This is a genomic window from Mycobacterium sp. PSTR-4-N, from assembly GCF_022348085.1.
Lineage (GTDB): Bacteria > Actinomycetota > Actinomycetes > Mycobacteriales > Mycobacteriaceae > Mycobacterium.
Window position 1 is genome coordinate 1 of the sequence record NZ_JAKRFN010000012.1, and the last position, 57,280, is coordinate 57,280.

50 protein-coding genes, 1 tRNA gene and 4 pseudogenes (1 of these 55 cut by a window edge) are annotated in these 57,280 nt (G+C 65.3%); 29 read left to right on the top strand and 26 right to left on the bottom strand.

The genetic code is table 11. The features are described from left to right. Nucleotides 1–126 precede the first annotated feature (126 nt). Together MHN84_RS16725 and MHN84_RS16730 are read right to left on the bottom strand one after the other, a co-directional pair. Nucleotides 127–516 (bottom strand): annotated as a pseudogene (locus MHN84_RS16725) (AraC family transcriptional regulator); the annotation flags it as partial. 461 nt (nt 517–977) lie between these two features. Then, complete coding sequence (locus MHN84_RS16730; protein WP_024444594.1) at nt 978–1,802, bottom strand: alpha/beta fold hydrolase; 825 nt, start codon at nt 1,800–1,802, stop codon at nt 978–980. Nucleotides 1,803–1,958: 156 nt separating this feature from the next. On the opposite strand from MHN84_RS16730, the gene MHN84_RS16735 reads away from it, so the two are divergent. The 7 genes from MHN84_RS16735 to MHN84_RS16765 all read left to right on the top strand — a co-directional run bounded on the left by MHN84_RS16735 (nt 1,959) and on the right by MHN84_RS16765 (nt 9,080). After that, nucleotides 1,959–2,171, top strand: coding sequence for a heavy-metal-associated domain-containing protein (locus MHN84_RS16735; protein ID WP_011856847.1), 213 nt, complete (start codon nt 1,959–1,961; stop codon nt 2,169–2,171). Further along, the gene (locus tag MHN84_RS16740; RefSeq protein WP_024444593.1) at nt 2,168–3,139 is read left to right on the top strand and encodes a hypothetical protein; all 972 of its coding nucleotides are present in this window, start codon (nt 2,168–2,170) and stop codon (nt 3,137–3,139) included. Before MHN84_RS16735 ends, MHN84_RS16740 begins: the two co-directional genes overlap by 4 nt. Nucleotides 3,140–3,179: 40 nt before the next feature. After that, a complete protein-coding gene (locus MHN84_RS16745; RefSeq protein WP_073683355.1) occupies nt 3,180–5,465 on the top strand; it encodes a cation-translocating P-type ATPase in 2,286 nt (761 codons plus the stop codon). A 26-nt stretch (nt 5,466–5,491) separates the two neighbouring features. Continuing rightward, nucleotides 5,492–5,770 carry a YHS domain-containing protein gene (locus MHN84_RS16750; RefSeq protein WP_024444591.1) on the top strand — a complete coding sequence of 93 codons (279 nt, stop codon included), beginning with the start codon at nt 5,492–5,494 and terminating at the stop codon, nt 5,768–5,770. 70 nt (nt 5,771–5,840) lie between these two features. After that, a complete protein-coding gene (locus MHN84_RS16755; protein WP_011856766.1) occupies nt 5,841–6,170 on the top strand; it encodes a metal-sensitive transcriptional regulator in 330 nt (109 codons plus the stop codon). A 55-nt stretch (nt 6,171–6,225) separates the two neighbouring features. Then, nucleotides 6,226–8,358, top strand: a complete 2,133-nt coding sequence (locus MHN84_RS16760; protein ID WP_024444590.1) for a heavy metal translocating P-type ATPase — start codon at nt 6,226–6,228, stop codon at nt 8,356–8,358. Between the two features lie 215 nt (nt 8,359–8,573). Next, nucleotides 8,574–9,080, top strand: coding sequence for a pyridoxamine 5'-phosphate oxidase family protein (locus tag MHN84_RS16765; RefSeq protein WP_064280685.1), 507 nt, complete (start codon nt 8,574–8,576; stop codon nt 9,078–9,080). 34 nt (nt 9,081–9,114) lie between these two features. Here MHN84_RS16765 and MHN84_RS16770 read toward each other — a convergent pair whose 3' ends face one another. The 5 genes and pseudogenes from MHN84_RS16770 to MHN84_RS16790 form a co-directional block, all read right to left on the bottom strand. Then, on the bottom strand, nt 9,115–9,999 hold the full coding sequence (locus MHN84_RS16770; protein WP_082909142.1) for a hypothetical protein: 885 nt from the start codon (nt 9,997–9,999) through the stop codon (nt 9,115–9,117). A gap of 234 nt (nt 10,000–10,233) precedes the next feature. Then, a complete protein-coding gene (locus tag MHN84_RS16775) occupies nt 10,234–11,196 on the bottom strand; it encodes an AAA family ATPase (protein WP_064280684.1) in 963 nt (320 codons plus the stop codon). A gap of 878 nt (nt 11,197–12,074) precedes the next feature. Beyond that, nucleotides 12,075–12,407 (bottom strand): annotated as a pseudogene (locus MHN84_RS16780) (DUF3703 domain-containing protein); the annotation flags it as partial. Nucleotides 12,408–12,444: 37 nt separating this feature from the next. After that, nucleotides 12,445–14,580: a cation-translocating P-type ATPase gene (locus tag MHN84_RS16785; protein WP_064280683.1), complete on the bottom strand. Its 2,136-nt coding sequence runs from the start codon at nt 14,578–14,580 to the stop codon at nt 12,445–12,447. Continuing rightward, entirely contained in the window at nt 14,573–14,956 is a 384-nt protein-coding gene (locus MHN84_RS16790) for a metalloregulator ArsR/SmtB family transcription factor (RefSeq protein ID WP_064280706.1), read from the bottom strand. Before MHN84_RS16790 ends, MHN84_RS16785 begins: the two co-directional genes overlap by 8 nt. Before the next feature lie 24 nt (nt 14,957–14,980). Between MHN84_RS16790 and MHN84_RS16795 the strand changes: the two genes are divergently transcribed. Further along, a complete protein-coding gene (locus MHN84_RS16795) occupies nt 14,981–15,664 on the top strand; it encodes a thioredoxin domain-containing protein (RefSeq protein WP_064280682.1) in 684 nt (227 codons plus the stop codon). A gap of 206 nt (nt 15,665–15,870) precedes the next feature. Here the strand turns inward: MHN84_RS16795 and MHN84_RS16800 are convergent, their stop codons facing one another. Beyond that, complete coding sequence (locus MHN84_RS16800; protein WP_064280705.1) at nt 15,871–16,401, bottom strand: DUF1942 domain-containing protein; 531 nt, start codon at nt 16,399–16,401, stop codon at nt 15,871–15,873. 197 nt (nt 16,402–16,598) lie between these two features. Here MHN84_RS16800 and MHN84_RS16805 point away from each other — a divergent pair, with 197 nt between their 5' ends. Continuing rightward, the gene (locus MHN84_RS16805) at nt 16,599–17,753 is read left to right on the top strand and encodes a methyltransferase domain-containing protein (protein ID WP_235716664.1); all 1,155 of its coding nucleotides are present in this window, start codon (nt 16,599–16,601) and stop codon (nt 17,751–17,753) included. Nucleotides 17,754–17,932: 179 nt separating this feature from the next. On the opposite strand, the gene MHN84_RS16810 is transcribed toward MHN84_RS16805, so the two are convergent. After that, nucleotides 17,933–18,364, bottom strand: a complete 432-nt coding sequence (locus tag MHN84_RS16810) for a hypothetical protein (protein WP_064280681.1) — start codon at nt 18,362–18,364, stop codon at nt 17,933–17,935. Nucleotides 18,365–18,975: 611 nt separating this feature from the next. Between MHN84_RS16810 and MHN84_RS16815 the strand changes: the two genes are divergently transcribed. Beyond that, nucleotides 18,976–19,371, top strand: coding sequence for a hypothetical protein (locus MHN84_RS16815; RefSeq protein ID WP_234788708.1), 396 nt, complete (start codon nt 18,976–18,978; stop codon nt 19,369–19,371). A gap of 2 nt (nt 19,372–19,373) precedes the next feature. Then, nucleotides 19,374–19,892 carry a hypothetical protein gene (locus MHN84_RS16820; RefSeq protein WP_234788707.1) on the top strand — a complete coding sequence of 173 codons (519 nt, stop codon included), beginning with the start codon at nt 19,374–19,376 and terminating at the stop codon, nt 19,890–19,892. 185 nt (nt 19,893–20,077) lie between these two features. On the opposite strand, the gene MHN84_RS16825 is transcribed toward MHN84_RS16820, so the two are convergent. Then, the gene (locus tag MHN84_RS16825) at nt 20,078–20,254 is read right to left on the bottom strand and encodes a hypothetical protein (protein ID WP_185292653.1); all 177 of its coding nucleotides are present in this window, start codon (nt 20,252–20,254) and stop codon (nt 20,078–20,080) included. 1,053 nt (nt 20,255–21,307) lie between these two features. Between MHN84_RS16825 and MHN84_RS16830 the strand changes: the two genes are divergently transcribed. Together MHN84_RS16830 and MHN84_RS16835 are read left to right on the top strand one after the other, a co-directional pair. Beyond that, entirely contained in the window at nt 21,308–22,240 is a 933-nt protein-coding gene (locus tag MHN84_RS16830) for a hypothetical protein (protein ID WP_234788706.1), read from the top strand. A gap of 898 nt (nt 22,241–23,138) precedes the next feature. Continuing rightward, complete coding sequence (locus MHN84_RS16835) at nt 23,139–23,279, top strand: hypothetical protein (RefSeq protein ID WP_156448508.1); 141 nt, start codon at nt 23,139–23,141, stop codon at nt 23,277–23,279. Nucleotides 23,280–23,409: 130 nt separating this feature from the next. On the opposite strand, the gene MHN84_RS16840 is transcribed toward MHN84_RS16835, so the two are convergent. Beyond that, a complete protein-coding gene (locus MHN84_RS16840) occupies nt 23,410–24,933 on the bottom strand; it encodes an ATP-binding protein (RefSeq protein WP_234788705.1) in 1,524 nt (507 codons plus the stop codon). A 187-nt stretch (nt 24,934–25,120) separates the two neighbouring features. Then, entirely contained in the window at nt 25,121–25,318 is a 198-nt protein-coding gene (locus MHN84_RS16845; RefSeq protein ID WP_011856752.1) for an AlpA family transcriptional regulator, read from the bottom strand. A 202-nt stretch (nt 25,319–25,520) separates the two neighbouring features. Between MHN84_RS16845 and MHN84_RS16850 the strand changes: the two genes are divergently transcribed. Together MHN84_RS16850 and MHN84_RS16855 are read left to right on the top strand one after the other, a co-directional pair. Next, complete coding sequence (locus tag MHN84_RS16850; RefSeq protein WP_064280677.1) at nt 25,521–26,732, top strand: site-specific integrase; 1,212 nt, start codon at nt 25,521–25,523, stop codon at nt 26,730–26,732. 20 nt (nt 26,733–26,752) lie between these two features. After that, nucleotides 26,753–26,826 (top strand) — tRNA-Leu (locus MHN84_RS16855). 186 nt (nt 26,827–27,012) lie between these two features. On the opposite strand, the gene MHN84_RS16860 is transcribed toward MHN84_RS16855, so the two are convergent. Continuing rightward, nucleotides 27,013–27,894 (bottom strand): universal stress protein, encoded by an 882-nt coding sequence (locus MHN84_RS16860; RefSeq protein WP_241205655.1) that lies wholly within the window; start codon nt 27,892–27,894, stop codon nt 27,013–27,015. Next, the gene (locus MHN84_RS16865; protein WP_241205656.1) at nt 27,891–29,714 is read right to left on the bottom strand and encodes an amino acid permease; all 1,824 of its coding nucleotides are present in this window, start codon (nt 29,712–29,714) and stop codon (nt 27,891–27,893) included. Before MHN84_RS16865 ends, MHN84_RS16860 begins: the two co-directional genes overlap by 4 nt. 651 nt (nt 29,715–30,365) lie before the next feature. On the opposite strand from MHN84_RS16865, the gene MHN84_RS16870 reads away from it, so the two are divergent. The 4 genes from MHN84_RS16870 (at nt 30,366) to MHN84_RS16885 (ending at nt 33,666) form a co-directional block, all read left to right on the top strand. Next, complete coding sequence (locus MHN84_RS16870; RefSeq protein ID WP_241205657.1) at nt 30,366–31,148, top strand: hypothetical protein; 783 nt, start codon at nt 30,366–30,368, stop codon at nt 31,146–31,148. Between the two features lie 194 nt (nt 31,149–31,342). Then, nucleotides 31,343–32,203, top strand: coding sequence for a formate/nitrite transporter family protein (locus tag MHN84_RS16875; protein ID WP_241205658.1), 861 nt, complete (start codon nt 31,343–31,345; stop codon nt 32,201–32,203). After that, entirely contained in the window at nt 32,200–32,649 is a 450-nt protein-coding gene (gene cynS / locus MHN84_RS16880) for a cyanase (RefSeq protein WP_241205659.1), read from the top strand. The genes MHN84_RS16875 and cynS overlap by 4 nt, the downstream gene beginning before the upstream one ends. A 447-nt stretch (nt 32,650–33,096) precedes the next feature. Then, nucleotides 33,097–33,666 (top strand): thioredoxin domain-containing protein, encoded by a 570-nt coding sequence (locus tag MHN84_RS16885; protein ID WP_255730550.1) that lies wholly within the window; start codon nt 33,097–33,099, stop codon nt 33,664–33,666. 399 nt (nt 33,667–34,065) lie between these two features. Here the strand turns inward: MHN84_RS16885 and MHN84_RS29985 are convergent. Next, nucleotides 34,066–34,943: pseudogene (locus MHN84_RS29985) on the bottom strand (SDR family NAD(P)-dependent oxidoreductase). 26 nt (nt 34,944–34,969) lie between these two features. Beyond that, nucleotides 34,970–35,755, bottom strand: a complete 786-nt coding sequence (locus MHN84_RS16895) for an SDR family NAD(P)-dependent oxidoreductase (protein WP_241205661.1) — start codon at nt 35,753–35,755, stop codon at nt 34,970–34,972. An 86-nt stretch (nt 35,756–35,841) separates the two neighbouring features. On the opposite strand from MHN84_RS16895, the gene MHN84_RS16900 reads away from it, so the two are divergent. Further along, nucleotides 35,842–36,420 (top strand): TetR/AcrR family transcriptional regulator, encoded by a 579-nt coding sequence (locus MHN84_RS16900; RefSeq protein ID WP_241205662.1) that lies wholly within the window; start codon nt 35,842–35,844, stop codon nt 36,418–36,420. Nucleotides 36,421–36,446: 26 nt separating this feature from the next. Here the strand turns inward: MHN84_RS16900 and MHN84_RS16905 are convergent, their stop codons facing one another. After that, nucleotides 36,447–37,529, bottom strand: a complete 1,083-nt coding sequence (locus tag MHN84_RS16905) for an FAD-binding domain-containing protein (RefSeq protein ID WP_241205663.1) — start codon at nt 37,527–37,529, stop codon at nt 36,447–36,449. 77 nt (nt 37,530–37,606) lie between these two features. Between MHN84_RS16905 and MHN84_RS16910 the strand changes: the two genes are divergently transcribed. Beyond that, on the top strand, nt 37,607–38,971 hold the full coding sequence (locus tag MHN84_RS16910) for an MFS transporter (protein ID WP_241205664.1): 1,365 nt from the start codon (nt 37,607–37,609) through the stop codon (nt 38,969–38,971). A gap of 17 nt (nt 38,972–38,988) precedes the next feature. Here the strand turns inward: MHN84_RS16910 and MHN84_RS16915 are convergent, their stop codons facing one another. Then, on the bottom strand, nt 38,989–39,876 hold the full coding sequence (locus MHN84_RS16915; protein ID WP_241205665.1) for a helix-turn-helix domain-containing protein: 888 nt from the start codon (nt 39,874–39,876) through the stop codon (nt 38,989–38,991). A gap of 53 nt (nt 39,877–39,929) precedes the next feature. Beyond that, entirely contained in the window at nt 39,930–40,733 is an 804-nt protein-coding gene (locus tag MHN84_RS16920; RefSeq protein WP_241205666.1) for an SDR family oxidoreductase, read from the bottom strand. 232 nt (nt 40,734–40,965) lie between these two features. Between MHN84_RS16920 and MHN84_RS16925 the strand changes: the two genes are divergently transcribed. Next, nucleotides 40,966–42,546 carry a DUF2252 domain-containing protein gene (locus tag MHN84_RS16925; RefSeq protein ID WP_241205667.1) on the top strand — a complete coding sequence of 527 codons (1,581 nt, stop codon included), beginning with the start codon at nt 40,966–40,968 and terminating at the stop codon, nt 42,544–42,546. 33 nt (nt 42,547–42,579) lie between these two features. Here MHN84_RS16925 and MHN84_RS16930 read toward each other — a convergent pair whose 3' ends face one another. Continuing rightward, on the bottom strand, nt 42,580–44,013 hold the full coding sequence (locus MHN84_RS16930) for a phosphatase PAP2 family protein (RefSeq protein ID WP_241205668.1): 1,434 nt from the start codon (nt 44,011–44,013) through the stop codon (nt 42,580–42,582). A 308-nt stretch (nt 44,014–44,321) separates the two neighbouring features. Here MHN84_RS16930 and MHN84_RS29990 point away from each other — a divergent pair. The 3 genes and pseudogenes from MHN84_RS29990 to MHN84_RS16940 form a co-directional block, all read left to right on the top strand. Then, nucleotides 44,322–44,585, top strand: a pseudogene (locus tag MHN84_RS29990) (diacylglycerol kinase family protein); the annotation flags it as partial. An 86-nt stretch (nt 44,586–44,671) separates the two neighbouring features. Next, entirely contained in the window at nt 44,672–45,208 is a 537-nt protein-coding gene (locus MHN84_RS16935; protein ID WP_241205669.1) for a diacylglycerol kinase family protein, read from the top strand. Beyond that, nucleotides 45,205–46,176, top strand: a complete 972-nt coding sequence (locus MHN84_RS16940) for a YihY/virulence factor BrkB family protein (protein WP_241205670.1) — start codon at nt 45,205–45,207, stop codon at nt 46,174–46,176. The genes MHN84_RS16935 and MHN84_RS16940 overlap by 4 nt, the downstream gene beginning before the upstream one ends. Nucleotides 46,177–46,216: 40 nt before the next feature. Here MHN84_RS16940 and MHN84_RS16945 read toward each other — a convergent pair whose 3' ends face one another. The 3 genes from MHN84_RS16945 to MHN84_RS16955 form a co-directional block, all read right to left on the bottom strand. Beyond that, nucleotides 46,217–47,614 carry a GntP family permease gene (locus MHN84_RS16945; RefSeq protein ID WP_241205671.1) on the bottom strand — a complete coding sequence of 466 codons (1,398 nt, stop codon included), beginning with the start codon at nt 47,612–47,614 and terminating at the stop codon, nt 46,217–46,219. A 63-nt stretch (nt 47,615–47,677) separates the two neighbouring features. Then, complete coding sequence (locus MHN84_RS16950; protein ID WP_241205672.1) at nt 47,678–48,640, bottom strand: 3-hydroxyacyl-CoA dehydrogenase family protein; 963 nt, start codon at nt 48,638–48,640, stop codon at nt 47,678–47,680. A gap of 22 nt (nt 48,641–48,662) precedes the next feature. Then, the gene (locus MHN84_RS16955) at nt 48,663–49,583 is read right to left on the bottom strand and encodes a sugar phosphate isomerase/epimerase (RefSeq protein ID WP_241205673.1); all 921 of its coding nucleotides are present in this window, start codon (nt 49,581–49,583) and stop codon (nt 48,663–48,665) included. A gap of 176 nt (nt 49,584–49,759) precedes the next feature. Here MHN84_RS16955 and MHN84_RS16960 point away from each other — a divergent pair, with 176 nt between their 5' ends. The 4 genes from MHN84_RS16960 (at nt 49,760) to MHN84_RS16975 (ending at nt 53,587) form a co-directional block, all read left to right on the top strand. Beyond that, the gene (locus MHN84_RS16960; protein WP_241205674.1) at nt 49,760–50,515 is read left to right on the top strand and encodes a GntR family transcriptional regulator; all 756 of its coding nucleotides are present in this window, start codon (nt 49,760–49,762) and stop codon (nt 50,513–50,515) included. 93 nt (nt 50,516–50,608) lie between these two features. Beyond that, entirely contained in the window at nt 50,609–52,330 is a 1,722-nt protein-coding gene (gene lerK, locus MHN84_RS16965) for an L-erythrulose 1-kinase (protein ID WP_241205675.1), read from the top strand. 13 nt (nt 52,331–52,343) lie between these two features. Then, nucleotides 52,344–52,802: a ribose-5-phosphate isomerase gene (locus MHN84_RS16970; RefSeq protein ID WP_241205676.1), complete on the top strand. Its 459-nt coding sequence runs from the start codon at nt 52,344–52,346 to the stop codon at nt 52,800–52,802. A gap of 14 nt (nt 52,803–52,816) precedes the next feature. Then, complete coding sequence (locus tag MHN84_RS16975; RefSeq protein ID WP_241205677.1) at nt 52,817–53,587, top strand: triose-phosphate isomerase; 771 nt, start codon at nt 52,817–52,819, stop codon at nt 53,585–53,587. 17 nt (nt 53,588–53,604) lie between these two features. On the opposite strand, the gene MHN84_RS16980 is transcribed toward MHN84_RS16975, so the two are convergent. The 3 genes from MHN84_RS16980 to MHN84_RS16990 all read right to left on the bottom strand — a co-directional run. Next, nucleotides 53,605–55,077, bottom strand: a complete 1,473-nt coding sequence (locus MHN84_RS16980; RefSeq protein WP_308192956.1) for an FAD-dependent oxidoreductase — start codon at nt 55,075–55,077, stop codon at nt 53,605–53,607. Between the two features lie 227 nt (nt 55,078–55,304). Beyond that, on the bottom strand, nt 55,305–56,138 hold the full coding sequence (locus MHN84_RS16985) for a sugar phosphate isomerase/epimerase (RefSeq protein WP_241205678.1): 834 nt from the start codon (nt 56,136–56,138) through the stop codon (nt 55,305–55,307). Then, nucleotides 56,135–57,280: the 3' portion of a dihydrodipicolinate synthase family protein gene (locus MHN84_RS16990; RefSeq protein WP_241205679.1), read on the bottom strand. It continues 48 nt past the right edge of the window; the window shows 1,146 of its 1,194 coding nt (coding positions 49–1,194); its start codon lies beyond the right edge, outside the window; its stop codon occupies nt 56,135–56,137. Before MHN84_RS16990 ends, MHN84_RS16985 begins: the two co-directional genes overlap by 4 nt.

Below are 57,280 nucleotides of genomic sequence, written 5' to 3' on the forward strand. Positions count from 1 at the left end.
CGCAGCCGGGCGCGGAAGCAGGGTAGCCCCAGATTCAATGAGAAACGTCGCGATCGAAATTCTCATCCAATCTGGGGCAATGCAGGTCAGACTAGTAAATGTGCCCCAGATTCAATGAGAACGGACATCGATCAGCTCGTCGACCACGACGGCCAACGGACGTCGGCGGGTGAACGTCAACACCGGAGCAACAGTCCAGCCGGACCGAAGCGCGCGCAGGTGCGCCGAGCGCCCTGGGGCAGACTCCGGTTCCAAGAACACTACGGTGCCCTCCGGCGCGCCGACTTCGACTCGGTGTGGCGCATCGGCGGGCACGACCACCTTGGTGCCGCGATGCTGGTTGCCGTGCTCGTCACGCATCGTGAAAGGTGTTGTTGCGGTGACAATCTGGACGGCATGGTGGGCGTGTAGATCGGTGGTGCCAATCGATCCGGTGAACGCCAACACCCCAGGTCGCAGCAGTGCAGTCCCGCCCCAGTGCGGTTCACCGGTGATACCACCGCCATCCCGCATCATCGCCACGAATCGATGCTACGGCCTTCCATTAATCGACTTACCGCGGCGCCAGCAACGGGGAACATCGAATCAGGCGTGGAGCCATCCGCCGCCACGGGTAATGCAGGATATGCGCCGTGGGCCAGTCACCCACCGCCGCGCCTAGCTCGGGCTGCCCTTGTACCGTATACCCCTCAGGGGTACCTTCGTTGTATCACCCGGGGCGGGTAGCCCGACGACTGGAAGGCGTATCGCTGGTGAGCGTACAAGAAAGATTTCGGCAGCTCGTGCAAAGCCAGACCGCACGGTCGATCGCCAAATGCATCGCTTTGTGCGCGGTGGGTCGTGTCACTAGTGGGCGCCGCTCAGGCAAGGCCGGCGAGGGAAAGTCCTGCTGCGGCTGACAGCACCGCGACAGGCTGCCCCCGAGCGGCTTGCCGCCGGAGCGTGAGGCCCCTCACTGCTGCCGCCGTCCTTAGTGCCTAGTCTTTATGGACCCGAGTGTCCCGGTCCGATGTTCTGCGAAGGAAGTTCTCGATCGCTGGGCCGAAAGCGTGTGCCATGTCCTCAGCGTTGACGAATTGGCGGGACATCGAAACTTCGGCGAGGACCCCTCGTGGAAGGACATCGGCGAGGCTGTGGGCCAAGCACTCGGGGTGACGGATGTCGTCGCCGGCGATGACGAGCGTCGCAGTGTCGATGCGCCGGAGGTCCTCGACCGTTGCAAAGGCGCGGTCATGACCGATTGACGCCGCGGCCGCCGCACTGTGGGCGTCAGCGCGCGGAATAGCCTCAGCGACCAGGTTGGCGATCAGCGGCTGAAGATCAGGAATGAACAATTCCCAGGCGGCCTGCAGACCGCGGGAACGGGCATGCTCGGCGAAACGATCCATCAGATCGGTGTCTGCGGCTTTGTCCGCATCGTCCTCTATCGCTTCAGCACTGATGACCACCGCCGACCGGGCGATACGGGGGTGCTGGAGGCACGTCCGCAAAACGATGGTGCCGCCCAGTCCGGCGCCGACAAGGTGGGCGCAGGTGTCATCGAGCGCGTGAACGATCGCAATGACGTCGCTGACGTACTGATCCCATCGGTGCAACGTCGGGTCGGGACAACGCGATGCTCCGTACCCTCGAATGTCAGGCAACGCAACGCGATACCGGCCAGCGAGCCGGTCAGCAAGCGGTCGCATGCTGTAGTGATCCGGACCCCCACCATGAAGCATGATGATCAGTTCGCCGCGCCCGACGACCTCCCCCATGAGGGGCCAGCCATCATCTCCGACGTGCAACGCGCGCACCACCAACTGATCCCTCCCGTCGTTCCGGGATAGCGCTACGCGCGTCGACACCAAACCAATGACCCCGGAAAGTAACCCTTGAAGCATACCCCCAAGGGGTATATGCTCTCTTACGTATACCCGGTAGGGGTATCTACACCCGTCGAGGATAGGAGATTGGTGATGAGCACGAGCACGTACGCCGTCACAGGAATGACTTGCGGACATTGCGAGCTGTCGGTGCGCGAAGAGGTCAGCGAGGTCGCCGGAGTTGAAGACGTCGAAGTTAGCGCCAAAACCGGCACCCTGATCGTGACGTCGAGCCGTCCCGTCGACGACGCGCAGATCCTCAACGCCGTCGACGAGGCCGGCTACTCGGCGGTGCGTGTCGCATGAACGCCGCGGGACGATTGACAGCGTTTGGCGCCGGACTGGCAGTGGCGTTCACGGCTGCATACGTCACCGCCGCAGCGGTCGTCCCTGATACCGCGGCGACATCTCCCCAGACCCAAACTTCCGATGCTGCAGCGGATCACAGCGCGCCGCCGACCGAGCAGGCGTCGCCAGTCGATCCCTTCGCCGACCCGCCGGGGTTGTCGTTGGCCGAAGACGGATACGTCCTGAGCCCGGTGCGGTCCCCCAGCGCACCCAACGATCGGGGAACGATGAGCTTCACCATCGTCGACCCGGGCGGCACGCCGCTGCTGGACTACGCGACCGTGCACGACAAGCAACTGCACCTCATCGTGGTCCGTTCCGACGGCCAGCACTTCGCCCATGTACACCCAAGGCTGGACGCGGCCACCGGCACGTGGTCAACGCCGTGGACGTGGAACGCCGCCGGCACCTACCGCGTGTTCGCCGACTTCCAACCCGCAGGGGCGGGCAGCGCCAAACTCACCCTCACCCGAACCGTGCAGGTGGCCGGCGCGTTCGTCCCGGCGGTGGCGAGTGCCACACGCACCGTGGATGACATCGCCGGATACACCGTGAAACTGGACGGTGCACTCACCGCGGGCGTCTCCCACCAACTCACCGCGACAGTCACGCGCGACGGCCGGCCGGTGATGACCTTGCAGCCCTACCTGGGGGCTTACGGCCATCTCGTCGCCTTGCGTGAGGGAGACCTGGCGTATCTACATGTGCACCCTGAGGGGGCCGAGCCGGTACCGGGCGGCACCGGTGGGCCTGCGGTGTCGTTCGCGGCAACCGCACCCACAGCGGGGCGCTACCTGCTCTACCTCGACTTCAAAGTCCAGGACACCGTGCACACCGCCAGCTTCGTCGTCGACGCCGCACCCGGTGGCACCAACGAGCCCGCGCCAGAGCCATCGCGTGACGCCGGCCATGCCGGCGGGCACTGAGCTATCCCGTCCGAATCAGAAACTGAAAGGCAGTGGCTTCATGACGACATCGACACCGGTGTCTGGCCCGAGTGTGGAACTTCGCATCGGGGGAATGACCTGCGCCTCCTGCGCCAACCGCATCGAGCGCAAGCTCAACAAGCTCGACGGCGTGGCCGCGACAGTCAATTACGCGACGGAAAAGGCCACCGTCACGGTGCCTGACGGATACGATCCGGCGCTGCTGATCGCCGAGGTGGAGAAGACGGGCTACACCGCCGCGCTCCCGACACCGCGCACGCCGATGCCCTCCGACGCATCCGGTGACACCCCGCACGCCGCGGACACCGCCGACCCCGAACTGGCCTCGCTGCGGCACCGCCTGAGGGCCTCGGCCGTCCTGACGGTGCCGGTCGTCGCGATGGCGATGATCCCGGCGCTGCAGTTCACGTACTGGCAGTGGGCGTCGCTCACGCTGGCGGCCCCCGTCGTCGTGTGGGCAGCATGGCCATTCCACCGGGCCGCCTGGGCCAACCTGCGACACGGCACCGCGACCATGGATACGCTCATTTCGCTGGGCACCGTGTCAGCGTTCCTGTGGTCGCTGTATGCGCTGTTTCTGGGCAGCGCCGGCACGCCGGGTATGAAGCATCCCTTCGCGTTCACCCTGGCGCCGTCGCATGGCGCCGCCAACATCTACCTCGAAGTCGCCGCCGGCGTAACCACGTTCATCCTGGCCGGACGCTACTTCGAGAAGCGGTCCAAACGGCAGGCCGGAGCGGCACTACGAGCCCTACTCGACCTAGGCGCCAAAGACGTATCCGTCCTGCGCGACGGGACGGAAACCAAGATCGCCATCGAAGAACTCGTGGTTGGCGACGAGTTCATCGTGCGCCCGGGGGAGAAGATCGCCACCGACGGCGTGGTGGTGTCCGGTTCCTCGGCTGTCGACGCCTCGATGCTGACCGGCGAAGCGGTACCCGTGGAAGTCGCTACCGGCGACACCGTGGTCGGTGCCACCGTCAACGCCGGCGGTCGGCTGGTGGTGCAGGCCACTCGCGTCGGCTCGGACACCCAGCTCGCGCAGATGGCCCAGCTGGTCGAACGCGCCCAGACCGGCAAGGCCGAAGTGCAACGCCTGGCCGATCGCATTTCCGGCGTCTTCGTACCGATCGTCATCGCTATCGCCGTGATCACCCTCGGCGCCTGGCTGGGCGCGGGATTCTCAGTCGCCGCCGCGTTCACCGCAGCGGTCGCGGTCCTCGTCATCGCCTGCCCCTGCGCCCTCGGGCTGGCCACGCCCACCGCCCTGCTGGTGGGCACCGGTCGCGGCGCACAAATCGGCGTGCTGATCAAAGGTCCCGAGGTGCTCGAATCCACCCGCAAGGTTGACACCGTGGTGCTGGATAAGACCGGAACCGTCACCACCGGCAAAATGACGCTGGTCGATGTCATCACAGCGCCGGAAACCGAACGCGCGGAGCTGCTTCGACTGGCCGGCGCCCTGGAGAACGCCTCCGAGCACCCCATCGCCCAAGCCGTCGCCGCCGCGGCGGCCGAGGAACTCCAGGCCCTGCCCGTTCCGGAGGACTTCGCGAATGTCGAAGGTAAAGGCGTCCACGGCATCGTGGATGGACACGCCGTCATCGTTGGGCGCGAATCACTGCTGTCCGACTGGGCGCAACACCTCAGCCCGGATCTGTCCCACGCCAAGGCCCGCGCGCAAGCCCAGGGAAAGACCGTGGTAGCGGTCGGGTGGGACGGGCAGGCGCGCGGTGTACTCGTCATCGCTGACACCGTGAAATCGACGAGCGCACAGGCAATCTCGCAGATGCGTGACATTGGGCTGACCCCCGTGTTGCTCACCGGCGACAACCAAGCCGTCGCTCGACAGATCGCCGCCGAAGTCGGCATCGACGACGTCATCGCCGAAGTCATGCCCGAAGGCAAGGTTGACGTCATCGCACGCCTCCAAGCCGAAGGCAAGACGGTCGCCATGGTCGGCGACGGAGTCAACGACGCGCCCGCCCTCGCCCAAGCCGACCTCGGTCTGGCGATGGGCACCGGCACCGACGTCGCCATCGAGGCCTCCGACATCACCCTGGTGCGCGGTGATCTGCGCAGCGCCGTTGACGCGATCAGGCTGTCCCGCGAAACACTGTCGACGATCAAAACCAACCTGTTCTGGGCGTTCGCCTACAACGTCGCAGCGATCCCCGTCGCAGCACTGGGCATGCTCAATCCGATGCTGGCCGGAGCCGCAATGGCATTCTCCAGCGTCTTCGTGGTGGGCAACAGCCTGCGCCTGCGCCGCTTCAAAACCACTTCCGCCGACACCACCAGTTAAATCACCGCCACCTGTGAGGAGAACCAATGTCCGAGAATCAGAACCGCACGTCAGCCTGCTGCTGCAGCGGCGCAGCCGACAAAATCGATACCTCACCCATCGACCCTACGGCGAGGAACCTGCTTGACCTCGGATCGCAGAACGAGACCACCTGCCCCGTGATGCCCGGCACGCCGGTGAACAAGACGGTCGCCGAAGCGGCGGGACTATTCCGTGACTATCGCGGTCGGCGTTACTGGTTCTGCTGCAAGGGATGCGGACCACGTTTCGACCGCGACCCCGACAAGTATGCCTCCGCCGCATGACCGCGACCCTCGTCGCGCACTCCTCGCCGGGCACCCGAAGTTAGTCACCACCACGCACAAGGAAAGCGTCATGACCCACGCCGACAACACCAGGCACTGCCCCTCAACAGGCACCACCCACCACGGCTACATCACCGATAAAGACAAATACCTCAAGCGGTTGAAGCGCATCGAAGGCCAAGCCCGCGGCATCAGCAGAATGATCGAAGAGGAGCGGTACTGCATCGACATCCTGACCCAAACAGACGCGCTCACCAAAGCCCTCCAAGGCGTCGCGCTGGCACTGCTTGACGACCATCTTCGCCACTGCGTCCGTGACGCCGCCGCCACCGGCGGACCGGCCGCTGACGCCAAACTCACAGAAGCCTCTGAAGCCATCGCCCGCTTGGTGCGTTCCTAACACCCACATCATCAATGCGCGTCGACTGAAACGCGAAGTCCCCTAAGGAAAGAACATGACAAACCGCGATGACCACGGCGTAGCAACATCCCACCCTGGCGGGCACGCCCACCACCAATTCCCCAGCGCACACCCTGACACCCACCCACACGGCGAACACCACGGCCATGACAATCACACCGGCCACACTGGCCATAGCGGCCACGGCGGTGACCACGTGGCCCAATTCCGCAAGCTCTTCTGGATCAACCTGATCATCGCCATACCGGTCGTCGCGTTCTCGACCATGTTCGCGATGCTGCTCGGTTACGACGTCCCCGACTTCCCCGGCGCACGCTGGATCGCGCCCCTGCTCGGGACAGTGATGTACGTCGTCGGTGGCCGCCCCTTCCTCACCGGTGCGCTGAACGAGGTCCGTTCCCGCAAACCAGGAATGATGCTCCTGATCGGACTGGCGATCACCGTCGCCTTTTTCGCGTCCTGGGGCGCGAGCTTGGGCCTGCTCCACCACGAGCTGGAATTCTGGTGGGAACTCGCCCTTCTCATCGTCATCATGCTGCTCGGCCACTGGGTAGAAATGCGCTCGCTGGCCCAGACCACCTCAGCGCTGGACTCACTGGCCGCACTACTTCCCGACGAAGCCGAGAAGATCGACGGCGACCGCACCGTCACCGTCTCGCCGACCGACCTGCACGTCGGCGATGTCGTTGTAGTCCGACCCGGCGGCAGCATCCCTGCCGACGGCAAGATCGTCGACGGACGCGCCGACATGGACGAGTCCATGGTGACCGGCGAATCCCGGCCCGTTACCCGCGGCGTCGGGGATCCCGTCACAGCCGGCACCGTCGCCACCGATTCCGGGCTTCGGGTCGAGATCACCGCCACCGGCGACGACACCGCCCTAGCAGGCATCCAACGCCTAGTCACCGAAGCGCAGAATTCGTCCTCGCGTGCCCAGCGCCTTGCTGACAAGGCCGCCGGCTGGCTGTTCTGGTTCGCCCTGATCACCGCCGCGATCACCGCGGCGGCATGGACAATCGTCGGCAATCCCGATGCCTCGGTGGTAAGAGCGATCACCGTGCTGGTCATCGCCTGCCCTCATGCGCTGGGCCTGGCGATACCACTGGTCGTGTCCATCGCCACCGAACGCGCCGCCAGAGGCGGCGTCTTGATCAAAGATCGGCTGGCCCTGGAAGGTATGCGCACTGTCGACGCCGTGCTGTTCGACAAGACCGGCACCCTGACGAAAGGCGAACCCACCGTCACCGCCGTCGAGGCGACCGGAGACGACGACGGCGACATCGTGCTCGCGCTCGCCGCCGCCGCCGAGACCGACAGTGAACACCCCCTGGCGCGGGCCATCGTGAAAGCCGCCGAGGATAGGGGATTAACGGTGCCGCGCGCCAGCGGCTTCTCGTCCTCTCCTGCCGTCGGTGTGACTGCGACGGTCGACGGGCACGAAATCCGAGTGGGCGGCCCCCGACTTCTCGAAGAAGTCGGCGCCCAGGAGGTCCCCGCGGCCACCGCGTGGCGCGGCGAAGGCGCCATCATTCTGCACGTCATCCGCGACGGAGAGGTGCTCGGCGGCCTGCGCTTGGCCGACGAGATCCGCCCCGAATCCCGCGAAGCCGTCGATGCGCTTCACAAGCTTGGCGTGCAAGTCGTCATGATCACCGGCGACGCCGAAGCCGTCGCCAATAGTGTCGGCCACCAGCTGGGCATCGACCGGGTGTTCGCGGGGGTGCGCCCCGAAGACAAGGCGTCGAAAGTTGCTGCCCTGCAACACGAGGGCAAGAAGGTTGCCATGGTCGGCGATGGAGTCAACGATGCCCCCGCCTTGGCGCAGGCCGATGTCGGCATCGCCATCGGTGCCGGCACTGACGTCGCCATCGCTTCCGCCGGTGTCATCCTGGCCAGTTCCGACCCCCGCTCGGTGCTGTCGGTCATCGAGCTGTCCCGCGCCAGCTACCGCAAGATGAAACAGAATCTCTGGTGGGGCGCCGGGTACAACCTCATCTCTGTGCCCCTGGCTGCTGGTGTGCTGGCACCCATCGGCATCGTGCTGCCCATGTCGGTCGGCGCCATCCTCATGTCACTGTCAACGATCGTCGTCGCGCTCAACGCGCAACTTCTGCGCCGCCTCGATTTGACGCCCGAGGCGAGCACCCGCGCCGTTCTCAACCGTTAGGGGACGGCCCACCATGTGGAGCATCCGGCGACCATGTGAAGTTCGAATCGCCGCTCCCAACCATGTGGAGCTTCGCACGAAGAAAGCAAATGCAGTCGCCGGTCGAATTCTCAATTATCCGTCGACCGCCGGTACCTTCGGATGCGCCGTAGACGGCGTGTAGCTGAGCGACAAGCCACCCAATCGGAGCCGGGGAAGCGGAGGAAGGAGCACCAGTGACCGACCTCGCCACTGTCGAAAATTCGATTCGACGACGGTCGTTCGGCACCCTGTCGACGCTCGATAGCAGCGGCAACCCCCACGCGACGGCCGTCACGTACGCAGCGGCCGGTGAAGGCACAAACCTGACGTTGTACATCACGACCCGTACTACGAACGTCAAGGTTAAAAACATTCGACGACGCCCACAGGTAGCCTTCGTCATTCCCGTGCCGCACCGCTTTCTCCCCATGATGCCGCCGGCAGCTGTGCAGTTTGCGGGGTCGGCCACAATACTGAACCACGAAAACGCCGACGCGCGAGGGGCATTCCACGCGGACTGGTTTCTCCGTCGCATTCTCGCCGCCGAGGAGCGCATCGTCTCTCAGCGTGCTGAGCTGTGCTTCATCGCAGTCCGGCCGAGGCGATGGTTATCCACCTACGGCATCGGAATGTCGGCCCTCGACATCGTGCGTCATCCGGGCGACGCCATCGGGCGGGCAGACCTGACGGGCGGAAACTAGCCGTCAGGCCGTGGATTGGCCATACAGACGTAGGTCAATGCACATGGTCGTGGTCTTGGTGGTCGTCTAGCGGCGTCGCCGCTGGAAGCGGCTCGCTGATGGGCACGGGCGTAGCCTGCTCAGGCGCGCCGCCAGAGCCAGCGCCTGGTGCAGGAGCTTCGACTGGGCGCACGGCAGGCGGGGAAGACGTCGGCTCCAAATCGTAATTGTGATGGTCGTCGACGTGTTCTGCACCGGTTCCGTGATCATCGGAGGCGGGCTCCCCAGCGGGCGCTGCAGGGGATGGTTCAGGATGGCTGTGATGGTCGTCAGTCTGCTCTGCACCAGGTCCGTGGTGATGAGCCCCTGCTTCAGCGCCGGCTGGGGCGTGGTGGCCGTGCCGTAGACCAGAGGCAGCGCCCACTGTGGACGCCAACGTGACGATCCCAATCGCGCCCAGGAGCACCATGGCACTGCCGAAGGCGGGCACCGGTTCTCCTTGAAGGCCGCGGTGCCAGACCCAGCCAGCGCCCATGACGACATAGATCTGAAGCAGCAACGCGCATAGGTCCGCGGCTTGGATCAGTTCGGCTTGACCGGCGTGGGGCCCGAGCGGCGCTCCCGCGGTTCTCGACACGGACCAAAGCGCAATAACGGCAAGGTTGACCATGATGCCAAGAGCTAGCACCGGGGTGGTGGTACGGGTGAGTACTAGCCGCGCCCACAACAGTTGGAACAGCGCGATTGCCGTAAAAAACAGGCCCGCTGGCATCCATTCCTGCCAGTGCGTGGGAACGACGGCGAAGTGGATTACAGAAGCGCCTAGTGAGGCGAGCGCGGCAAGCCGAGCCGCTAACCGGCTGTCGGTCTTCTTCGCTGTCCTAGGCGCCACCGAACAAGGATGACAGCGCCACCCTAGACACTGGCTGCACGAGGCCACATCTCAACCCGACCGAGATTCATTCGTCATCAACTACTGCCGTCCTACGTAGATGGATCGATGCGACCCTTCGTCTGCGAGTCTCAACCACCGCCGTTTGGCGATAACCAACACCGGCTTCTCTTGAGACCTCGCCGATGCGGCAGTAGCGCACGTCGCTGTTCGCGTCCGGAACTGGCTCAGATTGTCGACGGGACTACGCGCGTCACCGTGCGGGGCGCCGAAGGACAGAGGTCACATCTGCCTCATGGCGTTGCGCTGCTTGAGCTGTTCGCGCACCACATCCTCGATACGGCCATCGGGTAGCGACAACACATAGCGCCGCATGACATCCAGCGCAAACTCCTCAATGTCGGCGTAGCTGGCACCGGCAAGCTTGTCGGCGAGGGTGCGCGGCGCCATACCGAGGTTCCCGCCGAGCCGCATACGCAGCTGCTCGAGAAAAGTCGTGGCCTGTATGCGCGACGGGGGATGCAGTGCTAACCGCACCTGAAAGCGGCGCCATGCCGCGCGGTCGAGCAGTTCGCCATGGTTGGTCGCGCAGACGGCGACGACGTGGGAGGGCAAGCGATCGATCTGTAGGAGCAGCGTCGAAACGACGCGCTTGATCTCGCCGGTTTCGTGCGCGTCGGAGCGCTCCTTGGCGATGGTGTCGAACTCGTCGAAAAAGAGCACGCAGCGCCGAGTCCTTGCGAACTCGAAAACGTGATCGATTCGACTCGTTGTCTCTCCAAGAAAGCTAGATACAACTCCCTCGTAACGCACGGCGTAGAACGGCACCATCAACTCCGCTGCCAACACTTCAGCAAGCGAGGTTTTACCGTTACCAGGCGGACCTTCCAAAAGGATGCGGTTACGCGGTTCCAGGCCGTGGCTGCGGAGAAGCTCGCTACGGTGATGCTCCTCGATGATCTCGTTCACCGCCGCCGTGACGGCAGGCGCCAGATGCACCTCTGACAATCGCCGTTTAGGCACAATTTCGGTGACCAGATCAGCGACCTGGCGGGCGGTGTCATCACGGGCGAGCAGGCTGCGAGCACCGGCAGTGGTGATCAATTCGGACAGACGATCAGCCACAAGATGGTGCTGATTGTTGCGCTCCTCGGCGATGATCGCCTCCACCAGCATGCGAAAGCGGGCGACGTCGCCACGCTGCTGCGCCTCGACCAGATCAATCACTAGGTCAGACCTCGCCATGTGGCCCCTCCTTGCGCAATGCGCTCGCTCGATCATTGCAGATGCGTTCACCACCGCGGGTTCGGCGCCGTACTGTGTCGTGCCCGCTAGCAGCGCCAACAGCGCTCAGATAGTTGTCCGAGTTCTGCCGTAGTGTTCTTCGACCGCCCTGCGGCCACTGATCGCACGGGTGGCTTGTCGCCAGCTACCCGGGAGTGTCTCAGAGGCGTATTGGTGCGCCGGGCGGTCACGCTCGTCGGCGTTGGTCTAGTTCCGGACAGCAGGCCCCGCGACGCTCTGCGTGTCGGTGAGGCGAAGCTGCGTTGGCACGGCAGCAGCGCTGAGGTGTCGAGCTGGTCGCGGCCGTGACAGGCCTTCCGGTCACCGGTTTCGTCGTGGTTCACGTCGACAAAGACGCTGATGACCGCCGACATCGACGAAAGTGCATGGAGTTTCTTCTGCCGCACTTGGCGTTGATGCCGTGCCCACCGGCGAGCCGATCTTGGAGCTGGACACTCGGTCACTTCTGAGGACGTCGACCACGCGACACAGCGCGCCGAGGAAGCGAGACAGCGCGCCGAAACGCCCACCTGTCCGCAGCCCATCTCCACGAACAGGCCGGCGACGCACATCAGCGGGCAGCCGAGGTTCACGACCAAGCACCGTCAGCAGGCGTCGGAGACGTCACTGCGCACAAGGCCAAAGCTCAACGTCATCGCAGAGCGGCCACTTCCGATCGAGAGGCCGCTTCGCGCGACTACTACGACGCCGAGCAAGAACGTCACTAGTTGACTGTCTCGTTTCTGAAAATTTGAGACCAATCAGTTCCTGTCTTGATTCATCGAGACGAAGATTAGACCCCTGTCGTCTCGAACGGGTCTCGGCTTCACCCGTTGCTTGATGGCGGCGGCGAGGTCGTCTGGGATGGGCATGGGTGTCATGAGGCCCGCGTTGACGCGGCCGGTGTTGCCGACCGGGTAGCGGCCAGTCATCGAGCCGGGGGCGGCGACGATGAGGCGCAGGACTTGGCCGATGGCTTCGCGGCGGTCGTGTTGGCGAAGTGCGAGCGCCAGCATGGCGGCGTGGTTGCAGGTGTGCAACCAGGGACTTGGTTGGGAGACGATGTGTGCCCGCTCCAAGTGTCGCCACCGGGTCGCGGGGTCTGCGGCGTGTTTCGCGGCGGTCATTTCCGCTCGGTAGACCTTGCGGGCCTGCTCACTGATTCGTGGCATTGAGTTGGCTCCTGTCGTGGGGATGAGCTTGGTGGGGCTATCGGCGGCTGGTCCGCTTGGTGGGTGCGGTCGTGCCGTTGACGGCCGGTGGAGATGCGGTGGGGGCGCAGCAGTCGCACCCGTGCTCATCCTGTGCCGGGGCTGGGGTGATCAGGGAAAGGCTGATGCTGGTGGCGGGGGTCTGCGCGGACTGTAGAGGGCTGCAGCAGGGGTCGTCGAGGACGGGTGCTGGGCCGATGTCGAGGGTGTGGGTTGTGGTTCGCGGGGTTGTCGCTGTGACGCCGGGAAGGGCGGTGATGCGGGCGGAGCGGATGGCGTTGAGGATGACGAATATTTCGGTGGTTTCGTGGATCAGGACCACGGTGGCCAGGCCCAGGACGCCGAAGGCGGCCAGCGGTATCAGGACGGCGATGATGGCCAGCGAGAACGCGATGTTCTGCACCATGATCCGGCGGGCGTGGCGCGAGTGGGCCAGCACCTGGGGTAGGTGCCGAAGGTCCTCGCCCATCAGGGCGACGTCGGCGGTTTCGATGGCGACGTCGGTGCCCATGGCGCCCATGGCGATGCCGATGTCGGCGGTGGCCAGCGCGGGGGCGTCGTTGATGCCGTCGCCGACCATGGCGATGGGTCGGCCCGTGGAGAGGGTCGGCAGCAGGGCTGCCTTGTCTTCGGGTAGCAGCTCGGAGTGCACGGTGGTGATGCCGGCGTCGGCGGCCACCGTGTCCGCGGTGCGGGTGTTGTCGCCGGTGAGCATGGCCACCGTGATGCCCATTCGCTTCAACAGACGGACGGCTTCGGCGGCTTCGGGGCGAAGTTCATCGCGCACGGCGATGGCGGCGACCGGCTGGTCGTCGCGGGCGAGCACCACCACGGTGGCGCCGGCGGCCTGCAACCGCTCCACGTCAGCGGCGAGTGGTCCGGGGGCGACCCAGGAGGGTTTCCCCAGGCGCAGCCGGTGGCCGTCGAGGTCACCGTGCAGGCCGTGGCCAGCCAGTGCGGTCACATCGCTGGCGGCCGGCGAGTCGCCGGCGGCGGTCAGGATCGCTTGAGCCAGTGGGTGTTCGCTGCGCATCTCCAGGGCCGCTGCCCACCGCAGGGCGTCGGCGTCGCTGAGGTCGTCGGTGGTGATCACCTCGACGACGCGGGGCTGGTTGCGGGTGAGCGTGCCGGTCTTGTCGAGGGCGACGACGGTGATGCGGCCAAGTTCTTCCACCGCCGCGCCACCCTTGATCAGGGCGCCGTGGCGGGTGGCGGCCCCGATGGCCGCGACCACGGTCAACGGGACCGCGATCGCCAGTGCGCACGGTGAGGCGGCCACGAGCACCACCAGTGCCCGTTCCAGCCACAGCATCGGATCACCCAACACCGCGCCCACCGCGGCGATCACCGCGGCCAACGCCATGATCGCCGGCACCAGCGGACGGGCGATCCGATCCGCCATTCGTTGCCCGGCGCCCTTGCGTTCCTGGGCTTGCTCGACGATGTGCACGATCCGCGCCAGGGAACTGTCGGCGGCCGGGGCGGTGACCTCGACCTCTATCGCTCCGCCGCCGTTGATGGCACCGGCGAACACGTCGCTGCCGGGCCCGGCTTCCACGGGCACCGATTCGCCGGTGATCGCCGACAGGTCCAGGCTCGTCTGACCGGCTCGGATGGTGCCATCGGTGGCGGCGCGTTCACCGGGACGGATCACCATGACGTCACCGATGACGAGATCCTGGGGGGCAACGGTCGTCTCGATGCCGTCCCGCAGCACCGAGGCCTTCGGCGGCACCAGCGACAACAGGGAGCGCAGCCCGCGACGGGTCCGGCTGACGGCGTAGTGCTCCAAGCCCTCGGCGATCGAGAACAGGATGCCCAGCAAGGCGGCCTCGGCGAACTGACCCAACGCGACTGCGCCGATCGCGGCGATCGTCATCAACGTGCCGACCCCGATACGGCCATGCCGCAGATTACGCACCGCATCGGGCACGAACGTGATCGCGCCGGCAGCGACTGCAGCCAGCTCGACGGCGTGTGCGATGCCCTCGTAGCCGACCCGCCCGGCAATCCAGCTCACAGCGAGCAGCACCGCGGCCAGCGCCGCGAACTGCAATTCCCGTATTTGCCAAAGCCTTTCGGGACCCGCGTCGGGTTCGACGTCGTTGCGTGGCCCGCAGCACGCATCAGACACGATTGGCTTCCTTAGCGCTAGTTGCGGCCACGCTCGGCAAAACAGCTGCGGTTAACTCGCGTCCGCGCTCGGTCAGCTGATACATGACCAACTTGCCCTGACGGCGCGACGACACCAGCGCCGCGTTCTTGAGCTGGCGCAGATGGTGGGACACCAAGCCTTGCGGCTGTCCGACCACCCAGGCCATATCGCACACGCACAATTCGTCGCCGGCCGCCAGGGCGGCCGCAATGGACAACCGGGTCGCATCGCTGAGGCCGCGCGCCGCCGCGGCGGCGGCCTGGACGGTGGCGCTGTCGGGCACCGTGGCGCGAATGGACTCCGCGTGGGGCAGGTTCAGGCAGAGCAGATCGCAGGTATCCACCGGTTCACTCATATCCATATACTAAAGTACGTCGATATGAACATGAAAGGTCTCGGAGCGATCCTGACCAACACCCGCGTTCTGCTGACCGTCTTCGTTATCGCGTTAGCAACGATCGGGACCGCGGTGTTCCTCTCGGTCCGAGGAACCGACTCGGCGCCTCCGATTCAACTTGATGGGGCAGCCGGACAGACGGTCCGAGACAACAGTCACCGGCTCAACTCGGTACCCGACAGCGACGCCTACTTCGTGGAATTCCTCGATTTCGAGTGCGAGGGCTGTCGCGCGGTGTATCCCGCCATTGAGCAGCTGCGCGCCGAGTACGGCGATCGGGTGAACTTCGTGCTGCGCTACTTCCCGCTGCGCTCGCACTTCAACGCCGAGCGCGCCGCACGCGCGGTCGAGGCCGCCGCCCAACAAGGCCAACTCGAACCCATGTACCGGAAAATGTATGAGACACAAGCAGAATGGGGCGAGCAGCAGACTCCCGCCGACGACGTATTCCGCGGCTTCGCCCAGCAACTCGGCCTGGACATGAGCGCATTCGACGACACCTACAACGACCCGGCCACCCTGGAACGCATCCAGCTCGACATCGCCGACGGCACCGCATTAGGCGTGCAAGGAACCCCGACCTTCTTCCTCAACGGCGAACGCATCCAGCCGCGCAGTTATGAAGACCTCTCCACAGCGCTTGACCAGGCTTTGGTGCGCGGATAGACGTCTGTCTCGTATCTACTGAACGGCATCGGTTGCCTCACGTGGCAAGGGCGTGGAAAGAAGACCCTTAAGAATATTCGGCCTGGTTTATCAGATCCCTGGCTCGCTTTCATCGCAACCTGGCAGACCTGCAGCGCGTGACCCATGGTTTCACCGTCTGGCCCGCCCGCCACACGGGTCGGCCGCCAGACAATGGCTGCTCGTCCCTACATCTTTCCCGCACAGCAGGGGCACGGTTCCTTCATGTTGGCGCAGCAAGGGCATGCGTCCATCGGCATCGCCATCATCGTCTCGCCGCAGCACCACATCAGTGGCCTGGCGCCACCGGCGGTGTACGTGACCGCCATGGGGTACTCGCTGGTGACGTCAAAGTAGATCTTGCCGGTGGCCGTCTGCCCTTGAGTCAAGGTGGCCGGGGAAATTCCCCGCGGGCTGGCCATCTGCCACAGCGCTGGGTAGCGGGCGCCTACAGAGGTTGCGGCGAAGTTGGGGATTACCGGTGTCGAAGTGCCCAAGATCGCCGTCACCGTCGCGGTCGCTTCCCACAGCTGGCCGGCCACCGGGAAGTCAGGCACATCACCGCTTTTCTTCAGATCCGCGACCGACCAACTCTGAATGCCACCACCGTCCGCTACCTGCTGATGCGCTCCAAAGCGGTGCAAACAGTGCTCCGCCGCCGACGCCGCCCCAGCCGAGCCCAGTCCCGCCATCGGCGCCATCACAGCCAATACCGCCATCAAACAGAACTTGAGCACATCTACTCCCTACCGTGGGGCCCGGCAAAGTAATCGCCTCGCGTCTACAACCTACGTACCGAGATAGTAGATGATGTCAGAAGCCGATCGACATGGCCTTGCCCTGGGCTCCTATGACGACGGTTGACACCCGCCGCTGAATCGGAAGAGGTCGCCACGCGGTCAAGCACCATCGCCACTTGCCGGTCAACCGTCTGCAACTCTTCCCGCCGCGCCCGAAATCAGGAGCACCTTCGCTATCTGTAATCAGCAAATGCTTCGCCGCCGACACCCAGCTCATCACTGGCGTCGTTAGTGGGCGGCGTCGCGTCGGGCCGGGTCGGTCCGGCGTCGAAGGCGGCCATTTCAACGTAAGGCCGGTTACTGTCAGCGCAACCGGAAACAAGTTTTTGACCGGAGGTATTGACGTGGCAGTGCGAGGGGAGCGAATCCTGGCTGCAGCGCTGGCAGCAGCGGGAAGTCGGCGATTCCGGAACCGGATCGCCGGGCAAGCCGCCCGCTACTGGTCGGCGCCCACAGGATCGGCCTGGGAAGCGAACTCGCACTGGCGCAACGGAATCGGCGATCAAGCCTGGCTGGAGGTTGGTGACGACCATTGGAAGATCTATGAGACCTTCGCCCGAGCCCTTAATTCGCCCAGCCCGAACACGGTGATGGAGTGGGGCGCCGGCGGCGGGGCCAACGCCGTGGCTTTCGCCCCCCATGCGCAGCGCTTCATCGCCGCCGACATCTCCGAAGAAAACCTCGACGAATGCGTCCGACAAGTCCGCGCAACTTGCACGACACCCGTCGAGACACGGCGCATCGACCTCACCTGCCCCGAACAAGCCACCGTCGGATTGGCGGGCAGCAGCGACGTCTTCCTGTGTCTATACGTGATCGAATTAACGACCGACACCGACGCGGTACGGGCCATCCTTGAAATCGCCCGCACCGTGTTGGCTCCCGAAGGCATGGCGTTGGTCCAGATCAAGTACCACACCAGCGATCGTCGGACCCGCGGCTTCGCCGGGACGGCCTACGACCGAAACCTCGCATCGACCACCACCTTCACCATTGAAGAGTTTTGGAACCTGGCGGCAGAGTGCGGACTCACCCCAAGGCTAATCACTTTGGTGCCGGAAAACCGTCTCGACAGCCGCTACGCCTACTACGCCCTCACAAATCCAGCCGCCGTGCAACCCGCGCCGCCTGACGAGCACCTGCTCGACGTCAAGTACACAGAGTTCGCCGCCACATTCAACGCTGACGTCGCCGACGCAGAGAGGCGCGCGGCGCGCGGCAACTACATAAGCCGCCGTGAGGGCGAACAACCGTCGACGACTGACGGTTAAACGGCTTGCCGCTGATTGGTGTAGTAACCGACTCTCCCTGCGTGGACGGCGCGGTGGCATCGTGGGCAGTTCGGATCATTCCGAGCAGCCAGCCCCTAGTTGCTCGCGAATTTGGCTGTGGTGGTGGACGATAGCGCGCGGCTCGTCCTACGTTTGCGTCTATGAGCGGAAGTGAGAAGTTACGGGCGCGCAAGCGTGCGGTGGAAGCGCAGCGCAGGGCGAACGAGAAACGCGCGAGCCTTGAACGTGCCAATGTAGACGATGCCGCCTCGGTTCGTGTGCTGCTCCAGCGGCTGGGCGCCGTTGACGCTTGGGAGAGTGCGCGCCTCGATCAAGTGAATGAAAACGTGCGCACGGACGCAGCCCGCAAGCGTGTGAGTCATTTCGTCAACCTGCAAACGGTTACTGGGCGGATGAGGGACCGCGGTCAGACGATCGCGTCGATCGCTACTCTCGCTGAGGTCGAGGTTCGCGACCTCCAAAATGTCCTTCGCAGAGCGCGTGCTGACGAGGGCGGCGCGCAGCGTGCAACGGAGTCTCGAAACGCCGCGGCCCTCCGCGCAAACGGCGCAAGTCTGGGGAGCCATAGCGCAGTTGGCGTTGACCATCATCAACCGATCGCAGCGGACAACTACCCGACATCAGATCCGAACCGGTGCGTCCGTTGCGACGCGGTCATGCTAGATCCCGAAGTCACTTCCCGGCGGGGGCGTCCGCGTCGCTATTGCTCTGACACGTGCCGCAGAGACGCCTCGGCCGCGCGTACAGCAGCACAGCGGCACGGAGAACCGATTCGCATCGTCGAGGTTCCTCGTGCTGCCGTCCGAAGTGCATCGGGTACACAGCAACACGGTGCCACCGCTCCGGTAATTCGTTCCGCATGCGACGCGGTAGAATTCGCGCTCCGAAACGCGGATGCCATGAAGATATTATTGTCGAGTGTGGCTGAGCGGGCACGGCGTAAAGAGTTGGACCGCAGCACATTTGAGGCCGCCCGAGAACTCGCCAAAGTGGTCTATCCAAATAGGAATTAACGCGTACCCTGGCTCGGCGCTACCCCGTCAGATGCGACGCATGTCGTGTTCCGCCTTCACTTGATGGGGCATTGCTGGCCATGCAAACAGGCGGCGGCATCAATTCCAGCGTGACTGATCCTGACATATGAGAGTTCGGCTGGAATCAAACGTTCTGGACATGACGCGGCTGCCAGTGTCCTGTTTGCTTGAAATTGCAGATCAGCCCACTGAACTGGGAGTATCCGCTAAACGAATGTGTGCTCAGCTGTGGCGAAGTGTCTGTGCGAAGCGGTACTTTATGGGTCATGGAGCGTCTAGATCTGCAGCCGGCCACCGCGTGGGGCGGAATTGCGGCAGCTGGCGTGGCCGGTTCAGACGCCGCGTCTGTTGAACCGGCCGGTCCAATCGCTAGCGGCAGTCTGTCCATCATCGACGCCGCAGCCGGCCTCGCAGACTTCACTTCTGTCGCTGCCCAGCAGGGTCACGCGGCGGGGCTCCTTCTGCGGGTTGAAGCATTAAGCACTGCAGCGGCCGCAGCAGTGAATTCCCTTGTTGTCGTTGATGAACTGAACGCGACACAGCTTCGTTCCGTGGTGGAGTGACTGTGAGCAAGCTGGCGTTCTACCTCGCGGTCGTTAGCACCGTCGTTGCCATCATGTCACTCGCTGTGAGTCTCAAGATCTTCCCAAGTGGGCAGTCTGAACACGCGATAAGGCCGTCGACCTCGTCCACGTCTGCTGCGGAGCCCTCAGAAAAGCGCGACGCAGCAATTGAGGCGTGTGTTGGCCTGAGGAACTTCAAGAGCGGTGTTGGGATTGCGCGTGGCGCCTTCATCGATCGCGTCGACCGGGCCAATGACTGGGAGTCATCACAAAGCCTGGGGGTGCAGGGCTACTACTTCAGCGCGGTGGGTGCGGAGTTGAACTATATGGCCACCCGGCTAGGTCCAGGCGTACCACGAGAAATTGTTGATGCGCTCGCTGATGTCCGGCGGTCGATCGTGGCTGTGGTCGACGCAGATTTGCGCCGTGAACCCGCATCCGTTTCCAACGACATGGTTGATCAGTACTCGAGTGCCCTGCGGGCCGCTGAAAGTGCCTGCGAAGAAACGGGGGCCGGCTAATGGCCGCTCCACCACCCGCTCGTAGCTATTCACGCTTCATCGTGGCGCCCGATGTATGGCCGGTCACCCGCGAGCAATCTGAAGGACGGGCTGCTGCTCAACGTCGTCTGGCGATGGCGACTGCGGCTGCAGTAGATGCTCACCGGGTCGCCTTGCACGGCTTGCAGGTTGTCGGTGTGGCGCAGTCAAATGGTTTCGAAGCAATGCACGCTGCCTACAGGCGTATTCAGGTTCGGGCCGACGATAAGGCCGACGCGGATAAGGCTGCCGCTGATCTGATGCAGAGTGTTGCGGCGATCCAGATGAGTGCTGAGCTGATGATTGACACGATTGATGCTGAGGCACATCAACAACTGGTACACGTGCCGAGCAGAAGTCCCACCGCTATCAACATCATCACCAGTGCTGCTGCGCGGGCGCGAGGAATCGCAGTAGGGGCAGCCGATGAGATCCGCGCTCTAACTGTGCAATTCGTCCAGGGATTTACGCCTCTGCCGGAGGGACCCCCGAATGGCGATCCGTTTAGTACCGGCGATGACGATCGGTCGACCGATAAGCGATCCGACGAATCGCCTGAGCGTCCACCCGAGGTGGCAGTGGAGACCGGTGATACGCAGCCTCGTCTTTCGGTGCCAGACCCGTCTGATGCCGAATCCAGGTCTGGTAACACTGCGCCGCGGGTCAGCACCGGGCCTACCCCTGGTTCTTCATCGCTGTCACCGCACCCCCCGGCGCAGAGCGCCAGTCCTGCGTCCGTAGCCGCGGTTGGTGACATCGGAAGCAGTGGGGTAGGCCTCGCCGGACCAGGACGTTCCTCATCCATCGGCTCGTTGGCCGCGTTCGGAAGTTCAGCATCTCCGCTATCGGGATCGGGCACTGGAGGAATGTCGCAGTCGGGTTTGGTACGGCCGGCAGTATCTGCATCGCCGTCTCCTGCTGTCGCGCTGCAAGGGGTCATGCCTGCAAGTGGTCCTGCGCCGCTGTCATCGGTCACCGGCGCTCAGACGACTAGCTTCCCTGCTGTCGTAGCCACTGCGACGCCGGCGCAGCCGGCGGCATCTCCGAGTGGAATCTGGCATCCGTTAATAGGAGCGACCACGGGTGCCGTGCCAGCGTCTATTGCCGGGCCGCAGGTAGTGTCGAGTACTAATCCCTATCCAGCGGTTTCAGCACCCTTGCTGCCCCCGGGGCCGCTGGGTCCGCCGCCTTCAGTTCCGGCCGCAATTCCACCGGCCGCCGGTGCTGTCCCATTGATTGGCGGCGCTCACACCTCAATGGCGCCTGCCGGCGCATCGGTCGCGACGGCAGCGTTGACAACTCCCGCCGCGACGCTGCCGTCCCGGGTAGCGGCCGCGGCGGCCCGGGACTTGGAACGGCGGCGCAACGAGTCGAGTGATCTACAGACGGTTAAATGGTTGGCGTGGGAACTGTTGTACGCCACCGAATCCTGCCGAACCTTCGCACTGTGGGCCGTCGGCCTGATGTATTCAGCGGCTGGCGATCGGCATGTTGTGGCGCTGACACATCACGGTGCGGGTTACGTCCCCGCGGGGATTGTGGTCCCTAAGGGCGTGCGGATGCTCTGGTCTGACCAAGCTATTGGAGAGGGCTTTCGTAGCCGATGGATCGGAAATCTCGATCCGGCTGCGACACTGATCGCCTTCGCAGAAGTCAAGGCCGCGGAGCCGGCTGGCTGGCGCTTAGCCGCTGCAGCGACCACCTGGTCGGACGTAACAGCGCTCATGACTGCCGCGCAACGCTGGGGCACTGAATGGGCCACCTGCTCCGGTATGTCCATGCCCGCCTCAATCGGAAAACGTGACGCTATCGCCAACGCGAATACTCCGCACCGATTGGAGCGGGAGTACCCCGACCTTTTCGAGCGTGTAGCGCAACTTCGTGCCAGAGGGCTTACCCAGCGAGCCGCCAAACTGGTCACGGAAGCAATCGTTTCCGACGCGCGCCTTGCGATCGTCGCCGACGGTGGCCCCCGAATTCCGCCGAACTTCGACTCGGTGTGGCCGGCTGCAGCTGACGGCAGAGTAGACGCTTCGGATCGCGCCCGTTTCGCCGAAGCGGTTCAGCAGCAATGGTTCAGCATCGGAATGGTGCAGCCGGGTTGGGAAGATGAACGCACTGACACCGTCTGTGCAGAGTACAGGGGGCAATGGCTTATTTGCCGGGCGCTTGAGGTGGTCCTGGGGTGGATAGCTGACGACAACTGCGGGGCAATGCAGGCGGACCTGCCGCTGGAAGACATGATCTACGCCGCAGCACATGCCTACCTCGACAGTCGGGGAACCGGCTGGATCACTGCAATTTTCGACGCTGCAGGCGGTTCATCCTGATAATGGATTCGCTCCCTCAGGAGGTAGATGGTGAAGCTTGGCGCGCCGAGCTCGCGCGGCAGCATACGTATCTGGCGAACGTCGTCGATCAAGCATGTGCCTGGACGCGCGAGTTCCACGTGCAAACTGGGGTTGAGCTGTGTGGCAACTACACCTCACTAAAGAGTTATCCCCTGCTGGACTACGCGAACAGGCTGAGACAGCTCAGCTCAGCACTAAAAAGAGTGTGCGCAATTGCTTCGCTACAGCCTCCGCCGCCGACCTGGGACCGCACGACCCTGCATGCGCCCCCGGCTATAGCGGTGCCCGGGCGAGACCCAGATTGGCGACGGGCCGATTACTCGGAAGGCGGTCGGTACCTGCTGATGCTTCAGCCCACTTCGCCACCCGGATACCCGGCTACCGCTCGTGAACAGTGGAGCGCTGCCCTTCGCCTTGCGAGCCCAAGCATCATCGAACGCGAAATCGGTGTGCCGCAACTAGTTGCCTACGGTTGGATGGCTCGATCGGAGTTCGACAAAGCATATCGAGTGGTGCACAGAGCGTTTCTCGACAGTGCGGCCGCCACGTTTGGTCGTGCGTGGGCTACCGGATCTTCCGAGGATGGAACTCGTTCAATGACCGTGCTGGTGAGTTGGATGAAGGCACTGACCGACCATGGGTGCTCCTTGGGTGATTGTGATTCCGTGCTTCGCGACATCGAGGTCGTAGACCCGCAAGCTGTCGCGGATTGCAGAGCAGTCCAGGAAGTTTGGTGCCCTCCCACGCCCTGACCTGCTCCGCCGGCTGATACAAGACCGACGCAAATGCCAGAGTGGCGCCTGCGGCAGTCTTTGGCCTCACGGTGCTTCACTGCTCTCGGGCATGTAACCGGTGACCTCATACTCTTGGACCAATCGTGAAGATCATTGCAATGCAGGACCTCCTAGAGAACTTCGACGAAGTGCTCTTGAGCGTCGAACGAGGGGATTCATTCGAAATCCGGGCGGAGGATGGTCACGCCATCGCCCTGCTGCTGCCGATTCAGGATGAGCTCTAGGACCCAGCCACCCCACCGAGGCGAGCTGCCACATGTCGACGCTTCGCCGGTGTTGACGCATCATCAGACCGGATGAAACGGTATGCGATCAACTATCTGGGCACCTGTTTCCCTGCACCACAGCGCACGGTCAAGACGCTGCCGCCGTGCGACCCTCGCCAGCCTTCGCGTCGGCATTCAAAACTTTCTGCTGACTCCGGTCGAAGTTCGCGTTCTCGCTGATCTGCGTAAGCGAGAGACGCGAGGGTTGCGAGGCTCGCTGAGCCACAACATCTTTGTACGGCGGATAGATTGTCCACAGCAGTACGTTCCTGCGGTTGCGCGCGCCATCATCTTCGATCACCCATCCGAGGTTGCGTAGAGCGGGTGCGTGCCTACGCAGCAGCCCAGAAACGTCGCGACCGTTCTTCGGCCAGTCCCTCGGTCGTTGCCAGTCGTCGTTGACCGGTGTGAGCAGCATCAGCAAATCACTGCCGGATTGACCAACAGCAGGTTCTAATGTCCGCGAGCGAAGCTGTTCGATAAACGGGTCGACGGACAAACTATCCTCAGACAACTGATTGGCGCGCGACATGTACCGGCGTACGCCATTAGTCGACAAGATCTCGTCCACGGCCGCCAGCGTGCGACAGAAGTCCGCCATCCTGGGCGAGTCCTCAACTGTGATGGTCTCCAACCGATGGTGAACGGAGGCAGCCAAGTCAAGTAGTCCGCCAAAAATACCTGGTAGAGCTGCTTCCCACCGCTGTCGCATCTCGGCCTCTGACTGTCGCATTCTGGGGTCGATGCGTCGCAGCTCGACGATCGCTAGCCGCTCTGCCAGATCGGGTCGGATGGCGCCGACGTCGATTCCGTTGATAATCACGCATCGACGAAACTTGATGACAGCCAGATCGGCATCGGTATATAGAGACCGTTTCACCATGGCGTCGCCTGTCGCAGCGCGGCATAACGAGTCCGACAGCCACGGCGGGATGGCCGACAGGTTGTCCAGAGCAACGACCCACGATCCAGAAGCGGCAACCGCCCATGAGTCCGCGTCCCGCGGCGCCTGACGAAAGGGGGCGGGCGAAGGATCGATGAGTTCGACCAAGCTCCGTGTCGATGTCGTTTTAGCGCTACCTTGCTCGCCAAACAGGGCTAGTACCGGATGCGGGACGTCGCACTGAACCAAAGCAGCTACTAGGAACGCGAGAAGAACTGGGCGGTCCTCAACGGCGACATTGACGAACTCCCAGAGCTTCGTCACATCCCCGCGGGGGCTTGGTGCCGGCATCGCCCCCGTCAGCTTCGTATTTCGGAGGAACCGCACCGGCGCAGTGGGAGCCATCGACCACCTTCCGTCGCAGACTTTGATTACTTGACCGTTTGGATCTCCAGTGTCGATGTAGATCGTCCCGTGGTGGTCGGCAACGCGTAGGTTCAACTTGTCGGGTGCCTGCGTGGCCGCCAGACCTTCCAAAATCAGTGTGGCGTCGGTAAGTGCTTGGCCCCCGGCGACCGCACCGGTCTCGGTGAAGTAGCGAGCGGCGAGATCTGCCCGTAGGCCAGCCCTCCCACCACGCAGGAGTATCGCGAGGTGGGGTCGACTGCGTTCGGCGCCAAATGGTTCGCCGTCCTTGGAGACTCCGAGAACATAGCGTTCCCGGGCCATATCGACTAAGCGTGCCGCGACTGACTTCTTGTCCCCCTCCCCCCTGCCGCTCAAGGGATTTCCTGCCCGTGGTGCTGTCGATTATGGGCATGCTGCGCTATTCTCATGAGGAACTTCCGTGTGGCGTGATCGGGTGGTTCGAACGAAGGCCTCGGCTAGTCCCCGAGGTCTTTTTCGTGCGCAGGCACTAAGCGGCGTCGCCGCCTCCGCGGCGGGTTGCGCTCTCTCGCTCCGATATCCAGCGCAATACCTCGGCCCTCCGATAAACGACTCGGCGTCCCAAGGTGAAACTCGCCGGCCCAATATTCGAATGCCGCCAGTACCTCAGCGTCCCCATCGGAACTCCAGTGATGTCCGAAACTTCCTTCGCTCCTAGCAAATCCATCAAATTACTCCTCAGCTATGGTCGGTTCGCCTGAGCCAACAGTGACTGGTGACTTGACGGTCTGTCCACGACCACAGCCACATTCACTTGAAGAAAAGCCTTTCAATGACTCGGGGGTCGTGACGTCTTCGGCGGGCTCATAGTCCGGCCTCCGGACAACGAAGCGGATGAGGGGAGCGGAATACTGCGGTACTTTCAGCGTATGACGACTCGGAACGAGCGAGCGGGAATTGACGACCGCTGGCACAAACGAGTCAAGGCGCCGGACGGCGCGATGCGTACGGAGCGGTCTGCGGTATACGGCAAGGTCTCGCGCTGGCGTGTCAGATGGGTCGACAGCACAGGCGCTGAACGGACCAAGAGTTTCCAACGCAAGCCGGATGCGCAGGCATACCTCAACGGCCTGACCGCCGACCTTCAGCGCGGTGAGTATGTCGATCCGAGGAAGAGTGCGGAGACGTTCGGGTCGGTGGCGGAGCAATGGTTCGCCACCAAACAGCACCGAAAGCCGAAAACCGTTGCAGGATATCGCTCGTTGCTCGACACCGTAGTCTTGCCGAAGTGGGATGGTGTTCCGCTGAAAAGGCTTGACTACGAGTCCTATTCGACGTGGCTGGGGTCGCTGTCGGTCGATGGTGGGCAACGTGGAGCCGGTTTGTCGGCAAGTCGGATCACCCAAGCGCATCAGCTGGTAGGTGCTGTCCTGAAATACGCCCAACGGACTGGCAAGGTGGCGAAGAACGTCGCGTTGGAGATCAAGCGGGACGAGGATCTTCCCGAGCAAGCCGAGCGTGAGCGGCGCTACCTGAGCCATGCCGAGTTGTTGGTGCTGGCCAAGGCTGCGGATCGGTTCGAGACGCTGACGCTGGTCCTGGGGTACTGCGGGCTGCGGTTCGGCGAAGCCGTTGCGTTGAGACGCAGGCATGTGGGGGATCGGGTGCTGACGGTGCGCTCGTCGGCAACCGCGGTCACTGGTAAGGGCATCGTGGAGTCGACGACCAAGACGAAGCGGGATCGCCACGTGCCCGTGCCCGAACCTGTCTGGAAGAAACTCAAGGCTGAGTTGCCTGCCGATCCGAACGCGCTGGTGTTTCCTAGTCGGAAGGGCGGGTTCCTGCCACTCGGTGAGTACCGCTGGGCATTCGACAACGCGTGTGAAGACGTCGGCATCGAAGGGCTGGTACCTCACGGCCTCAGGCACACCACGGCGTCACTGGCGATCAGTGCAGGCGCTAACGTCAAGGTCGTGCAGAGACTCCTGGGGCATGCAACGGCGGCCATGACGCTCGACCGTTATGGGCACCTACTCAACGACGATTTGAGCGGTGTGGCAGACGCGCTGGGTAAGGCTATAGACAGCACTGCGGTATCACTGCGGTATTCAGGACGTCAGAGGAAGGCTGATACGGCCTAAAGTACGCTCTGAGCTGCAAAGCCCCCATAGCCCAATTGGCAGAGGCAGCGGACTTAAAATCCGCCAAGTGTCGGTTCGAGTCCGACTGGGGGCACGTTGTAGGCGCTGGTAGCGGCGCTGGCGCGCGGGTGTCTCCCTCGCCGCCGGCAAGATCCGGAGTTCGACTTCATCGTCATCTCCAACGCCCCGGCCTACCTGAGCGACGAGGTCGTTCACGGCACCGCCAGGCTTCGGCTCCGACGACGTGATCGGCTTCCGCGAACACATCATGCGCTGACCGTCAGGAGGCCGTCCGCCGCGGCATGATCATCGTCGGCACCGGCGAGTGCCGCAGGATGCGTGCCGCCGCCGAACCCAGGAACACCTGCGCCACCGGGCCGGCCGCGCCGGATCCCAGCACCAGGATGTCGCCGGTCTCCCATCCGACTCCGTCCACGGCGTCGCGCCACGTCGAACCCGAGCCGATCACGACGTCGGCATCGACCGTGTCGACCCCCGAGCGGACCGCCTCCAACTGCGCTGCGACGCTCGCCCGTGTCTGCCGCGCCCATTGCGCGATCACGAGGTCGTCGGCGCCGGGTTCGAGCGAGCCGCCGAACACGGACATTGGTCGGACGGTGAAAGACGCGATGCGCAGCCGAGCCGACCAGTGCGCGGCTAGTTCCGCTGCCGCCGCGACCAATCCGACGTGGTCCGCCTGCCCGCCGTAGGCCACCGTCAACCGCTCGATCCGCCCGGGGTGAACGGGATAGCCGCGCGGCGCGATGGCGACCGGGATCTCCGCCGTGTGGACCAGACGGTCGGTCGCACTCCCCAGGGCGATCCGGCCGAGCAGCCCCGTCGACGACGATCCCACCACGACGGTGTCGGCCTTCACCTCCGTGGCCAGCTCTGTCAGACCCTCCGGTACCGACGTGGCCTGGTGCACGATCGGCCACACGTCCAGACCCGGCGGCAGTTGAGCGATGGCGTGCTCGAGTGCCTTCGTGGCTTGTATCCCGATGTGGCTGAAGTACTCGTTGTCCATCGGATTGAGTATCCAGGGACGCTCGATGACTGCGGCCGCCACGATCCTCCCGCCGGTGGAGCGGGACAGTTGCGCAGCCAGGTGCAGCGGCGCGGGGCTGTGCCCGCTCCAGCTGAACCCCGCGAGAATGGTCATCGCTGAACCTGGCTTGTCGCAGCGGACTTCGCGACGACGTGGGTCACCGGAACGGTGAAGTGCGCCCGGGCGCGGTCGACGACGTCGAAGCGGTGCCACACCGAGAACTCGGGGGGCAATGTCGCGATGACGATCTGGTCGGGGCCGAACTCCGCAGCGGCGTGCTCGAGCGCCCGCAGCGGCCGGTAATCACCCAATTCGCCGCGTGCGTCCAGCTTTTCGCTACGCAGCGCGGCGAGCGTGGTGTCGAGCCGGGCGGCGGCCGCCTCCTGCGTCGCCTCGGTGACGTCGCGCGGCCCGTGCGTCTCCGCGGCGCCCGTGTCGACGGGGTTGGCCGGAACCACCACAAGATATTTCGTCTCCGCGCTTGCGCCGATGCGGCGAAGCTCGTCGAGCAGCTCGTCGGAGTCGACGGTCTGGTTGGCCAGCACGAGCACGCGGTGCGGAGTATCCGCTGGAGTGTCGGTTGGTTCGGACGGACGCTTCTTCACGAACCACCTGTTGACGACGAACAGCACGACTACGACCGCCCACGACAGGAGACTCAGTACGAGTTGGGAGCGCAACGCGGTGTCGATGAACATCTGCACCAGGATCGCGATGATACCCAGGGCGGTCAGCACGGACAGCACGGGGAACAGCCACATCTTCACGCGCAGTTCGGAATCGGGGGTGCGGTACCGCAGCACGATTTGCGAGATCGCAATGAGCAAGTACACGAACAGGATGATCGCGCCGCTTGAGTTCAGCAGGAACGCGAAGATGGTGTCGGGGGAGACGGCCGCGGCGATGACGCAGACGAAGCCGACCACCGATGAGGCGAGGATGGCGTTGGCCGGCACGCCGCGGCGGGTGACGTTGACCAGTGCCGGTGGCGCTTCCCGACGCGCCGCAAGGACGAACAGCATTCGTGACGCGGTGTACATCCCGGAGTTCAGGCAACTGAGCACCGCCGTCAAGACCACAGCGTTCATCACGTGGTCGGCGTAGGGAATTCCCATTTTCGTGAACGCGGCGACGAATGGCGACGCGGCAATTCCCTTGTCGTTCCAGGGCAGAATGGTCACCAGAAGGAAAACCGCGCCGACATAGAAGATCAGGATCCGCAGGATCACCGAGTTGGCCGCTTTGGCGACCGCTTTCTCCGGGTCCGAGGATTCCGCTGCCGCGATGGTGGCGATCTCGGCGCCGACCATCGAGAAGATCACGGTCACGATACCCACGGTGATAGCGCCGAAACCCAAGGGCATGAAACCGCCGTGACTCGTCAGATTGGAGAAGTCCGCCGACTTGTCCGGCCACAGGCCGAAGACGAACGCCCCACCGAGGGCGATGAAGGCGATGATCGCAGCGACTTTGATGCCGGCGAACCAGAATTCGAACTCGCCGTAGGAGGCGACCGAGAACAAGTTGGTCGCCGTCATGAGGATCATGAAGATCAGGGCGGACAACCAGAGCGGGACGTCGATCCAGTACTGCACGATCTTGGCCCCCGCGATGGCCTCGAACCCGACCACGATCACCCAGAAGTACCAGTAGAGCCATCCGACCGAGAATCCCGCCCAGTGCCCGAGCGCATTGCGTGAATAGTCCGCGAACGACCCGGTGGACGGATTCGCCACGGCCATCTCGGCCAGCATGCGCATCACCATGATGATGAGCACGCCCGCCATCCCGTAGGTCAGGAAGGAGCCGGGTCCGGTGTCGGCGATGACGACGCCGGAACCGACGAACAGGCCCGCGCCGATCACACCGCCGATGGCGATCATGGTCAGCTGACGCTGACTGAGGGCTTTCTTCAGGGTGGGTGTTGCACTCATAGAAGCCTCCAGCGCCTCGGGAACCCGTCAAGCGTGACAACGTTTCAGTGTGTCATGGATCACATTCATTTCCTACGGGCTGCTGAACCGTCACGTGGGCGAAAGTCGAAGGAGCGACTGGTCCGCCCGACCCGGTGTCGATGCGACTTCTGAGAGCATTCCAATCACGAATGAATCACAACCATGTTGTTTAGCGCCGCCGACGCTCGGGAATTGCTGGTAACGGAGGCACATCACATGACAACAAGCACGTCAACACTTCGTCGGCAAAGCCACTACGTCATCGTCCACAAAGCCGCCATGGTTGTGGCCATAGCGTCGGGCACGTTCGCCTTGGTCGCAATGCTTTTTGGGTCACCCGCGAGTTTCGGCCTCGCACTGGCGCTTTGCGGCGCAGCGTGGATAGTCACCCACTTCGTCGAGTACCTCACCGAGCAGGATGCCGTCGCCGCGCGTCGCCGGCGCCCACGGTCGGCGCGCCGCGTGACCGGCGCCTCACGGCTGACCGCCTCGCACTAGACATCCCGACGAAACAGGCGCCGCGACGGCCCGCCCGATTGGCCCGACAGGCCGCCCGACGGATATCGGTCGAGCCATTCTCCGACGGCGCGTCAAGGCGACCGCGAGCACCGATTGCGGGAAGATGCCTCTGTGACTTCTGATGCGGATGTGACGAAGGCTTCGGTGCCGGCGGGAGCGCGGGACGCGCGCGCAGACAGCGCAGCCGAATCCGACCCGGCCCAGACACCCATCGACTCACCGAGCGCGACAAGCCCCGCGCCGCAGCAACGCACGTGGTCGATGCCCAAGTCGCCGGTCACCCGTCAGCACGTCGACGACATGGGCCGTGGCGCCGTCAAGATCTCGAAGTCGCTGATCAGTCTCGCGGGCCGCGCGGCACGGTCGGGCGCTCGCATCCTCGCTCAGATGGCGCGTGCGGTCGCAGCTATACCCCCGGCGGCGCGACTGCTGTTCCTGACGAGCACGCTGCTGCTCCTCGGATTCGTCGGTGCGCTGGTTCTCGACGGCACTCCCGGTCTGCTCTGCATCATCGTCGTGATCCCGGTGTGCGCGGCTGTTCTCGGCGCACTCGGGTATCGCTGGTATAGCGGGCTCGGTATGGAAGGGGCCGCCGCGTCGCAGCCCCGCCCGATCCAGCCGGCGAAGTCGGACCTGGAGCGGTCTGTCGATTACGTCGACCGCAAGCTGGCACTGGCCCTCACCTCCCTCGGTACCGACCATCACCAACAGGCGGTCATCGCTCTGTTCCAAGCGAAGACGGCGGTCGAGCTGACGCTGGGAACCGAACAGGATCTCGACAGCTATGCCGACATGACGATGCGCCCCGACGACTATGGGCTACGTCCCCGGATCGGGGCCGGATCCAGTTCGACGTCGACGCCGCGAGAGGACAATTCGCGGGCGGCATCCTGACCGCAGGGGCCGATTGAGTCAGGCGGCTCGGTTCAGGCCAAGGGTGGACAGCCACCTCCGCCGTTGATGAGCCCGCCTCACAGAACTTGGGGGTTGGCTGTGAGGGGGTGGCAACACGACTGTCCACGCAGCGTTGCGAATCGGCAATCCGACCGGGGAATCGTAAAGGCAACGGTCCCCCGGAAAGGTTTTGTATGTCGTATGTGAGTCCGAGCGAGTTCGTCGGCAAGATGATCGACGCCGGCCAGTCGAAAGCGTTGATGTCGACCCGCGACATCTTGATCCGAGCCTTCATGGCAGGCGCCATCCTCGCCCTCGCGGCGGCGTTCGCCGTGACCATCACCGTGCAGACCGGCAACGCGTTGCTCGGCGCGGTCTTGTTCCCCGTCGGGTTCTGCCTGCTCTATCTGCTCGGATTCGACCTTCTGACAGGCGTTTTCACGCTCGTTCCGCTGGCGTTGCTCGACAAGCGGCGCGGTGTGACGTTCAAGTCGATGATGCGCAACTGGGGCCTGGTCTTCGTCGGCAACTTCGCCGGCGCCATCGTCGTGGCCCTGATGATGGCGGTCGTGTTCACCTACGGCTTCAGTGTCGACCCCAACGAAGTCGGTCAGCGGATCGGTGAGATCGGGCACAGCCGGACGGTGGGATACGCCGAGCACGGAGCCGCGGGAATGCTGACGCTGTTCATCCGCGGCATCCTGTGCAACTGGATGGTCTCCACCGGCGTCGTGGCAGCCCTGATGTCCACCAGCGTCTCGGGCAAGGTCATCGCGATGTGGATGCCCATCATGCTGTTCTTCTACATGGGTTTCGAGCATTCCATCGTCAACATGTTCTTGTTCCCGTCGGGGCTCATGCTCGGCGGCGACTTCTCGATCGGCGACTACCTGGTCTGGAACGAGATCCCCACGGTGATCGGCAATCTCGTCGGTGGACTGACCTTCGTGGGCCTCACCCTGTTCGCCACGCACGCCCGTACCGGCGATGCACGCCTGGTCGAATTGCCGTCGGAGGATCGCTCGCTGGTGACGGCAGGGCGGAGTGTCCGATGACCCCCATCATGCCCAAGAGTGAGGCTGCGGAACTGGTCAAAGCCGCTCGCATCCGCAAGAAGCTCGAATGGTCCGACATCGCGGCGGAGATCGACGCGCCACTGGTGTGGTGTGTGGCCGCCCTGCTCGGCCAGCATCCGATGCAGGCGGCGCAAGCCGAGCGGGTGTGCGCGTTACTCAACCTCGATGGTGCGGTGGCCGAGAGCCTTCAGTCACAGCCTTCCCGTGGCATCGACCCCGCGCTGCTGTCCGATCCCACCATCTACCGCTTCCAGGAAGCGCTCGCCGTCTACGGGCCCGCCCTCAAAGAGCTGATCCACGAGGAATTCGGTGACGGCATCATGAGCGCCATCAACTTCAAGGTCGACATCAAGCGCCGCGCAGATCCGGACGGTGACCGTGTCGTGGTCACCTTCGACGGAAAGTTCCTCGACTATCGCTGGTGAGAGCGAGCCAGCAATCAGCGCGAACACCGAGACAGCCACGACCGTGACCGCCGCCCACTGCGGTAGGGCCAAGGAGCACCAGCCACCGACGCTGCCGGTCAAGGCCGAGCGCGATGGAGAACGCCGCAACAACCAGCAATTGCAACGAGGGCCGACTCCGCGCTCGAACTGACGTATACCTCACCGCGACCCCGGCTGCGCCCGCACGACTCAAGGGGAACCGGGACCGCCAGGTGGCCCGCGGGCCCGGGGCCAGTGGTCGGTTCGGCGAGACAGCGCACTGTCAGGGCGAGATCCTCACGGCTTATCAGCCTGTGATGCCCAACCAGCGTCCGCCGCGATCGATCGTGTGATCGCGCCGCCTGGTCTCGTGAGGACGAAACGTCGTCGTGCGGCTTGCGCCGCCGGAACGATGTGTGAGCTATCGAACGGGCGCGACATGGGGCCATGACTCACAACCAGACACTCCAACCACCAGTGCCTCATGGCGCGACCGAAGACAAGGCCGGCATTGCCGTCGGCGCGGGCCCAGTGGACGTGGACGCCTATATCGACTTTCAGTGTCCGTTCTGCAAACAGTTCGAATTGAACTCCCGCAGTGTCATCGACCGGCTCCTGGACCAGCAGATGATCCGGTTCATCCGCCATCCCATGAACTTCCTTGACGCCGTATCGGCGAATCACTATTCGACCCGGGCGGCCGCCGCGGCCGCCGCGGCAGCGGACGGGAATCGGTTCCACGAGTACTCCTACGCCCTGTTCCAGAGCCAGCCGCCCGAGGGCGGATTCGGCCTTTCCGATGACCAGCTCATCACTCTCGGCCGGGTCGTCGGTGTGGCTGATCCCGCGTTCGCCGACCACGTGAAGGCGGGCAGGTACCTCAGCTGGCCCACATTCGTCACTGCCCGCGCGACGGCCCGTGGTGTCGGTGGGACCCCGAGTGTTTTCGTTGCAGGCAAAGCGATTCCGGCCCGGTCCGATCTGATCGTGGCCGCTGTCGACCGCGCAACGCACTGACCCGCGCGTGGCGAGCACGGCCGAGGACGCGGCCCTCGTTTGTCATAACGCCGATGCGGTCGACACCGGGCCGCAGCGCAGATCGAAGCGCTCGCGCAGCGTATCCAGTGTCGGCGGGCGCTATCGCGGTCACGCCGGTGCCGGAGCAGAAAGGTCAAAGACCCCGCAGCTGGCGCATCAGCCGACACCGGGAGTCGACATCGGACCCGCACCCCAGGAACACCGAATTCGGTAGACGCTCGAAGATGACGCTGAGGTTGTGCTGCGACAGGCACAGGATGCCGAACGGCAGGATCACCTCGGATTTTGCCCGCAGGTCAATGCGTCCATCTCATACAGCCGGGCGTCTGCCACCAGCTGACCTGTGGGCGCCGTGGGAAGCAGTGTCATGGCGCATCGTCATCTGCGCAGGCTGCCCAGCGGGTCCAGCTGATCGTCGGTGGCGTCATCGGCGGCTGTGGAGAGGCTCAGCTCCTCCCACTTCTCGTCCGTGGCGAGCAGGTCACGTCCGGCGGCTGTCGCGTAGCGGTAAGCGTCCGGCCCGACCAGGAGTCGAGTCGGCGGCTCCGCCATCCCGATGACGTCGAGCAACAGTGCGGCCACCTTGGCAGGGTCACTTGCCCCGATCGTCGCCCTGGTGCTCATCGCCGCGGCGGCTCCAACGGTGGTCTGATACTCCTCGCGGATCGGGTCCACGCGCATGGAGGATCCCGCCCAGTCCGTGCGCATGCCGCCGGGCTCCAGCACCGTCACCCTGATCCCCAGCGGCGCCACTTCCTGGGCGAGGACGCTGGAAAAGCCGGTGACCGCCCACTTGGCCGACTGATAAGCCGCCAGGCCCGGGCGCGTCAGTCGGCCACCCACCGACGAGATCTGGACGATGTGGCCGCCGCGTTGGGTGCGCATGACGGGCAACGCAGCCTGAGTCAGCCGCACCACGCCGAGGAAGTTGGTGTCGATCTGGTCCGGAAGTCCTCGAAGTCGACATCCTCGATGGCCCCCATGTTGGCGTACCCGGCGTTGTTCACCAGGACATCGAGCCGTCCGAACTGGTTGACAGCGGCCGTGATTGCCGCTCGGACCTGACCGTCGTCGGTCACATCCAGAGCGACGACCGATAGTGCGTCGGGGTACTCGGCGGCAAGGTCATCCAGCGCCGGGGCCGAGCGGACGCCGGCGACCACGCGGTGCCCTGCGCGTAGTACTGCTTCGGTGATCGCGCGGCCGAGGCCGCGGGAGGCCCCCGAAATGAGAAAGACGTTCGATTGGTCGGTCATGGGAACTCCTCGTTATTGTTGGGTGATCAGGAAACAGATCGGATGGTGCCGCCGTCGACGCGGAGGTCGGCTCCGCTGATGTAGCCGGCATGCGTGCTGGCCAAAAATGTGACAGCAGCAGCGATTTCCTCGACCCGGCCGAACCGGCCGACGTCGTTGGGAAACCACTGCGAAGACGCCGCCTTCTCGATGTCGGGCCATTCGGCGCCCCAGCCGTGGTGCGCTGCCACTCGAAGGGTCATGTCGCGGACCGGCTCGGTCAGGATCGCCCCGGGGGCAACGATGTTCGCGGTGACCCCCGTACTGGCCAGTTCGCGAGCCAAGGCCACCGTGAGATTGTGGCGGGCCGCCAGCGTCGCGTTGTAATGCGGCTGCAGTGCCACCGGCTGGATAGCCAGGCCACCCCCGATCGTGATGATGCGACCCCATCCGCGGCGGCGCATGCCGGGGACGAGATGACGAATCATGCGGACGCCCGTCACGACGTTGGCTTGGTAGATGTCCGACCAGTCGTCGTCGGTGAGCTGCGACCAGGTCAAGCCGTCGTAATAGCCGGCGTTGTTGACCAGGATGTCGATCTCGCCCGCGGCGCCGGCAACGGCGGCGGCGCCGGCGCTCGTCGTCAGGTCGCCCAGTGCGGCGGCGGCCTCGCCGCCGTTCGCGCGGATGGTGTCGACCACCGCGTGCGTCCTCTTGTCGTCCCGTCCATGGACCACGACCGAGGCGCCCTCTGCCGCCAGCATTTCGGCGATAGCGCGACCGATGCCGGCGCTCGACCCGGTGATCAGTGCGCGTCTGCCTGTCAATCCCATGTCCACGGGGGCTCCACATCTACAGTCGTATACAAGACAGGTATACAGACGTAGACTTGTTCTCGTCTATTCCCTAACATGACGACGTGTCCACCCGACCGTCGCGACCGCGCAATGCGGCGGCCACTCGCAAGGCCATCCTGACTTCTGCGATCCGCAATTTCGCGCGCGCTGGATATGACGGAGTGGGGGTCCGCGAGATCGCCGGCGATGCCGGCGTCACCGCCATGTTGGTGAACAGGTACTTCGGCTCCAAGGAGCAGCTGTTCGCAGAAGCTGTCGAAGCGTCGTTCGCGGCGCCCACCTTCGTCGCGGAGCAGCCGCAGTTCTCGGCTCGGGAGACCGCAGCAGCACTGGTGGCTCGCTCCGCGCCGGACGGCGATGAGCTGGCCCCTTTTTTGATCATGCTCCGGTCCGCCTCCAACCCGCGCTCCGCTGAGATCGTGGTCGACGCCATCGAGCGGCACGTGGGCAGGCGATTGGCGAGGCAGCTGTCCGGTCCCGGGCGTCAGCTGCGCAGCGACGTCGTGCTGTCAGTCACCAGCGGCGTGCTCCTGATGCGACGGGTGGTGGGCACGCGAGCTCTCAACAGCCGCGATACCGGCGCGCTCACGGGCATTCTGGAGGCTGTGTTCGAGGCTATCGTTGAGCCCCCGCCGGGCTGACGGACCGTATGGACGCCTCCGGACGCCTAACGCGTCGTCCGCTCGCACTGCTTCCAGAAGCTGGTGAACGACGCGTACGACTTCTCCGGCACGTTCGGAAACATCCGAGGCATCTCGTCGGCGGTGCCGCGCCAATGCGGCACCGAGGGATGCCGCATGTATGTGACGTGGTCCCCGAGATCGAGGTCGTCGAACTCGGCGACGACCACCTGAGCGCCCGGAATCTCCCGCGCGCAACGCAGCAGGTAGTCGGTGACCTTCGGCGAGACCGGGAACCGTTCGAACCAGCTGGGCTCCAGCAGCACGATCCGGTTGGCGTCGACGTCCTGTCGCCACGCCGCGTTCAGCCAGAACGAGTGGTAGAGCAGTGTCGGCTTGGCCGGATCGATGACCACCTCATCGCTCGGCGGCGGCGACCATGACAGGTCGATGTCGGCTCGTTCGATCAGCACGCCGGGCACCGCCATCTCGGCGAGTGCACCGTAGCCGTAGTCGATGATGGTGCCGTGCTGACGCATGGGTGAGTACTTGTTGATGTTCTGCTGGGCCGGCACATACTTCTTAACGCTGTTGGTGCCCGCCACCCACTGCCAGGACAGGCTGTTGCTGGCCGGGTCGCCGTCGAGGAGGTGGTAGTACAACCACCGGGCGGGCTCCCACCAATGGGTTCGCCCTATGTTGCATGTCAAGCCTGCCAACCACATTCGTTCGTGGTTGTGCATGTAGCCGGTGTCGTACAGGCCGCGCACGGCGGCGTCGAGCGCGGCGACCCCGATCTCGGCGTCGAGCACCGCCCGCGGCATCTGTCGCGAACTCACCGGGTGCTGCGGACGCTTCACGTCGCCGAAGATGCGGTCACCGAGGAACGTCCACTCCCGCTGCCAGTACTCGCGCCACGCCAGCTCGAAAACGAACTTGTAGGCCTGGCTGCGCGTGAACCTCTCGAGGACCACGTCGCGCACCTCGGGCAACGTCACCAACCCCCGGGTGAGGTACGGCGAGATCTTGGTGCCGCCGTCGGTGAAGTTGCGCGTCCTGGCGTACTGCCCGGCATCGATTCCCGACACCCGGTCGAGCACGTCCTGACGAGACACCGCAAACGACTCCACCTCGTCGAGGGTAGCCACGGGGTCGGACACGCCCCGAACACGCTTCGGACACCCGCTGGGTGCGAGGATGTGCACCCATGACCACACGCGAACCGGACCTGGTCGACGGCGTGCCCCGCGGGCGGATCGTCGTCGCCTCGATGGTCGGCACCACCATCGAGTTCTACGACTTCTACGTCTACGCCACCGCCGCCGTCGTGGTCTTCCCGCACCTCTTCTTCCCCAAGGGCAACCCGACGACGGCGCTGCTCGCATCGCTGGCGACCTTCGGCCTCGCCTTCGTCGCGCGTCCCGTCGGATCGATCCTGTTCGGGCACTTCGGCGATCGGATCGGACGCAAGACCACGCTGGTGGCCTCGCTGCTGGTGATGGGCATCGCGACGTTCCTCATCGGTGTGTTGCCCACCTACCACCAGGTCGGGTTGTTCGCCCCGGCGCTGCTCGCAATCATGCGTTTCAGCCAAGGCCTGGCACTCGGCGGCGAATGGAGCGGCGCGGCCCTGCTGGCCACCGAGACCGCCAAACCCGGCAAACGCGCGTGGGCGGCCATGTGGCCACAGCTCGGCGCCCCGTTCGGTTTCCTGCTGGCCAACGGCGTGTTCCTCGTCCTGGTGCTGTGGCTGGGCTTCAACACCGCCAGCCCGGATCTGGACGGCGCGTTCCTGACGTGGGGCTGGCGCATCCCGTTCCTGCTCAGCGCGGTGATGGTGGCGATTGGGCTCTACGTGCGACTCCGATTGACAGAAACCCCGGTGTTCGCCCGCGCTATCGCCCGCGGCGAGCGGGTGCGTGCACCGCTGGCCGAGGTGTTCCGCAACCACTGGCGTCAGTTGATCATCGGCACGTTCGTCATGCTGGCCACCTACACGTTGTTCTACGTCGTCACCACCTGGGCGCTGAGCTTCGGCACCGGCGAGAAGGCGCCCACCGGTGGGGGATTGGGTATTCCGTACCTGGAGTTCCTTCAGCTGCAGCTGATCTCGGTGTTGTTCTTCGCCGCCATGCTCCCGGTCACCGGGCTGCTCGCCGACAAGTTCGGCCGCCGGGTGACGCTGCTGGTGATCACCGTGGCGATCATGGTCTACGGCACCACCTTCGGGCTGCTGCTCGACCCGGCGTCGGCGACGACCACCTCGACCCTGGTGTTCCTGATCATCGGCATGACGTTGATGGGCCTCACGTTCGGACCGATGAGCGCCGTGCTGCCCGAACTCTTTCCGACCAACGTGCGGTACACCGGATCCGGGGTCGCCTACAACGTCTCCAGTATCCTCGGCGCGGCGATCGCACCGTTCGTCGCGACGTGGCTGGCCACGTCCTACGGGGTGGCGTGGGTGGGGGTCTACCTGTTGTGCGCCGCGCTGCTGACCGGCATCGCGCTGCTGGCGATGCGAGAGACGCGGGACACCTCGCTCGACGACGTCGGAGAACTCGTTCCGTAGCCGGCCTCAGCCTGCGCTCACCGTGCGACGACGTCGCCCGACGGTCCGGGTTGGCTGGCGGCCCACGATGCCAGGACGGCGAGGCTGTCAGCGGCCGGTGTCCCGGCGGGGGCGGTGTAGACGTTCAGGTGCATCTCCGGTTCGGCGGCCAGTTGCATCGACTCGTAGTCCAGGTCGAGCCGGCCGACGACGGGGTGGTGCAGGCGCTTGCGTCCGGTCCGCAGAACTCTCACATCGTGCGATGCCCACCGCTGCCGAAAGGCCTCGCTGCAGGTGGACAGCTCACCGATGAGCGCGATCAGTTCCGCGTCATGCGGGGCGCGGCTGGCTTCCATCCGCAGTTTCGCCGCGACGTCGCGCACGATCTGGTCGTAGTCGACGAAAAGTGCTCGTGCTGAACCGGGTTCGAGGTACACGAAACGTGCGATGTTGGCGGGGCGCCGCCTGTCGGCCAGTGCCGGTGAGTAGAGCGCGCGAGCGAGTTGGTTCATGGCGAGTACGTCGAAGCGGCTGTTGCGGATCCAGGCGGGAGCGTCGGTGATGGCATCGAGTACCTGCTGCAGGCCCGGGCGCACCGTCACCTTTGCCGGGGCGCGACGTGTTCTGCGGGGCTTCCCACACTGGCGCGCGAGGTGCAGCAAGTAGAGGCGCTCCGCCTCGTCGAGCTGGAGCGCAGAGGCCACCGCGTCGAGCACTTCGGGCGATGTCCCGGCCAGGCTGCCGCGTTCGATCCGCACGTAGTAGTCGACGGAAATCCCCGCCAGCAGCGCGACCTCCTCGCGCCGCAGACCGGTGACCCGGCGGTTTCCGCCGTAGGCGGGCAGGCCCGCGTGCTGGGGTGTGATGCGGGCGCGGCGCGACCTGAGGAACTCTCGGATCTCGGCGCGCACGTCCGTCGTCGTCATCCTTTCACCGTACGACCGATCCACGCGGGGCGGGAGGTACTGCGGGTGCCCCGCTAGACGCCCGATGCCGTCGTCGCGATCCCGCCGTCGACCGGGACGATCGCGCCCGTCATGAACGCCCCGGCCCTGCTGGCGAGGAACACGGCCACCCCCGCCATGTCGTCGTCGCGCCCGAGCCGACGCAGGGGCGTGGCAGCCCGTATCGTCTCGCCCATCGACCCGAGTGTGTCCTCCATCATTTGCGACGGAAAAACCCCTGGTGCAACGGCATTCACCGTCACGTGGTGGGGGCCCAGTTCGCGGGCGAGGACCCTGGTGAGCTGATGCAGTGCCGCTTTGCTGCTGGCGTATGAATAGTTGGGCGACTGCGCAACGTGGATGGCGGCGATGCTGCCGATGTTGATGATCCGCGACGGATCGTCTGCGGTGCCTGCCCGCTGAAGTGCCGGAAGCAGCGCCTGCACGAGCCAGAACGGAGCTTTGAGGTTCAGGTCGATGACGGTGTCCCAGGCCTCGTCGGGAAAGCTCGCCAGCGGCTCACGCCACATCGCTCCCGCGTTGTTGACCAGGATGTCGAGACGGCCGCCGTCGGCGGTCACGAGATCGGCGAGACGCCGACATTCGTCGTGCCGAGAGAGGTCTGCCGGGATCGCCGTGACCTCGCCGAATTCAGACAGCAGCTCTTCGGTCTGCGCGCAGGCCTGCGCCCTGCGCGAACTGACGATCACCCGAGCCCCCGCCCCGAGAAGCCCGCGGGCGATCATCGTCCCGATTCCACTGGTTCCGCCGGTGACGAGTGCGACCTTTCCCGACAGGTCGAAAAGACCTCTTCCAGTGGGCAATTGAGCAGCGGACATGCATTGGCTCCCATCGATGGCGACACGGTCAGCAGCGAAGCGGTCAGGACAAGCCAAGCCGAAGACCGGAAAACCAGGAAGGCTCCCGTGGTACGGGTACCGCGAGGGCCTCGACGAACTCATGGCGCCGGCTGACTGCACCGGGGCCTGCGTGAGAGGCGATGATTCCGCGAGGCGGTCCGGGGGCACCCTCTGATAACCACCGCCGCCGCACCCCGAGGTTCACCACGTCATGGATGACTCAGCTGCCACCCGCAAGGAGCTTCTGAACACCGCGAAGGCGCTCGGGGTCGAAGTCCCCGCCACAGCGCGAAAGAAGGAGATCTTCGCGGCGCTCGCGGCAGCGACCGGCGACCCGCTGAACGAGGAACCGCCCGCCGATGACGGCGGCATCGACGAGACCGACGCCGGCGGCCGCGTGTCGGCCCGCGACGACGAGGCCGACGGTAGTCCGCGAAACGCGTCGCGGATGAAGGCGTTCCAGGCCCTGGCGCATACGCGCGCCGCCGGCCACATGGTCGTGCTGCCGAGCACCCTGACCGGAAACGACCGCCGCATGCATGTCCGGCAGACCATCCGCGAGGACCATCAGCTGCGCATCGCCCGCCACAACGAGGAGGCGTTCGAGAAGTTCGACAAGCTGGCCCGCTCGCGGTTCTCCTTCTTTCGCGGCACGGCGCTGATGTTCTACCGGGACATGGCCGGCGAAGACGCGTGGCTGCCGACGGTGCTGGCCGCCGGCGACGTCCACCCGGAGAACTTCGGCGTGATGCCCAACGCGGACAACGTGCCGATCTTCGGCATCAACGACTACGACGAGGTGTTCTACGCGCCGTTCACATGGGACCTCAAGCGGGGCGCCACCGGATTCATGATCGCCGCCGACGAGATCGGTGACTTCGGGCGCGGAAAGCGCCGCAAGATCGCCCGCTCGTTCGTACGTGGTTATGTCGACAAGATCACTGCGTACGCATCCGACCACAACGAGAGTGTCGCCGACCTGCGCCGGGACAACGCGCCCGAGTTGATTGCCGACCTCATCGACAGCGCCACCGACGGCACCCGCGCCGAATGGTTGGCCGAGAAGTACTACAACGAGACGAGAACCGGCTTCAAGTCCAGCAAGAAGCTGGTGCCGATCACCAGTCGTCGCAACGAGTTCCAGGAACTCATCAACCGTTACGTCGAGGAGTCGGGTCTGTCGGTGCCCGCACGGGCCGGCTCGATGAAGGTCAAAGACGTCGTCGAACGCCGTGGGCAGGGCACCGCCTCGTTGGGGTTGGTGCGCTATTACGTGATGATCGAGGGGCCGCTGTGCGACGCCTCCGACGACATCCTTCTCGAGCTCAAACAAGCACGGCGCTCCGCGCTCGACGGAGTGGTGCCACCGTCAGAGCATCTCGTCGACGGCGACGCAGACCGCGTCGTGCACGGGCAGCGTGTGCAGTTGGTCAGCGGAGATCGCTTCTACGGCAGCATCAAGCACCGCGGCATCAGCTTCCTCGTGCGCGAGCGGTCCTGGTACCGCGACGACATCGACCTCGACGACCTGTCGTTCTCCGAGTGGCGCGACTACGCCAAGATCTGTGGTGAGGTGGTCGCGCAGGCGCACGCGCTGTCCGACGAGGCGGGCCTCCTCGATTACGACGTCGAGCCGGACATCGTGGCAGCGATCGGGACGCCGGATCTGTTCGCCGACGACGTGGTGCGCTTCGCCGAGGAAGCCAGTGATCGTAACAAGAGCGATCACAAGGCTTTTCGGAAGGACCATGCGCTGGGCGCATTCCGCCGCATCGACCTCGTCTACCGGTGAGGCACACACTCGTCACCGCCGCTTGGCGTCAGGTCATCGGCGGGGTAGTTGCGGCTCGTCCACCATCGGTGGAGGCAAAGCCTCTGCGGTGACGCTGCCCACGCGCTCCGGGCCCGGCTTGATCAGCCACGCGCACACCGCCAACCATGCGCTCGTGTAGACGATGCTCGTCGTGGCATCGGTGAGGAAATGCACACCCATGTACAACCGTGCGACCGCGACCAGGGCCGCGATGCAGAATGCGCCCAGCAGAGCGAGGCGGCGCAGTGGCCACCTCGACCACAGCACGATCAGGATCGCGATCCCGCCGTAGAGCGCCGTCGTCGCTCCGACATGGCCCGACGGAAACGACGAGGTCGGTGGGAGACCCGGGGTCAGGTGTTCGACCTGCGGCCGGGACCGACCGACGACCTGCGAGGCGGCGACGAACAGCACGACCTCACCGAGCACGCCGGTCACCAGGAACAGTGCCGGGCGCCGGCGTTTGGTGATCGCCAACGCCAGAGCAGCCGCCGCCAGCAAGCCCAGCATGATCGACTGCGTATCACCGATCCGGCTCACCATCAGCAGGACGTCGGTGGCGGCCTCGGAGCGTACGGCAGCGAACCATTCGGAGACCGCAGAGTCCAGTGCGCGCAGCGGGGTCCATGCCCCGGTGATGCCCAGGCCGATCCCGACCACTGCGCCCCACAGCAGCACCGCGGCGACGATCAGCGCGGCGACGCTGTTCCACTCCTTGGGAAGCGGTGCGTCGTGCGCCGGGGCAGGGTGTAGGCGGGCTCGTTCTTCGGGCTCCAATCCGGCCGACAGCGGTGGGCTACCGAGCTGTGCGAAGCGGTGCCAGCGCCGGAAGGCGAGTGCGGTGACGAGCACCCAGAGCGAACCGAGCAACCAGCCGCCCGCAACGTCGGACGGAAAGTGCACCCCGAGTCCGATCCGGCTCAGCCCGATCAGCGCTACCAGCGCCATCGTCGCCGCCACGGTCGCCCGACGCCACCGCGCAGGGACAACGGGGAGGAACACCAGCAGCAGCACCCCGTAGGTGACGATGGAACCCAGCGAGTGGCCGCTGGGAAAGCTCAGACCGGGAGCGGTGGACACCGGTTCGTCGAGCACCGGGCGCGGTCGCTCCACAAGTGCCTTCACCCCGGTGACCAGGGCCGCGGAACCGAGCCCGGCGCAGGCCACGTACGCTGCCAGAGCGCGTTCGCGGCGAATCAGCAGCCACACCACGGCGGTGCTGAGGGCCAGCCAGGCGAATGCCGTGCCACCCAGATCGGCCACCCAGCTCATCACGTTGACCAGCCATGGCGCACCCGCGGCCACACCCGTCAGACTCTCCACGACGTGCTGGTCAGCCGCCATCAGAGGCGGCCACCCGCCCACCACGAGTGCCGTGAGCCCGGCGAACGCCGTGGCGAGCGCGACGGCACTCCAGGCAGCGGCGTGTCCTCCGGTGCCGTCCACGTCCGGTGTGACACCAACACCGATGGGGTCATGCGAAGAAATGCTGTGTCCTCTTTCGTGCCTTCGTCGAGGTCCGGACATCGCCGAAGGTCGTCGATGCCGGACGCCTTCCGGTCGGCGTCTTCCCAACCCGACCTCGGCTATGCGAACACGTAGCGACTGTTATCGCTCTGTGACCATTCGCACGGCGCTCGGCGTCGACCGTCGTTTAGCTCACCCGTCGCCGGGTACGCGGAACCGACGAGCACACTTCGCCACGAAAGTGGTTGTCGAACAATTGATTACTGTGGACGAGAGGACAGGTGCGGATGCGGACTGCGTCGTTGGTGATCAACCCGACGACGGTCCAGGACCCCGCCGAGACCACGGCTCTGGTGAGGGAACGCGGTCTCGAGGCAGGGTGGGATGTCACGCACGTCCGACAGACCTCACCCGAGGACAGCGGCCGGTCGGCTGCCCGCGACGCCGTGCGCCGTGGCGCCCAACTGGTGTTGTGCTGTGGTGGCGACGGCACACTGGCTGCCACCGCCGCCGGATTGGTGAACAGCGGTGTGCCGATGGGGATTCTGTCGACGGGATCGGGAATCTGCTGTCCCGCAACCTCGGAATCCCTCTCGACGTACACCGGGGTCTCGACGTCGCCTTCGACGACCACGCGGTGCCGCTCGACGTGGGTGACGTGGACGGCAGCACATTCCTGGTCATGGCGGGTATGGGCTTCGACGCTGCCATCATGGCCGAAGCAGCCGGGCCGTCGAAGGACCGCTGGGGGTGGCTGGCCTATGTCGCCGCCGGTGTGAAACGGCTGCGCTCTGAGGCAATGACCGTCGACGTCACCGCCGACGGACGCACCGTGGTTGCTGACCGTCGCGCCCGCACTGTGATCGTCGGCAACGTGGGCCACCTGCAGGGGGGTATTGCTCTGCTGCCGCATGCCGACCCGCGCGACGGTCTCCTCGACGTCGCGGTGGTGGCGCCTCGACGCCTGACGGACTGGCTGGCCGTGGCCTGGCGGATCCTTTTACGACGCACCGGTTCTGACGCACGGCTGACGCTGTTGCGTGCCGAGGACGTCCACGTCCACAGCCACCGGCCGCATCCTCGGCAGTTCGACGGCGAGGTACTCGAACCGGCGCGATCCCTGCGCGCCACAGTGCAACCCGCAGCCCTCCTGGTCAAGGTGCCTGCGCCATGAGCTCGGTACCTCGGGTCACCGAAACCACCGTCATGGTGGACGAAGAGTTGGGTGGGGACACCGCCTGGGCGACGTTTCGGAAGCACCGTCGGGAGATCGCCGTCGAGTCGTTCCGCCGGTTCCGATTCGGTGACGGCTTCTCGCATTCCCGGGCGCTGGGGTTGCAACTCGCGCTGACGCTGTTGCCGCTGATGATCGCCGCGGTGGGACTCGCGAACTCGTTGTACATGGACGATGCCGGCATGGTGATGCGCCGGACGTTGCTGTTTCTCACCCCGGGTCCGAGTGATCCTGTGGTGCGCACCGCCTTCGAGCACTCGGTAGCCGACGACGCCTCACAGATCGCGCTGTGGGTCGGTCTGCTGTTCGCGGTCATCTCGATGACCACCGGTATGGGCCAGGTCGAGCGCGGCGCCAACCGGATCTACGGAATCCAGCGGGATCGCCCCACCGTGCAGAAGTACACCAGAGCCTTCTCCATGGCCGTGATCGCCGGGTTCCCCGCGCTGGCCGGGTACGCGCTGCTGATTGCGGCGCCGGCGTTTTCCGAGGCGATCGAGGACATCTACGGTATCGACGACGACACGATCGAGTGGATAGCCCTTCCACTCGGCCTGTGCCTGCTGATGGCGGCGATCACGCTGATGTTGAGACTGGGCCCGCGGCGCCGGCAACCCAGCTGGTCATGGCTTGTGCTCGGCGCTGTGGTGACGCTGGCGCTGTGGCTGATCTTCACCGCACTGGTCGCCTTGTATCTCGCGTTCTCGGATCGATTGGGCAACGTCTACGGCCCGCTCACGGGTGTGGTGGTGCTGCTGCTCTGGTCGATGCTCAGCTCGGTGGCGATCTTCGTCGGCCTGGCCATCTGCGCTCAGACCGAGGCACGCCTGGCCGGGGGGCATCAAGGGGCCTTCGATGACCGGGAGGCAGAGCTCGCGCCGACAGGCAGCGACGACGGCGCGAGCTGACAATCGCCCGCGGTGGCTGCGCGAGCCGCCGCAGTGGGTATCAGCTGGCTATCACGTACACCACCGACGCCAGCCCGAAGGCCAGGAAGCCGATCGCCGTCGCGATCACCGACCACGTCTTCAAGGTCGTCACCGTGTCGAAGCCGCAGAATCGGCCGATCAACCAGAAGCCGGAATCGTTGACGTGGGAGAACGTGATCGAGCCCGCGGTGATGCCGACGACGACGGCCGCCAGCGCGATGGGATTGACGTTCATCGCCGTCACGGCCGGGGCCATGATGCCGCCGGCTGTCGTCGCCGCGACCGTCGCAGAGCCCTGCGCGACCCGGAAGACGACCGCGATCAGGAAGCCGGCCAGCATCACCGGCAGACCGAGCGCGTCCAGGCCGTCGGCGAGGGTCTGGCCGATCCCGGTTTCTGTCAGTACCCGGCCGAACGCGCCGCCGGCGCCGGTGATGAGGATGATCGAGCAGACGGGTGCGAGCGCATCATCGATCAGGTTCTCCAGCAGGGAGCCGATGGACTCGCGGCCCCGCCGCGGCACGACATACAGCGCCACCATGGCCACCAGGTCCGCGATCAGCAGGGCCATCGACGTCGTGCCGATGAGCCGGGAGAGCTGATACGCGAAGTTGTCCTCGCCCACCGCGCCGTCGGCCTCCAGCGTCGAGAACACCGTGTTGAAGAAGATCAGCATCAACGGCAGCAGCAGCACTGCCATGATGGTCCAGAATCCGGGCCGTTCGTCCTTGGGGTAATCCTTGGGCTCGCCGAGCAGATTCGGCACCGGCATGTTCGGATACCGTTTGGCGATCAGCAGACCCAGGCGGTAGCCGGCGAGATACCAGGTCGGCAGACCGACCAATAGCGCGACGATGACCACCATCCCGATGTCGGCGCCCATCACGGTCGCGGCGGCGGTGGGGCCGGGGTGCGGCGGCGTGAGCGCGTGCATCATCAGGAACGCGCCGATCGACGGCAGCACGTAGAGCATGAACGATCCGCCGAGGCGCCGCGCCACCGTGTAGATGATGGGCAGCATCACGATGAAGCCGGCGTCGAGGAAGATCGGGAACGCGTAGAACAGCGACGCCACGGCCAACGCGAGCGGTGCCTTGCGTTCGCCGAACCGCTCGAGCATCTTGTCGGCCAGAACCTGTGCGCCACCGGTCATCTCGACCAGACGGCCCAGGACTGCGCCGAAGCCGACCAGCAGCGCCACCGATCCGACAGTGGTGCTGAACCCGGCGATGACCACGTCGACGACATCGCCCATGCTGATGCCGGCGGCCAGGCCGGTCAGCACACTGACCACGATCAGCGAGAAGAACGCGTGCAGTCGCACCTTGACGATCAGGACAAGAAGCACCGCGATGGCGGCGAGGGCGATGACGACGAGCAGCGCGGTGGGTCGCTCTGCGAGGACTACTTCGTCCATGACTGTCTCTTTCGGGTCGGCAGATGTGGTGGCGGGTAGACGAATCCCCCGGTCTGCGAGTTGTCAGGAACCCTTGGGCGCCGGTCCGAGTTCGCGCAGCAGGTCGCCCATCCGTGAATAGGCCTTGTTCCGATAAGCGATCAGTTTCGCCTTGGTCTCGTCGTCGAAGTCACCGGTCAGACCCTTGCCGTTCTTGGTGCCCTCGCGACCTTCGGCGACGGCGTCGGTGAGCAGTTTTGGCGTGGCCATCCGTTTGCCGAACTCGTTCTCCAGCGTCGTGTATCCCTTGGCGTACACCGGAAGTCCTGCCTGATCGGCGATCGCGAACGGACCGAAGAAGCCCAGCCGGAAGCCGAAGGTGGTGCGGACGATGGTGTCGACGTCCTCCACCGTGGCCACCCCCTGCTCGACGATCAGGGTCGCCTCTTTCAGCAGGGCGTACTGCAGACGATTCAGCGCCATGCCCGGGGTGTCGGCGACCTGCGCGCCCTCGCGTCCGGCGCGGACCAGGAGATCCTTCACCGAGTCGATGACCTCCTGGGTGGTGGCGTCGCCGGCGACCAGTTCCACGCCGGGGATGAACGGAGCGGGGTTGGAGAAGTGCACGGTGAGAAAGCGTTCCGGGTGGGTGACCGCCTCGACGAGCACCTTGACCGGGATGGTGGAGGTGTTGGTGCCGATGATCGCGTCGGGTCGGGCGCTCGCGCAGATCCGGGCCAGCACGTCCTTCTTCACATCGGGATCTTCGAAGACGGCCTCCATGACGAAGTCGACGTCGGCGACGGCGTCCTCGATGCTGTCGCGTGCGCTGAGGTTGCCCATGATGGTCTTCGCGCTGCCCGGTTCGAAAAGACCCTGGTCCTCGAACTCGGTGGCTTCCTTCTCCAGTTGCTCGAGCGCTCGGCGGGTGGCCTCAGCGCTGACGTCGGCGATGGTGACGGTGAAGCCGTTCAGTGCGAGTACCTGGGCGATGCCGCCGCCCATGTATCCGGCGCCGACGACGGTGGCGGTGTTGATCTTTCGCATGCGATGTCCTTCAGATCGGTGTTCAGGCGAGCGCGGAGGCGAGGACCTGCTGGATGTACTCCCGGTTTTCCGCGCAGACACCCAGGGAGTCAGAGCCGTAGTGCTCGCAGCAGAACGGCCCCGTGTAACCGAGTTCGAGTGCCAACCGGATCATCTGCCGGTAGTTGATGTATCCGTACTTCAGCGGTAGCGGTGCCGAGCTGTACGCGCCCGTCGCCGGGTCGAAATCACGCGAGTAGTTCTTGATGTGCCAGAAGTTCGAATGGGGAAGGACTTTGGCGAACATCTCGCTGAAATGCGGCATCGGCCGGTGAAGTCGGATCAGGTTGCCCAGATCAGGATTGAGGCCGACCGCGTCGTGGTCGACGTCGAGCAAGAACTGCACCGCGTCATCCGGTGTCCCGATGTAGGTGTCCTCGTACATTTCCAGACTGATCTCGATGCCGTTGGTCCGTGCGTGGTCACCGAGCTCGCGGATGCGCCGGACGGCCAGGTCGCGCAGTGCCGGGTCATCGACGTGGCCCTCGACCAACCAGAACCAGATCTGGTCGGCCTGTTCGGGCGTCACCGCCTGCATGAACCCGGTGTTGACGATGGTGGCGCCGAACGACGGAGCCAGATCGATCAGGCGATGCGCGTCGGCGAGGTTCTGCTCTCCGCTTTCGACATCGACGACCGAACTGCGCGTCATGGAGATCGAGGAGATCGCCAACCCCTCGTCGCGGAGCACGGCGCGGAACTCCTCGATGCGTTGGTCCGACAGAGCGGCCAGCGGAACCCAGGCATCGGTGGGATCGATGTAGTCGAACCCCAGTTCGCGGACCTGCCTCAGCTGCGACGCCCACACCGCGGCAGGCGCGTCCTTGATGTGCCCGCCGTCGGGGGCGCGATTGCCGAAGCCGAGCATGTTGGCAGAGATCGGCCAGGTGTGAGCCGAGTGCATCCCGGACCTCCATCGTGGTGTGCGTCACAGCTTAATCAAATAGGATATAGGGAGTCGGGGTATCGCTGTCAACGTCGGGTTAAACTTGCTCGCTGATCAGTGCGGCGTGTGCCGCGACGGTGTGGCCCGGCCGACGTGTACGCGGGCCGCACCGCCGGGATGCGAAAGGGCCTGGAGTGGGAGCCGACGAGTACCCGATGGCGGTGCGCAGCACGCTGGTCGACCAGGTCTACGAACGCCTGATGGAGTTGCTCCTCGACGGCACGTTGCAGTCCGGGGACCCGATCAGCATCGACGGCACGGCCCGCCATCTCGGCGTCTCACCCACGCCGGTGCGGGAAGCGTTGGCTCGTCTGGAATCCACCGGCAACGTAGTGCGGGTCGCGATGCGCGGCTACCGCGTGCCGGAGATGCCCAGCGCCAAAGAGATCGCCGACATCATGGATGCCCGGCTGCTCATCGAGCCGCACCTGGCCGAAGTGGCCTGTACCAGGGCCGATGCCGGCCTTCTCACGGCCCTGGAGGAGGCGATCGAGGATCAGGAGCGGGCACCGCACACGGCGGAGGCGGCGGCGATCAGCGAATACCACCGCGCCGACGAGCGGTTTCACCGGCTCATCGCAGAACACGCCGACAACAGTGCCCTGTTGCGGGCGTACGACGCCTTGGGTGGCCACGGGCAACGCTTCCGGCTCTTCATCGGCGTGGGCGTTCAGGACGCCGGGCACGCCATCGCCGAGCATCGAGAGCTGCTGGCCGGGCTGCAGCGGGGTCACGGACCCGAGGTCTACCGGATCATGCATTCGCACATCATGGGGGTGAAGAAGCGGGCGCTCGCCGAGCACGCGCAAGCGGAGCGGACCCGTGGCGAGCGTCCTTCGCCGGCCCGTTCAGCTGCGCGGCAGCGAATCGGAGATCGTCCTCGGGGCTGACTCAGGTGCGCATGATCCTATACGATCGGGGTATTGCACACCGCGACCGCGGCACGTTGTTGCGCGGTCGACCGGAGCCCCAAGGACGGAACAATGACGTACCTCCTCAATTCCGCCGACCACTTCGCCGATGAGGCGGTCCGTGGCCTCGTCGCCTCCCATCCCGACCTCCTCGTCCAAGTGCCCGGTGGGGTGGCGCGTTGCACCCAGACCCCGCCCGGCCAACCGGCGCTCGTGATCGGCGGAGGTTCCGGGCACTATCCGGCGTTCGCAGGCTGGGTCGGGCCCGGAATGGGCCACGGCGCACCGTGCGGCAACATCTTCTCGTCCCCCTCGGCTTCCGAGGTGTACTCGGTGGTGCGCAACGCCGAGAACGGGGGTGGTGTCATCCTCGGCTTCGGCAACTACGCCGGAGACGTCCTGCACTTCGGTCTGGCGGCGGAGAAGTTGCGGCACGAAGGAATCGACGTCCGCATCGTCGCCGTCAGCGACGACATCGCTTCCAACAGTGCCGACAACCATCGCGACCGCCGCGGCGTCGCGGGCGATCTTCCGGTCTTCAAGATCGCAGGGGCAGCGATCGAGGCGGGGGCCGATCTCGATGAGGCCGAGCGGATCGCCTGGAAAGCCAACGACGCCACCCGATCTTTCGGCCTGGCCTTCGACGGGTGCACCCTGCCCGGTGCCGACGAACCGCTGTTCCACGTCGAGAAGGGCCAGATGGGAGTGGGGCTCGGCATTCACGGTGAACCGGGCGTTCGGGACAGCGAACTCGGCACCGCAGCCGAAATCGCCGATCTGCTGCTCGATGAACTCCTGGCCGAGGAACCCCGGCGGGGCGAGCACGGATACGACGGCCGAGTGGCGGTGATCCTCAACGGGCTCGGCAGGGTGAAGTACGAGGAGCTCTTCGTCGTCTACGGGCGCATCGCCGACCGACTCGGCGACCGTGGCCTCACCGCCGTCCGTCCGGATGTGGGTGAGTTCGTCACCAGTCTCGACATGGCCGGTCTCTCTCTGACTGTGGTGTTCCTGGACGACGAACTCGAAAAGCTCTGGCTGGCACCGGTTGTCACTCCGGCCTACCGCCGCGGGGCGATGCCGGACGTCGAGCGCGTCCCCCGCACCGGTATCTGGGACGCGGCGGAGGTGGAGATCCCCGAAGCGAGCGAACAGTCCCGGGCTCGGGCCGCGAGCATCGTCGCGGTGCTGGAGATGTTCCAGAACGTCTGCGAACAGAACGAAGCCGAGCTGGGGCGCCTCGATGCGGTCGCCGGCGACGGAGATCACGGCCAGGGCATGACATTCGGTTCCCGGGGCGCGGCGCAGGCGGCCCGGACCGCCGCGGAGCAGGGTGCCGGCGCCCGGACCACGCTGTTGCTGGCCGGTCAGGCGTGGGCCGATTCGGCGGGCGGCACCTCGGGAGCGTTGTGGGGTGCGGCGCTGACCAGCGCCGGTGGTGTCTTCTCCGACACGGAGGGAGTCACCGAGCAGGACGTCGTCGACGCAATCGGTGCGGCCATCGATGCGGTGATCCGACTCGGCGGAGCCAAGCCCGGTGACAAGACGATGGTGGACGCCGCGGTGCCGTTCCGGGAGGCGCTGAACGAGGCGTTCGACGGCCAGGCCGGTCCGGCCATCACCGCCGCGGCCGGCGTCGCCCGCGAAGCGGCCGACAAGACCGCGGACATCGCTGCGCACCTGGGCCGCGCCCGCGTGCTCGGCGACAAGAGCGTCGGGACCCCGGATCCCGGGGCCCTGTCGTTCTCGCTGTTGATGGCCGCGCTGGGCGAGCATCTGACACAACAACTTTGAGAAGGAGTCCACCATGACACTGAGGATCGTGGTCGGCGGCGACAACGCCGGCTTCAACTACAAAGAGGCGCTGCGCAAGGATCTCGAATCCGATGCGCGGGTCGAGGTGGTCGCCGACGTCGGTGTCACAGACGTCGGCGACACCACCGCCTATCCGAACGTCGCTGTCGCGGCCGCTCAGAAGATCGCACGCGGCGAGGCGGATCGGGCGCTGCTGATCTGCGGTACCGGACTCGGGGTGGCCATCGCGGCGAACAAGGTCAAGGGTATTCGCGCGGTGACCGCCCATGATCTCTACTCCGTGCAGCGCTCCGTGTTGTCGAACAACGCCCAGGTGCTCTGCATGGGGGAGCGGGTCGTGGGTCTGGAGCTGGCGCGGGCCCTCGTCCACGAGTGGCTCGATCTGGAGTTCGATCCGCAGTCGTCATCGGCGGCCAAGGTCGATGCCATCAGCACGTTCGAGAGCGACTGACGCGGGGCGATGACATGAGCCCGCTGTGGGTCGGCACCAGCTGGAAGATGAACAAGGGTCTCGCCGAGGCCCGTCGGTACGCGCGGGGTCTGGCCGACCATGTCGCACAGACCCGTCTTCGTGGGGTGCAGCCGTTCATCATTCCGTCCTTCACCGCACTGGCAGCCACGCGTGAGGAGCTGGGGCCCGACTCCGCGGTGTTGCTCGGCGCGCAGAACGCGCACTGGGAGGATCGGGGAGCGTGGACGGGGGAGGTCTCCGTCGTGCAGGCCAAGGACGCTGGCGCGCAACTCGTCGAGATCGGCCATTCCGAGCGCCGCGAGCACTTCGGCGAAACCGTCGAAACGACGCGGCTCAAGGTGGCGGCGGCGCTCGCCCACGGCCTCGTCCCGCTGCTGTGCATCGGGGAGAGCGCGCAGATCAAACACGCCGGCGAAACCTCCCAGTACATCCTGGGTCAGGCCGCCGGTGCACTCGACGGTCTGACCGCCGACCAGATGCGCGCCGTTCTCATTGCCTACGAACCCATTTGGGCAATCGGCGACGGCGGTCGCCCCGCCACCGTGGATGAGCTACGCCAGCCGTTCGCCGACCTGAACGAGGTCTACGGCGGCCGAGTCAGGGGGCTGCTCTACGGCGGCTCGGTGAATCTCGACAACGCCGAAGACCTGCTGAGCATCGATTCGGTGACCGGGCTGTTCATCGGCCGGGCGGCCTGGGAGCTGCCCGGTTTCCTGCAGCTCCTCGATACCGCCGCGGCACACCCGAAGGCGACCGGCTGTTGAGGCGCGGCACTCTGCGCTCATCGTCCCGGTGAGGCGGGCAGCGGTCCGCAGCGCAGATCGAAGCGTTCCCGCAACGTATCCAAGGTTCGGCGGGCGCTGGCGCGGTCGCGCCGGTGCCGGAGCAGGAAGGTCAGGGACCCCCGCACCTGACGGGTCAGGGGGTACCACGAGTCGACATTGGATCCGCACCCCAGGAACACCGACTTCGGCAGACGCTCGAACATGACGCTGAGGTTGTGCTGCGACAGGCACAGAATCCCGAACGGTAGGACGACTTTCGACTTTGCGCGCAGGTCGATGGCGTCCATCTCGTACAACGGCGCGTCGGCCAACTGGTCGCGGTAGAGCATGTGCGTCATGAAGTACGCCATGAACGACGTCAGATGCATTGTCGCCGAACGGGGTTGAATCGAGAGCACCGATCCGCCGGACGACAGGTACGGCTGGTAGGGCCCAGCATCGCGCAGGACGTACCCCGTGCAGTTGATGATCCAGCTACCGGGCTCGACCATGCGGCTCCGCCCGCTTGCGAACGTCATCACCGGACCGTCGGCCCCGTCGATCACGTCGGTGAAGCGGTCCATCACGACCTCGCGCAGACCGGCGGCGATGGCCCGGCTCTCGTCAGCAGACATGATGCCCAACACGTAGGTGTCGGCGCGCTCGGTGGGCCAGACGCCGTAGGTGTCACGGAACCAGCGGTTGGCCTCGTCTTCGTTGGTGCCGTCGAAACGGCTGAGCATCTGCGCTCCCGAGACGCTCGCCGGGGTTCCCGTCCACCACCGCCGGCGTCCCCTCGGGAACGTCTCGTCGCGGCTGAGGAAGTAGGTCCCCGATCCGGCGACCATCGACACCTCTCGATGTGGGTCGGCGGCGATGAGCGCGTGGGCGGTGTCCATTCCCGTCTTGCCGCCGCCGATCACCCAGACCGGTGCACCGTCGGAGGCGATCTCATCGACGTCGCAGAAGTTCGGCGACACCGAGCGCACCTGGTGGGACCGGACGGGCAGCGGGCCGTTCGGGGTCACGGCGAAGCCGGCCGCGTTGATGAGCCGTGGGGTGGTGATAGCGCGGGTGCGGCCATCGGCTGCGCTCACGCGCAGCGTGACGATGCCGTCGGACTCGGTGACGTCGTCTGATGCCCAGCCGAACATCGTGTCGACGGTGACGCGACGGCGGACGACGTCGAGGCAGTGGGTGAAGTGGTCGAGCACTTCGGATCGCGTCGCGAGGTGTCCGCGGTCGTATCCTTGGGTCCACCGGATGTCGCCGGCGGTGAACCACGGGTGTGGTTGGTGCAGACGGACGTACGGGTAGGTATCGACCCACATGCCGCCGACACGCGGGCGGCGGTCGACGAGGATGACGCGCTGCCCCCGGCCGAGATATTCGGACGCCACCGCAAGCGCGTTCATCCCGGCAAGGCCCGCTCCGACGATGCACAGGTCGCAGCTCTCGGTCTCCTCGCTCACCGCCGACTCGTCGGTCACCGCGCCACCCGCTCTGCTCGTTGCCTCCCGTGGGAGTGCCCGACATCAGCAAAGCAAAAACCTGGCGTCTAGATGAATGATTAATCGGTGCGGCTATCTCGATTGCCGCAGGACGCCAGCCTCAGGCCGTCAGCGTTCGCAGTGAGCGGTCGCCGCCGCAACGGCGCAGGCGGCGTCGGACGCCGATGCCCCCGAGCCCTTGAAGGAGTCCGGCGCGACAAGGACCTTCACTCTGACAGAGCGGGCAGCACCAACTCGCGATACCGCTGCTTCATCGTCTGCACGACCCCGCGCGGATCGGCGGACCACACGTCGGCGTTGAAGATCTCGACTTCTACGTCACCGCGGTAACCAGCAGCAGACACCATCGCGGTCACCGACGCGAAATCGATGACCCCGTCGCCCATCATGCCGCGCGACATCAGCGGGTCGGCAGCCATGGGCACCAGCCAGTCGCAGACCTGGTAACTGCTGATGCGCCCCTGTCTTCCGGCTTCAGCGATCTGCTGAGTCAACTCCGGGTCCCACCACACGTGGAAGGTGTCCACCACGACGCCCACGACATCCGCCGGGTGCGGTGCTGCGAGAGCGAGGGCCTGGGCCAACGTGGAGATCACCGCGCGATCGGCGCAGTACATGGGGTGAAGGGGTTCCAGAGCCAGCCGGACCCCGCACGCGGCGGCGTGAGGAGCCAGCGCGCCGATTCGGTCGGCGACCCGTGCGCGCGCCCCGGGAAGGTCCCGGTCCGGGACGCCGCCGACCACCATGACGAGTTCGGGGGCCCCGAGCGCGGCGGCCTCCTCGATGGCGCGCCGGTTGTCATCGAGTGCGCCGTCGTCGAACCCGGTGATGAAACCGCCGCGACACAGACTCGATGCACGAATCCCGTTGTCGGCCAGTGTCTTGGCCGATTCGGCGACACCGGCCTCGGCGACCCGGTCGCGCCACAACCCGACAGCGGGCAGCCCGGCGGCTGCCGCTCCCTCGACCGCTTCGCGCAGGCTCCACGAGTTCGTGGTCTTGGTGTTCAACGAGAGCCGGGCGAAGTCCGTGCCGGTCATTGGGTAATTCCGTTAAGTTCGAGGAACACGCGCATCCGGTGGGCCGCGCGGTCGGGATCTGCGAGCAGGCCGGCCCTGTCGGCGAGGACGAAGATCTTCGTCAGGTGCGTCACCGACCGTCCGGAGGCCAGTCCGCCGACGAGCGCGAAACCGGGCTGATGGCCGTTGAGCCAGGCGAGGAAGGCGATGCCCGTCTTGTAGTAGTAGGTGGGGGCCTCGAAGATGTGCCTGCCGAGTTCCTGTGTCGAATCGAGGATCTCGCGGGCGAGCACGGGATGACCGGCGTCGATCTCCTGCAGGGCCGTCGACGCGGCGGGATAGATCGCTGCGAAGATGCCGAGCAGGGCGTCGGAGTGTCCGTGCTCGTCGCCCATGATCAACTCGGGATAGTTGAAGTCGTCGCCCGTGTACAGCCGGACTCCCGCCGGCAGTGCCCGACGCAGCGCGACCTCGCGCCCGGCGTCCAGCAGGGACACCTTGACGCCGTCGACCTTGTCCGCGTTCTCCTCGATGAGGCGCACGAATGTGGCAGTGGCCGAATCGATGTCGGCGCTTCCCCAGTATCCGCGCAGCGCCGGGTCGAACATCTCGCCCAGCCAGTGCAGGATCACCGGGCGCTCCACTTCCGACAGCAGCGTCCGGTACACCGAGAGATAATCGTCGGCTGAGGTGGCCACGGCCGCGAGCGCGCGTGACGCCATCACGACCACCTGCGCACCCGCTTCGCCGATGGTGGCGATCTGCTCGCGGTAGGCGTCGGTCACCGTGGCCAGACCCGCCGTCCCCGAGCGGATGTCGGGGAGCTCGAGTTGATCGGTGCCCGCGCCACAGGCTAGCCGGCCTCCGACCGAAGCTGCCTCGACCGCGCTCCGGCGGATCAGTTCGGCGGTGGCGGCCCAGCTCATGCCCATGCCGCGTTGCGCCGTGTCCATCGCGTCGGCGACACCGAGGCCGTAGGACCACAGCTCATGCCGGTAGGCCAGCGTCGCGTCCCAGTCGAGATCGGCGGGCGCGCCGGGGGTGTTGTCGGCGGTCACCCTTGGCACGACATGTGCTGCGGCGTAAGCGATCCGCGATGCGATCGGCCGATCGGGCCGTCGCCACGCACCCGGCGAGGACAGCTGGTAGGACCGCACGGCGCC

Bases quoted from the DNA above. Each gene is read 5' to 3' on its own strand.
- MHN84_RS16735 (WP_011856847.1), top strand. From the start codon at position 1,959: ATGAGCACGAGCACGTACGCCGTCACAGGAATGACTTGCGGACATTGC.
- MHN84_RS16740 (WP_024444593.1), top strand. From the start codon at position 2,168: ATGAACGCCGCGGGACGATTGACAGCGTTTGGCGCCGGACTGGCAGTG.
- MHN84_RS16745 (WP_073683355.1), top strand. From the start codon at position 3,180: ATGACGACATCGACACCGGTGTCTGGCCCGAGTGTGGAACTTCGCATC.
- MHN84_RS16750 (WP_024444591.1), top strand. From the start codon at position 5,492: ATGTCCGAGAATCAGAACCGCACGTCAGCCTGCTGCTGCAGCGGCGCA.
- MHN84_RS16755 (WP_011856766.1), top strand. From the start codon at position 5,841: ATGACCCACGCCGACAACACCAGGCACTGCCCCTCAACAGGCACCACC.
- MHN84_RS16760 (WP_024444590.1), top strand. From the start codon at position 6,226: ATGACAAACCGCGATGACCACGGCGTAGCAACATCCCACCCTGGCGGG.
- MHN84_RS16775 (WP_064280684.1), bottom strand. From the start codon at position 11,196: ATGGCGAGGTCTGACCTAGTGATTGATCTGGTCGAGGCGCAGCAGCGT.
- MHN84_RS16790 (WP_064280706.1), bottom strand. From the start codon at position 14,956: ATGAGTGAACCGGTGGATACCTGCGATCTGCTCTGCCTGAACCTGCCC.
- MHN84_RS16795 (WP_064280682.1), top strand. From the start codon at position 14,981: ATGAACATGAAAGGTCTCGGAGCGATCCTGACCAACACCCGCGTTCTG.
- MHN84_RS16800 (WP_064280705.1), bottom strand. From the start codon at position 16,401: ATGGCGGTATTGGCTGTGATGGCGCCGATGGCGGGACTGGGCTCGGCT.
- MHN84_RS16810 (WP_064280681.1), bottom strand. From the start codon at position 18,364: ATGATGGTCAACGCCAACTGCGCTATGGCTCCCCAGACTTGCGCCGTT.
- MHN84_RS16840 (WP_234788705.1), bottom strand. From the start codon at position 24,933: ATGGCCCGGGAACGCTATGTTCTCGGAGTCTCCAAGGACGGCGAACCA.
- MHN84_RS16845 (WP_011856752.1), bottom strand. From the start codon at position 25,318: ATGGATTTGCTAGGAGCGAAGGAAGTTTCGGACATCACTGGAGTTCCG.
- MHN84_RS16850 (WP_064280677.1), top strand. From the start codon at position 25,521: ATGACGACTCGGAACGAGCGAGCGGGAATTGACGACCGCTGGCACAAA.
- MHN84_RS16860 (WP_241205655.1), bottom strand. From the start codon at position 27,894: ATGACCATTCTCGCGGGGTTCAGCTGGAGCGGGCACAGCCCCGCGCCG.
- MHN84_RS16865 (WP_241205656.1), bottom strand. From the start codon at position 29,714: ATGAGTGCAACACCCACCCTGAAGAAAGCCCTCAGTCAGCGTCAGCTG.
- MHN84_RS16875 (WP_241205658.1), top strand. From the start codon at position 31,343: ATGTCGTATGTGAGTCCGAGCGAGTTCGTCGGCAAGATGATCGACGCC.
- cynS (WP_241205659.1), top strand. From the start codon at position 32,200: ATGACCCCCATCATGCCCAAGAGTGAGGCTGCGGAACTGGTCAAAGCC.
- MHN84_RS16885 (WP_255730550.1), top strand. From the start codon at position 33,097: ATGACTCACAACCAGACACTCCAACCACCAGTGCCTCATGGCGCGACC.
- MHN84_RS16895 (WP_241205661.1), bottom strand. From the start codon at position 35,755: ATGGGATTGACAGGCAGACGCGCACTGATCACCGGGTCGAGCGCCGGC.
- MHN84_RS16910 (WP_241205664.1), top strand. From the start codon at position 37,607: ATGACCACACGCGAACCGGACCTGGTCGACGGCGTGCCCCGCGGGCGG.
- MHN84_RS16915 (WP_241205665.1), bottom strand. From the start codon at position 39,876: ATGACGACGACGGACGTGCGCGCCGAGATCCGAGAGTTCCTCAGGTCG.
- MHN84_RS16920 (WP_241205666.1), bottom strand. From the start codon at position 40,733: ATGTCCGCTGCTCAATTGCCCACTGGAAGAGGTCTTTTCGACCTGTCG.
- MHN84_RS16925 (WP_241205667.1), top strand. From the start codon at position 40,966: ATGGATGACTCAGCTGCCACCCGCAAGGAGCTTCTGAACACCGCGAAG.
- MHN84_RS16940 (WP_241205670.1), top strand. From the start codon at position 45,205: ATGAGCTCGGTACCTCGGGTCACCGAAACCACCGTCATGGTGGACGAA.
- MHN84_RS16945 (WP_241205671.1), bottom strand. From the start codon at position 47,614: ATGGACGAAGTAGTCCTCGCAGAGCGACCCACCGCGCTGCTCGTCGTC.
- MHN84_RS16950 (WP_241205672.1), bottom strand. From the start codon at position 48,640: ATGCGAAAGATCAACACCGCCACCGTCGTCGGCGCCGGATACATGGGC.
- MHN84_RS16955 (WP_241205673.1), bottom strand. From the start codon at position 49,583: ATGCACTCGGCTCACACCTGGCCGATCTCTGCCAACATGCTCGGCTTC.
- lerK (WP_241205675.1), top strand. From the start codon at position 50,609: ATGACGTACCTCCTCAATTCCGCCGACCACTTCGCCGATGAGGCGGTC.
- MHN84_RS16970 (WP_241205676.1), top strand. From the start codon at position 52,344: ATGACACTGAGGATCGTGGTCGGCGGCGACAACGCCGGCTTCAACTAC.
- MHN84_RS16975 (WP_241205677.1), top strand. From the start codon at position 52,817: ATGAGCCCGCTGTGGGTCGGCACCAGCTGGAAGATGAACAAGGGTCTC.
- MHN84_RS16985 (WP_241205678.1), bottom strand. From the start codon at position 56,138: ATGACCGGCACGGACTTCGCCCGGCTCTCGTTGAACACCAAGACCACG.